At 69.7% G+C, this 57671-nt stretch carries 45 protein-coding genes and 1 CRISPR repeat array (2 of these 46 running past the window's edge); of the genes, 31 read left to right on the top strand and 14 right to left on the bottom strand.

Features of this window, described 5'->3' with window-relative positions:
- From ACIBF5_RS06555 to ACIBF5_RS06545, 3 genes are all read left to right on the top strand, one after another.
- On the top strand, nt 1–317 hold the 3' end of the coding sequence (locus tag ACIBF5_RS06555) for an ROK family protein (RefSeq protein WP_396808724.1). The gene continues 436 nt to the left of window position 1, outside the view; 317 of the gene's 753 nt are visible here — the last part of the coding sequence; the start codon falls outside the window, past its left edge; the stop codon is at nt 315–317.
- A gap of 95 nt (nt 318–412) precedes the next feature.
- A complete protein-coding gene (locus tag ACIBF5_RS06550) occupies nt 413–781 on the top strand; it encodes a M48 family metallopeptidase (RefSeq protein WP_121162456.1) in 369 nt (122 codons plus the stop codon).
- A gap of 102 nt (nt 782–883) precedes the next feature.
- Nucleotides 884–1138: a Smr/MutS family protein gene (locus ACIBF5_RS06545; RefSeq protein ID WP_121158332.1), complete on the top strand. Its 255-nt coding sequence runs from the start codon at nt 884–886 to the stop codon at nt 1136–1138.
- A gap of 52 nt (nt 1139–1190) precedes the next feature.
- On the opposite strand, the gene ACIBF5_RS06540 is transcribed toward ACIBF5_RS06545, so the two are convergent.
- Nucleotides 1191–3611, bottom strand: coding sequence for a M28 family peptidase (locus ACIBF5_RS06540; protein WP_396808722.1), 2421 nt, complete (start codon nt 3609–3611; stop codon nt 1191–1193).
- Between the two features lie 207 nt (nt 3612–3818).
- On the opposite strand from ACIBF5_RS06540, the gene ACIBF5_RS06535 reads away from it, so the two are divergent.
- The 8 genes from ACIBF5_RS06535 to ACIBF5_RS06500 all read left to right on the top strand — a co-directional run bounded on the left by ACIBF5_RS06535 (nt 3819) and on the right by ACIBF5_RS06500 (nt 12767).
- Nucleotides 3819–4178, top strand: coding sequence for a hypothetical protein (locus ACIBF5_RS06535; RefSeq protein ID WP_396808720.1), 360 nt, complete (start codon nt 3819–3821; stop codon nt 4176–4178).
- 166 nt (nt 4179–4344) lie between these two features.
- The gene (locus ACIBF5_RS06530) at nt 4345–5553 is read left to right on the top strand and encodes a PP2C family protein-serine/threonine phosphatase (protein ID WP_396808860.1); all 1209 of its coding nucleotides are present in this window, start codon (nt 4345–4347) and stop codon (nt 5551–5553) included.
- A gap of 35 nt (nt 5554–5588) precedes the next feature.
- Nucleotides 5589–7355 carry an ATP-binding protein gene (locus ACIBF5_RS06525; protein ID WP_396808718.1) on the top strand — a complete coding sequence of 589 codons (1767 nt, stop codon included), beginning with the start codon at nt 5589–5591 and terminating at the stop codon, nt 7353–7355.
- Complete coding sequence (locus ACIBF5_RS06520) at nt 7352–7804, top strand: response regulator (RefSeq protein ID WP_396808716.1); 453 nt, start codon at nt 7352–7354, stop codon at nt 7802–7804. Before ACIBF5_RS06525 ends, ACIBF5_RS06520 begins: the two co-directional genes overlap by 4 nt.
- A 4-nt stretch (nt 7805–7808) precedes the next feature.
- Complete coding sequence (locus tag ACIBF5_RS06515) at nt 7809–8624, top strand: inositol monophosphatase family protein (RefSeq protein ID WP_396808715.1); 816 nt, start codon at nt 7809–7811, stop codon at nt 8622–8624.
- Nucleotides 8625–8882: 258 nt separating this feature from the next.
- A complete protein-coding gene (locus tag ACIBF5_RS06510) occupies nt 8883–9893 on the top strand; it encodes a coiled-coil domain-containing protein (protein WP_396808858.1) in 1011 nt (336 codons plus the stop codon).
- A 36-nt stretch (nt 9894–9929) separates the two neighbouring features.
- The gene (locus ACIBF5_RS06505; RefSeq protein WP_396808713.1) at nt 9930–11504 is read left to right on the top strand and encodes a fused MFS/spermidine synthase; all 1575 of its coding nucleotides are present in this window, start codon (nt 9930–9932) and stop codon (nt 11502–11504) included.
- A 132-nt stretch (nt 11505–11636) separates the two neighbouring features.
- Nucleotides 11637–12767, top strand: coding sequence for a glycerophosphodiester phosphodiesterase (locus tag ACIBF5_RS06500; RefSeq protein WP_396808711.1), 1131 nt, complete (start codon nt 11637–11639; stop codon nt 12765–12767).
- 80 nt (nt 12768–12847) lie between these two features.
- Here ACIBF5_RS06500 and ACIBF5_RS06495 read toward each other — a convergent pair whose 3' ends face one another.
- On the bottom strand, nt 12848–13522 hold the full coding sequence (locus ACIBF5_RS06495) for an HAD family hydrolase (protein WP_396808856.1): 675 nt from the start codon (nt 13520–13522) through the stop codon (nt 12848–12850).
- Between the two features lie 406 nt (nt 13523–13928).
- Here ACIBF5_RS06495 and ACIBF5_RS06490 point away from each other — a divergent pair, with 406 nt between their 5' ends.
- The gene (locus ACIBF5_RS06490) at nt 13929–15137 is read left to right on the top strand and encodes a TIR-like protein FxsC (RefSeq protein WP_396808709.1); all 1209 of its coding nucleotides are present in this window, start codon (nt 13929–13931) and stop codon (nt 15135–15137) included.
- Nucleotides 15138–15164: 27 nt separating this feature from the next.
- Complete coding sequence (gene fxsT, locus ACIBF5_RS06485) at nt 15165–19103, top strand: FxSxx-COOH system tetratricopeptide repeat protein (protein WP_396808707.1); 3939 nt, start codon at nt 15165–15167, stop codon at nt 19101–19103.
- 8 nt (nt 19104–19111) lie between these two features.
- On the opposite strand, the gene ACIBF5_RS06480 is transcribed toward fxsT, so the two are convergent.
- The 3 genes from ACIBF5_RS06480 to ACIBF5_RS06470 are packed head-to-tail and all read right to left on the bottom strand — an operon-like array spanning nt 19112 to nt 22514.
- Nucleotides 19112–21091, bottom strand: a complete 1980-nt coding sequence (locus ACIBF5_RS06480; RefSeq protein ID WP_396808705.1) for an aKG-HExxH-type peptide beta-hydroxylase — start codon at nt 21089–21091, stop codon at nt 19112–19114.
- Nucleotides 21088–22332: an FxsB family cyclophane-forming radical SAM/SPASM peptide maturase gene (locus ACIBF5_RS06475; RefSeq protein WP_396808703.1), complete on the bottom strand. Its 1245-nt coding sequence runs from the start codon at nt 22330–22332 to the stop codon at nt 21088–21090. Before ACIBF5_RS06475 ends, ACIBF5_RS06480 begins: the two co-directional genes overlap by 4 nt.
- The gene (locus ACIBF5_RS06470; protein ID WP_396808702.1) at nt 22329–22514 is read right to left on the bottom strand and encodes a hypothetical protein; all 186 of its coding nucleotides are present in this window, start codon (nt 22512–22514) and stop codon (nt 22329–22331) included. Before ACIBF5_RS06470 ends, ACIBF5_RS06475 begins: the two co-directional genes overlap by 4 nt.
- A gap of 541 nt (nt 22515–23055) precedes the next feature.
- Here ACIBF5_RS06470 and ACIBF5_RS06465 point away from each other — a divergent pair.
- Both ACIBF5_RS06465 and ACIBF5_RS06460 read left to right on the top strand, forming a co-directional pair.
- Complete coding sequence (locus ACIBF5_RS06465) at nt 23056–23658, top strand: hypothetical protein (RefSeq protein ID WP_396808700.1); 603 nt, start codon at nt 23056–23058, stop codon at nt 23656–23658.
- Nucleotide 23659: 1 nt separating this feature from the next.
- Complete coding sequence (locus ACIBF5_RS06460) at nt 23660–25027, top strand: hypothetical protein (protein ID WP_396808698.1); 1368 nt, start codon at nt 23660–23662, stop codon at nt 25025–25027.
- A gap of 15 nt (nt 25028–25042) precedes the next feature.
- Here ACIBF5_RS06460 and ACIBF5_RS06455 read toward each other — a convergent pair whose 3' ends face one another.
- Nucleotides 25043–26635 carry a hypothetical protein gene (locus tag ACIBF5_RS06455; RefSeq protein ID WP_396808696.1) on the bottom strand — a complete coding sequence of 531 codons (1593 nt, stop codon included), beginning with the start codon at nt 26633–26635 and terminating at the stop codon, nt 25043–25045.
- A gap of 239 nt (nt 26636–26874) precedes the next feature.
- Between ACIBF5_RS06455 and ACIBF5_RS06450 the strand changes: the two genes are divergently transcribed.
- Nucleotides 26875–30642 (top strand): S8 family serine peptidase, encoded by a 3768-nt coding sequence (locus tag ACIBF5_RS06450; protein WP_396808694.1) that lies wholly within the window; start codon nt 26875–26877, stop codon nt 30640–30642.
- Between the two features lie 96 nt (nt 30643–30738).
- Entirely contained in the window at nt 30739–31596 is an 858-nt protein-coding gene (locus tag ACIBF5_RS06445; RefSeq protein WP_396808692.1) for a hypothetical protein, read from the top strand.
- An 88-nt stretch (nt 31597–31684) separates the two neighbouring features.
- Here the strand turns inward: ACIBF5_RS06445 and ACIBF5_RS06440 are convergent, their stop codons facing one another.
- Nucleotides 31685–32626, bottom strand: a complete 942-nt coding sequence (locus tag ACIBF5_RS06440; protein WP_396808690.1) for a hypothetical protein — start codon at nt 32624–32626, stop codon at nt 31685–31687.
- On the bottom strand, nt 32623–33141 hold the full coding sequence (locus ACIBF5_RS06435) for a SigE family RNA polymerase sigma factor (protein ID WP_396808688.1): 519 nt from the start codon (nt 33139–33141) through the stop codon (nt 32623–32625). Before ACIBF5_RS06435 ends, ACIBF5_RS06440 begins: the two co-directional genes overlap by 4 nt.
- 1248 nt (nt 33142–34389) lie before the next feature.
- Here ACIBF5_RS06435 and cas7u point away from each other — a divergent pair.
- The 4 genes from cas7u to ACIBF5_RS06415 are packed head-to-tail and all read left to right on the top strand — an operon-like array spanning nt 34390 to nt 41073.
- Nucleotides 34390–35571: a type I-U CRISPR-associated RAMP protein Csb1/Cas7u gene (gene cas7u, locus ACIBF5_RS06430; RefSeq protein WP_396808686.1), complete on the top strand. Its 1182-nt coding sequence runs from the start codon at nt 34390–34392 to the stop codon at nt 35569–35571.
- Between the two features lie 3 nt (nt 35572–35574).
- Nucleotides 35575–37017 (top strand): type I-U CRISPR-associated protein Csb2, encoded by a 1443-nt coding sequence (csb2, locus tag ACIBF5_RS06425; protein WP_396808684.1) that lies wholly within the window; start codon nt 35575–35577, stop codon nt 37015–37017.
- Entirely contained in the window at nt 37004–40105 is a 3102-nt protein-coding gene (gene cas3u / locus ACIBF5_RS06420) for a type I-U CRISPR-associated helicase/endonuclease Cas3 (protein ID WP_396808682.1), read from the top strand. Before csb2 ends, cas3u begins: the two co-directional genes overlap by 14 nt.
- The gene (locus tag ACIBF5_RS06415; protein WP_396808680.1) at nt 40099–41073 is read left to right on the top strand and encodes a hypothetical protein; all 975 of its coding nucleotides are present in this window, start codon (nt 40099–40101) and stop codon (nt 41071–41073) included. The genes cas3u and ACIBF5_RS06415 overlap by 7 nt, the downstream gene beginning before the upstream one ends.
- Nucleotides 41074–41286: 213 nt before the next feature.
- Nucleotides 41287–43114: a CRISPR direct-repeat array (repeat unit 34 nt; unit sequence ACGGCGGTCATCCGTGACCGCCCCTCATTGCGAC).
- 28 nt (nt 43115–43142) lie between these two features.
- Here the strand turns inward: ACIBF5_RS06415 and ACIBF5_RS06410 are convergent.
- From ACIBF5_RS06410 to ACIBF5_RS06395, 4 genes are all read right to left on the bottom strand, one after another.
- On the bottom strand, nt 43143–43583 hold the full coding sequence (locus tag ACIBF5_RS06410) for a hypothetical protein (protein WP_396808678.1): 441 nt from the start codon (nt 43581–43583) through the stop codon (nt 43143–43145).
- Nucleotides 43531–44190, bottom strand: coding sequence for a hypothetical protein (locus ACIBF5_RS06405; RefSeq protein ID WP_396808676.1), 660 nt, complete (start codon nt 44188–44190; stop codon nt 43531–43533). Before ACIBF5_RS06405 ends, ACIBF5_RS06410 begins: the two co-directional genes overlap by 53 nt.
- A complete protein-coding gene (locus ACIBF5_RS06400) occupies nt 44187–44447 on the bottom strand; it encodes a hypothetical protein (RefSeq protein ID WP_396808674.1) in 261 nt (86 codons plus the stop codon). Before ACIBF5_RS06400 ends, ACIBF5_RS06405 begins: the two co-directional genes overlap by 4 nt.
- 199 nt (nt 44448–44646) lie before the next feature.
- Nucleotides 44647–44877, bottom strand: a complete 231-nt coding sequence (locus tag ACIBF5_RS06395; RefSeq protein WP_396808672.1) for a winged helix-turn-helix domain-containing protein — start codon at nt 44875–44877, stop codon at nt 44647–44649.
- Nucleotides 44878–45109: 232 nt separating this feature from the next.
- Here ACIBF5_RS06395 and ACIBF5_RS06390 point away from each other — a divergent pair, with 232 nt between their 5' ends.
- The 3 genes from ACIBF5_RS06390 (at nt 45110) to ACIBF5_RS06380 (ending at nt 47570) form a co-directional block, all read left to right on the top strand.
- Complete coding sequence (locus ACIBF5_RS06390; protein WP_396808670.1) at nt 45110–45460, top strand: DivIVA domain-containing protein; 351 nt, start codon at nt 45110–45112, stop codon at nt 45458–45460.
- On the top strand, nt 45457–45714 hold the full coding sequence (locus ACIBF5_RS06385) for a hypothetical protein (RefSeq protein ID WP_396808668.1): 258 nt from the start codon (nt 45457–45459) through the stop codon (nt 45712–45714). The genes ACIBF5_RS06390 and ACIBF5_RS06385 overlap by 4 nt, the downstream gene beginning before the upstream one ends.
- Before the next feature lie 401 nt (nt 45715–46115).
- Nucleotides 46116–47570, top strand: a complete 1455-nt coding sequence (locus tag ACIBF5_RS06380) for an alkaline phosphatase PhoX (RefSeq protein WP_396808666.1) — start codon at nt 46116–46118, stop codon at nt 47568–47570.
- Between the two features lie 80 nt (nt 47571–47650).
- Here ACIBF5_RS06380 and ACIBF5_RS06375 read toward each other — a convergent pair whose 3' ends face one another.
- Entirely contained in the window at nt 47651–47956 is a 306-nt protein-coding gene (locus tag ACIBF5_RS06375) for a hypothetical protein (protein WP_396808664.1), read from the bottom strand.
- A gap of 253 nt (nt 47957–48209) precedes the next feature.
- Between ACIBF5_RS06375 and ACIBF5_RS06370 the strand changes: the two genes are divergently transcribed.
- The 5 genes from ACIBF5_RS06370 to ACIBF5_RS06350 all read left to right on the top strand — a co-directional run bounded on the left by ACIBF5_RS06370 (nt 48210) and on the right by ACIBF5_RS06350 (nt 52983).
- Nucleotides 48210–49418, top strand: a complete 1209-nt coding sequence (locus tag ACIBF5_RS06370) for a substrate-binding domain-containing protein (protein WP_396808662.1) — start codon at nt 48210–48212, stop codon at nt 49416–49418.
- 8 nt (nt 49419–49426) lie between these two features.
- Nucleotides 49427–50170, top strand: coding sequence for an ABC transporter ATP-binding protein (locus ACIBF5_RS06365; RefSeq protein WP_396808660.1), 744 nt, complete (start codon nt 49427–49429; stop codon nt 50168–50170).
- On the top strand, nt 50167–50898 hold the full coding sequence (locus ACIBF5_RS06360) for an ABC transporter ATP-binding protein (protein ID WP_396808658.1): 732 nt from the start codon (nt 50167–50169) through the stop codon (nt 50896–50898). The genes ACIBF5_RS06365 and ACIBF5_RS06360 overlap by 4 nt, the downstream gene beginning before the upstream one ends.
- The gene (locus ACIBF5_RS06355) at nt 50898–51788 is read left to right on the top strand and encodes a branched-chain amino acid ABC transporter permease (RefSeq protein ID WP_396808656.1); all 891 of its coding nucleotides are present in this window, start codon (nt 50898–50900) and stop codon (nt 51786–51788) included. The genes ACIBF5_RS06360 and ACIBF5_RS06355 overlap by 1 nt, the downstream gene beginning before the upstream one ends.
- Before the next feature lie 73 nt (nt 51789–51861).
- Entirely contained in the window at nt 51862–52983 is a 1122-nt protein-coding gene (locus tag ACIBF5_RS06350; RefSeq protein ID WP_396808654.1) for a branched-chain amino acid ABC transporter permease, read from the top strand.
- A 57-nt stretch (nt 52984–53040) separates the two neighbouring features.
- Here ACIBF5_RS06350 and ACIBF5_RS06345 read toward each other — a convergent pair whose 3' ends face one another.
- Nucleotides 53041–53865, bottom strand: a complete 825-nt coding sequence (locus tag ACIBF5_RS06345; protein WP_396808652.1) for a hypothetical protein — start codon at nt 53863–53865, stop codon at nt 53041–53043.
- A gap of 158 nt (nt 53866–54023) precedes the next feature.
- Here ACIBF5_RS06345 and ACIBF5_RS06340 point away from each other — a divergent pair, with 158 nt between their 5' ends.
- Nucleotides 54024–55742: a BTAD domain-containing putative transcriptional regulator gene (locus tag ACIBF5_RS06340; protein ID WP_396808651.1), complete on the top strand. Its 1719-nt coding sequence runs from the start codon at nt 54024–54026 to the stop codon at nt 55740–55742.
- A 73-nt stretch (nt 55743–55815) separates the two neighbouring features.
- Nucleotides 55816–57671, top strand: the 5' portion of a protein-coding gene (locus ACIBF5_RS06335; RefSeq protein ID WP_396808649.1) for a DEAD/DEAH box helicase. The gene runs 322 nt beyond the window's last position; only the first 1856 of its 2178 coding nucleotides appear in the window; its start codon is at nt 55816–55818; the stop codon falls past the right edge of the window.

The following is a 57671-nucleotide window of genomic DNA, read 5'->3' as shown; positions in this document are numbered from 1 at the left end:
CGCTCTTCGACGGCGGGGTGCTCGCCCCGCACCTGGAGCTTTCCCAGGCGCCGGTGCGCTGGGGGATGAGCTACGACACCTACATCGGCGAGCACGAGCGCCGGCGGCTCGGCGACGGGTTCTGGTCCCGTCGGGTACGCGGGGTGGTCGAGGGACTGCGTCCGGTCTTCCAGTGGGACCGGCTCTATCTCGGCGGCGGCAACTCTCGGCTGATCCGGCCGGAGCAACTCGCCCGGATGGGCGACGACGTGGTGGTCGTACCGAACACGGCCGGCATCCTCGGTGGTGTCCGTGCCTGGGCGATTTCCGCTGACTGACTCCTGATCGACTGCCCGGGGAACAGTCGCGTTTCGCGGGGTGTTGTGTCAGCGTCGGTGGATACCGGGTGGTGCGGACGGGAGGGGTGGGGAAAGTGGATCTTCTGGCGGAGTACCGACGGGCGACCATGTTCTTCGAGACCGGAGATCCGACCGGGGCGGCCCGGTTGTTGGAGCCGATCGTCGAGGCGGAGCCCACGAACACCTCCGTACGGCAACTGCTGGCTCGCGCGTACTTCCACTCGGCCCAGCTCGGCCGGGCGGAGGAGCAGCTCCGGGTGCTGGTCGACCGGGATCCGAGCGACCACTACGCGCACCACGTACTCGGCCGGACCCTGGAGCGGGTCGGGCGGGCACCGGAGGCGTTGCGGCACCTGCGGATCGCGGCGGCGATGCACTCGGAGAACGACGACTACCAGGCCGCGCTGCGCCGGGTCGAGACCAAGGTCGGCGGGGCTCGCTGAGGTGACCTGCCTACGATGGTTCCCGGCGGTGGTCGACCGGGGGACCGGTCGGGGCCGGGCCAGGACGACGGAGGGTGGGCGTGTGGTGAGGACGGGCGCGCGATGAAGCTCAAGCTCGACCTGCACGACATCTTCAACCGTGGGCACGACATCGACCGCGCGCTGCGCGGGATCATCGACGAGGCGGTGGCGAAGAAGGCCACCCTCGTGGAGATCATCCCCGGTAAGGGGTCGGGTCAGCTCAAGAAGCGGGTGTTGCGCTTTCTCGACCAGAAGGAGATCAAGCAGATCTACCACCGGGTGGAGAAGGACTCGAACAACTTCGGCCGAGTGTTCGTGCACTTCCGCTGGAAGTAAGGAAGGGGCCCTTGTTAACGCATAGCGTTAACAAGGGCCCCTTCCTTACTTCTCAGAAGGAGTAGGTGCGGGCGACCGCGACCATCTCCGAACTGTGCGAGCCGACCACGCCGACGTCCGGCGGGCGCGGGTGGAAGCCGGGTAGTCCGGAGAGGTCGTCGCTGGCGTCCATGGCGCGCAGCGACACCGGGCCGTCGCCGGACGGGACCACCAGCTCGATCTCGATGCCGTCGGCCGGCGGGGCGTGGAAGACCAGACCCCAGGACCACGGTCGGTCGCCGGCACCCTGGTTTCCCGGTACGTTCCGGCCCGCCACCGTCGCCCGCAGCACCTCCGCCGCCACGTGCAGGGTGGTGAGGCGTACCTGCCGTTGCGGAGCCAACCGCAGCCGCAGGGTGCGCTGGTCACCGCTGGCCTGGTCGGCGAGCACGGTCAGCATCGGCGCGGGCAGGGGCGCCGCCGGCGCCGGTCCGGCGAGCATCTCGCCGCTCCCGAGTCCGGGAAAGTCGTCCGACGTCGTCACCGGTGTTCGCACGTACTGGGCGGTCCAGGGCTGCGGGTCTATCTCGTGACTGAGCCAGCGGGCCGTGCCGGAGTTCGTGTCGAGGGCGTACATCAGGTGCGTGGGCACCGGGTGGGCGGCGTCGAACCGGTCGACCGCGAGTCCGGTCGCGGTGAGCGCCAGGGTGGCGATCGTCGCCACGACCGTGGGGACGGTGTGCCGCCACCGGGCCGCCCCGGAGCTATTCGTCGGCCGCTGGGCGGGCGTCGGCTGTTCGGTAGCCGTCGGCTGTTCGGTGGGCGCGGGGTGGAGCAGGTCGAGGACCGGGAGCGCGCCCAGCCCGAGCAGGACGGCGAAGAGCGCCGCGACGCCGCCCATCGCCATGCCGAGCGCCGGGAAGAGCAGCATGACCGTGGGCAGCAGGATGAGCACGCCGACCGCCGCGCCACCGGTCACCGCCACCACCGCCCACGGGCTGCCGGGCCGGACCGCGAGGGCGACCAGGGCGCCGGTCGCACCGGCGAGTGCGGGCAGCGTGGTCAGGTACGCGCCGCCGGGCGTTACCTCGGCGAGCACCACCGCGAGTACGGCGAGCCAGCCCAGCCCGCCGAAGGTCAGCGCGGCGGTGCCGATCCGGCGCCGGAAGAGCGCGTACCAGCCGAACAGTACGGCGGCGGCGAGCGCCAGCACCGCCAGTCGGTACCACAGTGGACGGTACGGGTCGAGCAGTTCGGCGTGGCCGGGACGGATCGTGGTCACCGCCGACCAGAGCAGTCGCGCCAGCACCGGCGCGACCATGATCGGAAGCAGGGCCAGCCCGAAGCCGGCGCTCAACCGTCCCCACGACGCCTGACCGTGTCGTCGGGTCGACCAGCCGAGCAGCCCGACGACGGCGACGGCGAGCAGTGCCAGCGGCCAGGTGAGCCAGCCGGGGTAGCGGACCAGGGCGCCCGGAACCGGGAAGTAGGTGGCGTCGGTGTCGGCGCCCAGGGCGGCCAGGTTGGTGTCGCCGAACTCCCGGGCCAGCGCGAGCGCGTTGTCACCGTGCTGTTGGAGGCTGCCCTGGTCGACGTTGGCCGGGGTGTCGAGCGGGGTGTGGTAGATCGCCCCGCCGTCGAGGTAGGCGGAGTTCAGGCCGGTGAAGCCCTCGTCGAGGAAGGCGGTGAAGTCGGTGTCGTTGGGCAGGAGTCGGTACACCTCGACGGCGAACGAGGTTCCCATTGGGTGGGGTGCCGCCCGACCGAAGACGTCGACCAGCCCGGCGTTGCGCGGTGAGGTCTCGAACATGATGACCGGGCCGGTGCTGCCCCGGGCCTCCAGGTTGAGCACCACCCCGCCGTCGGCGGCCAGCGGATGCTCGGAGGCGAATGCCGACGCACCGCAGAGGCACGCCTCCTCCGCGTCGGTGAGGACGAACACGATGTCGTTGCGCGGGTGGTCTCCGGTGCTCAGCGCACGGGCCACTTCGAGGATGGCCGAGGTGCCGACCGCGTCGTCGTTGCCGCCCGGTCCGGACTGCACCGAGTCGTAGTGGGCGACGAGGAAGACCCGGCCGGTCGGATCGGTGCCGGGTAGTCGGGCGACCACGTTGCGTACCCGGGCGAGGGTGGCACCGGCCGCCGCGCCGCTGAGCTCACCGGCCTCCTCGGCCACCGTGTCCTGCACCTCGGTCTGCAGGCCGAGGCCGCGCAGGGTGGTTTCGAGGTACGCCCGTACGTCGTCGTTCGCGGGGCTGCCGGCGACGTGGGTACGCGCGGCGACGACTCGTACGTGCTTGTCGGCGCGTTCGGCGCTGAACTGCCCGGCGGGGGCGTCGGCGCCGACCGGGGCGGGTGTCCGGATCGCCAACAGGGCGGCGGCACCGATCGCGACCAGTGCGGTCAGGGCGCCGACGGTGGTCAGTGCACGTCGGGCCGGTCGGACAGCACGTGTCGGTACGTGTTCGGGAGGTGACTCAACGGGTACGCCCACGGTTTCTCCTGGGGGAAGGGGTCATCCTGGCGGTTATGGGTCCTTGCTGGGGGCTGTGAGTGTTCGTGCGGTACGGCGACCACCGGCACCGGGCGGTGACTTGAAAGCGATGCCTGTCACCGGTGGTACAGGTCGCCCTATCCTGCCCGCTACTCCTCCCCGTGGGTGACTGCCGAACGGCCCCGGTTGTCGCATAGGTTTGGGCCCATGACCGTGGTCCCTGAGCCTGATCCGATCGACCTCCTCCGGGAGTTCGTCGACCGGGTGGCTCCCTACGACCCAGACCCGTCGGCTGTCCCGCTCGGCGCGATCGAGGTCCGGCATCGGCACGCCACCGAGAGCTTCCCGCTCACCCCGCACCTGGTTCGGTCGATCGCCGGAGCACTCGCCGGCTACCGTGACCCGGGCGACCGGGGCCGCTGTGCGCAGTGCGGCGGCCGGCGGTTGGACGACAATCTGCACTGCGTCGACTGCGGTCGACTGCACGGGGTGCTCGGCGAGGTGATCGCCGCCCGAGCCGAGCGGATGGCCACGGGTGGGAGCGCGCCCGGCGGGTTCGTCGGGTGATCGCCGTATCGGCGCGGGTCACCGCGTTCCTCGTGTTGTGTGGCAGCGTTGGGTGGTACAGGATCAGCAGGTTGATCGCGAAGGAGCGGGAAATCAGCATCGATGAGCCCCAACCCCGGGCCGGGGGGCGGCGCTACGAGGCGCCGGCGTGACCGGCTCCTCTGTCGTGCCGCAGCGGGCCTACCCGCACGGCGGGCTCAGCCGGCACCCCAACCTGCCCGTGGGTGAGCGGCTGCGGGTCCTGCTGGTCGAGGACGACGAGGGCGACGCCTTCCTGGTCGGCGAGCTGCTCGCCGAGACCCAGTCGGCGATTGACCTGCTGGTGGCGACGAGCCTCAACCAGGCCCGGCAGCAGATCGCCGGGGTCGACTGCGTACTGCTCGACCTCGGCCTGCCCGACGCCGAAGGGCTGGACGGGCTGCGTCAGGTCCTCGCCATGTCCAGCGGCGCGGCGGTCTGTGTGCTCACCGGCCGGCAGGACGAACGGCTCGGTGTCGACGCGGTCGCCGAGGGCGCCCAGGACTACCTGGTCAAGGGCCAGGTAGACGGGGTGCTCCTCACCCGCGCGCTGCGCTACGCGGTGGAGCGCAAGCGGGCCGACGAGAACGCCCGCCGGTTGCGCGAGATCGAGCTGCGTCAGGCCGAGTCGGCCCGCCTGGAGCGCGGCTTGCTGCCGCAGCCGCTGATGGACACCGACCAGGTGACCGTGCACACCTTCTACCGTCCCGGCCGGCACGCGGCGCTGATCGGTGGCGACTTCTACGACGTGGTGCAGACCACCCCCGACCGGGTCGACCTGATCATCGGTGACGTCTGCGGGCACGGGGTGGACGAGGCGGCGCTCGGGGTCGAGTTGCGGGTCGCCTGGCGTGCCCTGGTGCTCGCCCGGGTCCCCGACGACGAGGTGCTGCCGGCGTTGGAGCAGGTGCTGATGAGTGAACGCCGGGCGCGGGAGATCTTCGCGACGGTGGCCACCGTCCGACTCGACCTGGCCGCCAACCGGGCGACCTTCCGGCTCGCCGGTCACCCGCCGCCGCTGCTGCTCGCCGACGGACGGGTCACTCCCGTACCGGCTCCGGGTGGGTTGCTGCTGGGCGTGCGTCCCCGGCCGCCGGTCGCGTTCGATCTGACCTTTGACACAGAGGACTGGTCCTTGCTGCTCTACACCGACGGACTGATCGAGGGGCGGGTCGGCGAAGGGCCGGACCGGCTCGACGTACCGGGGCTCGGTGGTTTGCTCACTGACCCTGCGGCCCGGGCCGTGCCCCTGTCCGACCTGCCCGGTTGGCTGGTCAGCCGGGCGGAGGAACTCAACGGTGGGCCGCTCGCCGACGACGTGGCGATGCTGCTGGTGAGCCGGGGAGGTGGTCGGTGATGGATCAGGAGTCGGGGTCCGGGAGGCCGGTCCCGGTGACGGACCGGGGGGCGGCGTCGCGGGCGGCGCGGCGTCAGTTCGGTTGGAGTCTGCGCCGACGGGTGACCGCGCTCTGCGTGGTGGTCGGCGCCGTGCTGGGCCTGCTCGCCGTCGGTGAGGCGCTGGTCGCCAACGCGAACCGCGGCCACCTCGACACGTTGCTGACCAAGACCGGACCGCTGCGTACGGACGCGGAGTCGTTGCCGACCGCCCTGGTCAACCAGCAGACCGCTGTGCGCGGCTACGCGGTCAGTGGTGACCGCGCGGACCTGGGGCCGTACAACGACGGGCTGGCGCAGGAGGAGGTTCTGATCGGTCGGATGGACGCGCTCCTCGACGACCATCCGGAGATCCGCCGCCAACTGCACCTCGTCCGGGACCAGGCCGCCCAGTGGCGGGCCGACGTGGCCGTGCCGATCATCAACGCGACCGCGATCGGCGGCCCGAGCGCCGGGCAGCCGCTCGTCAACGAACAGGGGCGGCGGCAGTTCGACGAGCTGCGCGGCTCGACCGACCGGTTGCAGGATCTGGTCCTCAACCTGCGCAACGAGATCGCCACCAAGGCCCGGAGCACCGGCAACACCCTGGTCCTGCTGTTGATCCTCGCCGCGGCGGTGGTGATCGTCGCCGGAGTGGCCCTGCTGGTCTCGCTCAACCGGGTGGTGATCGGCCCGGTGACCGCCCTGGCCGAACAGGTACGCAGGGTCTCCCAGGGCGAGTACCAACGAGAGATCACCAGGACCGGGCCGCCGGAGCTGGCGCAGCTCGCCGGGGACGTGGACGCGATGCGCCAGCGGATCGCCGCGGACCTGGCCGAGGTACGCGAGGCGCGGACCCGGATCGAGTGGGTGAACAGCCAGCTCCAGAAGCAGGCCGAGGAGCTGGTCCGATCCAACCGCGACCTGGAACAGTTCGCGTACGTCGCGTCGCACGACCTCCAGGAGCCGCTGCGTAAGGTGGCGAGCTTCTGCCAGTTGTTGCAACGCCGGTACGCCGGCCAGCTCGACGAACGCGCCGACCAGTACATCGCGTTCGCGGTCGACGGCGCGCAGCGGATGCAGCGGCTGATCAACGACCTGCTCGCGTTCTCCCGGATCGGCCGGCTCACCACCGGCTTCACGGAGGTGGACCTGAACCAGGTGATGGTCGACGTCGCCGCGCAGACCGACGCCGCCCGGGAGTACGCCGGTGGCGAGCTGACCTGGTCCGGGCTGCCGACCGTACAGGGCGAGGAGGCGTTGCTGACCAACCTGCTGGTCAACCTGGTCAGCAACTCGCTGAAGTTCCGTCGGCCGGACGTACCGCCGCGGATCAGGATCACGGCGCGGCGGGTCGACGGTGAGTGGGAGATCAGCTGCGAGGACAACGGCATCGGGATCGAGCCGGAGTTCGTCGACAAGATCTTCGTGATCTTCCAGCGGCTGCACTCGAAGGACGCGTACCCGGGCACCGGAATCGGGCTGGCGATCGTGAAGAAGATCGTCGAGTACCACGGTGGCAGGATCTGGGTCGACCTCGACGTCACCGAGGGTACGACCATCCGGTTCACCCTGCCGGTCGGCGTCGCGGCGGATCTGCCGGAGTTGGCCGCGTCGGCCGTACCAGGGCAGTCGGGTGGTCCGGACGAGTCACCTTCGGGGCAGACTCCGGATCCGGAGGGCCGGCCGGGCCGGACCGACGACAATTCAGGTGAGCCGGACGATCCCACGGTTGACAGGCCGGGCGGAACGCAGACCGGTGGAATGAAGGAGAGCGTGGCATGACGGCACCGCCGGACGGCAAGAGTCCGATCGAGGTACTCCTGGTCGAGGACGATCCCGGGGACGTACTCATGACCCAGGAGGCGTTCGAGGAGCACAAGCTCCGCAATCGGCTGACCGTCGTCTCCGACGGCGCGGAGGCGCTGGCGTACCTGCGCCGCGAGGGCCAGTACGCCAACGTCACGCTCCCCGACCTGATCCTGCTCGACCTCAACCTGCCCCGGCGGGACGGGCGTGAGGTGCTCGCCGAGATCAAGAACGACGAGCAGCTCTGCCGGATCCCGGTGGTGGTGCTGACCACCTCGCAGGCGGACGAGGACATCCTGCGCAGTTACCAGTTGCACGCGAACGCGTACGTGACCAAGCCGGTCGACTTCGACCGGTTCATCACCGTGGTTCGCCAGATCGACGAGTTCTTCGTCAGTGTGGTGAAACTTCCGCCAAGGGGCTGACGCGATGATCGACGAAGTGGGGTCGTTGATCCGTGACGCCGCCGCCACCGCCGTGCTGCCGTTCTTCGGCCACCTGGAAAGCTCCGACGTGACCGAGAAGGCTCCGGGTGAGCTGGTCACCGTGGCCGACCGGCGGGCCGAGCAAATCCTCGCCGAGGGGCTGCGCCCGTTGCTGCCCGGTTCGGTGGTGGTGGGTGAGGAGGGGGTCGCCGCCGATCCCTCGTTGCTGGACCTCCTCGCCGGTACGGCTCCGGTGTGGCTGGTCGACCCGGTCGACGGAACCGCCAACTTCGCCGCCGGACGGGAGCCGTTCGCGGTGATGGTGGCGTTGCTGGAGGGCGGGGCGGCCCGGGCGAGTTGGATTCTCGACCCGGTCTCGGACGTCCTGCTGACGGCGGAGGCGGGCCGTGGGACGTACCGCGACGGGGTGGCGGTGCGGACGGCGGACGGCGGGTCGGCGACGGTCCTGCGCGGCGCGGTGATGACCCGTTTCCTCCCGCCCGATCTGCGCGAGTCGGTCCTGGCCGGTGCGGACCGGCTCGGCGAGATCCTTCCCGGTCAGCACTGCGCCGGCCGGGAGTACGCCGACATCGTTTCCGGGAGGCAGCAGTTCGCGCTCTTCTGGCGGACCCTGCCCTGGGACCACGCGCCCGGGGTGCTGTTGCTGACCGAGGCGGGCGGGGTGGCCCGCCGGCTCGACGGAACGCCCTACCACCCGGCGGACGACCGGGCCGGGTTGCTGGTCGCCGCCGACGAGCGGACCTGGCACCAGGTGCGTGACACCCTCCTGCCCGAGGTCGCCCGAGACGCCCCACTGTGATCATCATTACCAAGAGTGAATAGGTTGTTTCGCCCGCGTGCACCGCTCGGATGTGGTAGGAGTGCAGGGCCGACAGCGCCCGCTTGGTCCGGTAGTGTGACCCCCGGTCTCCCGCCCGGAGGTGCCGCATCCGGCGCCGGCGGTGGCCGCCGCCGAAGATCTACCAGGTAACGGGGTAGGCGGCCGACGGAAGGAACGGCTTTCGTGCCTCGCAGGACGGCCAGTATCCGGCGCCGCGCGTCGGGAACGCTCGCGGCACTGCTCGCCGCCGTAGTGGTCGCCACCGGGACGCCGGCTGCCGCAGCCCCGGCTGCCCGGCCCCTCGGCTTAGGGTCGCTCGCGCTCGCCCCGGCCGGTCCCGGCGAGGAAGGGGGCAGCAAGGCGCTGCGGGACACCCTGGAGGCCGTCTCCAAAGGACACATCGAGGCAAAGGCCAAACTCGACAATTCGGTCAAACGGCAGGGTGCGCTCACCGAGGAGCTAGCCAAGATCGAGACCCGGTTGACCGAACTGAACGCCGTGGTCGCCGAGGTCGCGGTCCAGTCGTACCGGCACGGCCGACTGAGCGCCGTCGCCACCCTGCTCAACAGCGCCTCCCCCGAGGCGTTCCTGGACCGGGCCGCCGGCCTGGAAGTGATGGCCCAGCGCGACGACAAGCAACTGCGGGCGCTCGCCGAGGCCCGGGAGGAAGCCAGCCGGGCCAAGGGCGCGATCGACAACGAGGTACGTGAGCAGCAGAAACAACTCGCGGTCATCGCCAAACGCAAACAGGACGCCGAGCGGGCCCTTGCCGCGGTCGGCGGCACCACGGCCGCCGGCTTCGTCAGCGCCAACTCGGCGTCGGCCAAACCGGCACCGAAGAACTCCGACGGCTCCTGGCCGAAGGAGTCCTGCAACGTCGACGACCCGACCACCGGCGGCTGCATCACCCCGCGCACCCTGCACGCGATGAAGCAGGCCCAGGCCGCAGGCTTCAAGCGGCACGTCTCCTGCCACCGCCCCAGCGGCGGCGGCGAACACCCCAAGGGACGGGCCTGCGACTTCTCCTCCGCCACCGACGGCTTCAAGGACGCCGACGCCACCGGCGGCGACCGCACGTACGGCAACAACCTCGCCGCCTACTACGTCAAGAACGCCGGCTCGCTCGGTGTGCTCTACGTGATCTGGTACCGGCAGATCTGGATGCCCGGCACCGGCTGGCGGTCGTACAACGGTGGCGGAAGCCCGGCCGGCGACCACACGAACCATGTTCATCTCTCGATGGTTTAGCACCCAGCCCGCCCTGAGCTGCGTACCATCCCACCGATGGACACTTCACCCACAACGGTGCCGGGAGCCACGAAAGGCTCCGTCACATCGGCGACCGTGACCGAACCCGTGCAGCGACGTGCGCTGCCGAACGGGCTCGCCTCCACACTGGTCTTCCTCGCCAGCGGGGCGGTGCTCGTGCTGGAGACCGTGTCGCTGCGCCTGGTCGGCCCGTACCTCGGCGTCACCCTCCAGGTCACCAGCTCGGTGATCGGGGTGGCACTCGGCGCGATCGCGTACGGTGCCTGGCTCGGCGGCTGGCTCGCCGACCGCCGCGACCCCCGGACGCTGCTCGCCCCGGCACTCGTGCTCGCCGGCATCACCACCGCGATCACCCTGCCGGTGGTCCGGTACGCCGGTGAGGTACTCCGTGGCGGTGCCACCACCGGCATCCTGCTGCTCACCGCGCTGGCCGTCTTCCTACCGGCCGCACTGCTCGCCGCGGTCACGCCGCTCGTGGTGAAACTTCAGCTCAGTGACCTGAACCGGACCGGACAGGTGGTCGGGCGGCTCTCCAGCATCGGCACCCTCGGCGGTATCACCGCCACCCTCGGCACCGGCTTCGTGCTGGTCGCCGCCCTGCCGAGCACCGTCATCATGGTCGGGCTCGCGCTGCTGCTCGGGCTCACCGGGCTCGCGCTCGGCTACTACCTGTGGCGGCAGGAGCGGACCTCGGTGCCGGGACGACCCGGGATCAAGGCGGCGGTGGCACTGCTCGGGCTGGTCGCGGCGGGACTGGCCACCGTCGCACCGAACCCCTGCGACGTGGAGACCGCGTACCACTGCGCCCGGGTCGAAGTCGACGCGGAGAACCCGGACGGGCGGCTGCTCGTCCTCAACTCCGCCTGGCACTCCTACGTCGACCTGGCCGACCCCACCCACCTGGAGTTCGAGTACACCCAGTGGATCGGCGCCGTCGCGGACGTGGCCGCCCCGGCCGGGCAGCGGTTGGACGCGGTGCACCTCGGCGGCGGCGGCTTCACCATCCCCACCTACCTGAGCGCCACCCGGCCCGGCACGGTCAACACCGTCTTCGAGATCGACGGCGAGCTGGTCGAGCTGGGGGAGCGGGAGCTGGGCGTGAAACCCGGGCCGGAGCTGCGGCCGGTGGTCGGCGACGCCCGGATGCTCGTCGGCGACCTGCCGGACGACAGCGCCGACCTGGTGGTAGGCGACGCGTTCGGGCACCTCGTGGTCCCCTGGCACCTGGCGACCCGGGAGATGGCGGCCGACATCCGGCGGGTGGTCCGCCCCGGTGGCCTCTACGTCCAGAACGTGATCGACTACCCGCCGCTGCGCTTCATCCGCGCCGAACTCGCCACCGTCAGCGCCGAATTCAGCCACATCGCGCTCGTCGCGCCGCCGGCCGCGATCAGTGGTGCCCGGGGGGCCAACTTCCTCATCGTCGCCGCCGACACCCCACTGCCGCTGGAGGCGTTGCGTCAACGGTTGGGCGAGAACGAGGGGTCGGTCACCGTGCTCGACGGGGCGGCCCTGGATCAGTTCATCGACGATGCTCTGGTGCTCACCGACGAGTTCGCCCCGGTCGACCAGCTCCTCGCCACCGCCTGAGCACCGCCCGTCTGCGCACCGTCCCGGCGAGCACGGATAGTTATTCATCTCTTGGTCAACCGCTGACCGCCTGACCGTCGCCCGTCGCCGGTTGGATCGGGGGCCCACCCCCGAAGACGTCAGGAGACAGCGGTGCGACGTACCCTTTCCATTCTCGGCCTGGCCGGCGTCCTGCTGGCGGTGGTGGCGATCCCCACCTCGTCGTTCGCCGCCCGCGACAGCGACGAGTCGGACGAGCGGCACGCGGACAAGACGCGTGGGGCGGCCAAGCCGCTGGTGATCGCGCACCGAGGCGCCAGCGGTTACCGGCCCGAACACACCCTGGAGTCGTACCGGTTGGCGATCCGGATGGGGGCCGACTACATCGAGCCGGACCTGGTATCGACCCGGGACGGGGTGCTGGTCGCCCGGCACGAGAACGAGATCTCCGGCACCACCGATGTCGCCGACCACCCGGAGTTCGCCGGCCGCAAGGCCACCAAGACCCTCGACGGGGTGGCGGTGACCGGATGGTTCACCGAGGACTTCACCCTGGCCGAGCTGAAGACGTTGCGGGCCAAGGAGCGGCTGCCGCTGGTACGCCCGACCAACACCGCGTTCGACGGCACCCTGGAGATCCCGACCCTCCAGGAGGTCATCGACCTGGCGAAGGCGGAGAGCCGTCGGCTCGGCCGGACGATCGGCATCTACCCGGAGACCAAGCACCCCACCTATTTCCAGTCCATCGGGCTGGCCCTGGAGGAGCCGCTGGTCCGGGTGCTCCACCGCAACGGCCTGGACAGCCGCAAGGACGCGGTGTTCCTGCAGTCCTTCGAGACCGCGAACCTGCGCAAGCTGAGCAAGATGACCGACGTACGGCTGGTCCAGCTCCTCGACGGCACCGGGCGGCCGTACGACTTCACCGTCGCCGGGGACCCGCGCACCTACCAGGATCTGGTCAAGCCGGAGAACCTGAAGTGGATCAGCACGTACGCGGACGGGATCGGCACCACCAAGAACCTGCTCGTGCCCCGGGACGCCAGCGGAAAGTTGCTCGCCCCGACCACCGTCGTCCGTGACGCCCACCGGGTCGGGCTCGACGTGCACGCCTGGACCTTCCGTGCGGAGAACCAGTTCCTCCCGGTCGACTTCCGGATCGGCACCGACCCGAACGCCCGTGGCGACATCACGGCCGAGTACGAACTCTTCTTCGGTCTCGGTCTCGACGGTGTGTTCAGCGACCACGCCGACACCGCCGTGGCAGCCCGCGCCGCCCTGCGCTGACGTGTAAGGAGGGGCCCCTTGTTAACGCATAGCGTTAACAAGGGGCCCCTCCTTACACGGGCGCGGTGTACGGGGCCGGGTCAGAAGTGGTGCAGCAGGTCGGGGAAGCTGGTGAGGGTCAGCACCCGCTCGTCGTCGGGGTCGATCTCGGCGTGCTCCAGTGCCCACGGGTGCGGGTCCGGGATGTAGACCGCGTTCAGGCCCGCCGCCCGGGCGGGGAGGATGTCGGACTTGGGGGAGTTGCCGATCATCCAGGTGTCGGCCGGCTCCAGCCGCTGTTCGATCGCCAGCCGCCGGTAGACCTCGACGTTCTTCTCCGCCACGATGTGCGTGCCACGGAAGTGGTGCCCCAGTCCAGAGGCGTCGATCTTGCGCTGCTGTTCCTCGGTGTCGCCCTTGGTGAGCAGCAACAGGCGGTGCCGCCGGCCCAGTTCGGCGAGGGTGTCGGAGACCCCGGGCACGAGTTCCACCCGACGTTCCACCAGCGCCACCGCCAGTTCCTCGATCCGCCGCCGCTCCGCCTCGGTGGCCGGTCGTTCACGGAGCCGGGACAGGCATTCCGCGAGACTGTGCAGGAAGATCGCGCTGCCGTACCCGTGGGTGACCACGTTCGCCCGTTCGATGTCGTCGAGGATCGCGCGGATCTCGGTACGGTCCAGGGTCGGGTGGGCCACCCATTCGAGGAAGTCGTCGATCACCCGCTCGAACAGGATGTTGTTCTCCCAGAGCGTGTCGTCTGCGTCGAAGATGAGCACCTGTCCGGCACGTTGTCCGCCGAACACCCCGGTACGTTCCACGCTTCCCCCCTCGTCGGTCCGCGTGGGACTGTATCCAACCGGATCACCGCGATGCGAGTGCGTTCCGGGGTCGGTCGTGGAGCACGGAGCGGCGGTTCGTCAAGTGTTTTGTCGTCACCTGACGCACGCCACGAAGATCAAGGAAGAGTTTCGGAACATCGGTCCGATTGTGGACGATGATTCGTTTTGAATCCCAGCGTACGAGGTCTTTTCCGGTGGAGCGGGCTACCTATACTGTGGAACCCAGGCGACAACGTCGCCGATAGGGACCTCTCGAATATCCGCGCTGCGACGCCCGTGCCAGCGTTGTCCCCAGGGCGCCCAGGTGGCCATGAGGCCGGTCCCTGAAGCCGGGGAGGTCCTGTTGTATTTCTTCCTGAGCTACGCGCGGGGGGATGACGATGTCTATGTCAAGAAGTTCTTCGACGAACTCTCCAAGGAGGTTCGCAACCTGACCGGTGATCAACCGGATTACGAGGTTGGCTTCCTGGACGTCCGGGGCATTCCGCTCGGTGCCTCCTGGTCGCCTGAATTGATCAACGCGCTTTCCACCTGTCGGGTATTCATTTCGCTCTGCTCGCCGGGTTACTTCCGTCGCCCCGCCTGCGGGCGGGAGTGGCAGGTCTTCGCCTCCAGGCTCGCCGACCACGAACGCGAGACCGGCGTACGGGCACCGGCCCTGATGCCGTTGGTCTGGACACCGATGGCCGACATGCCGGAGCTGGCGTCGCGACTCCAGTACCACACCGAGTCGTTGGGCGACGCCTACCGGCAGCAGGGGCTGCGCCAACTGGTCCGGCTCAACCGGCGGGGCCCGCTGCTGCGGCTCGTCTCCAGCCTGGCCGAGAAGATCGTGGCGACCGCCAAGGGTTACCGCCTGCCCACGCCGGCGCCGATGACCAACTTCGACGAGATCACCAGTGCCTTCGCCGTGCCGGTCGCCACCCCGCGGGAGGTCGACGCCTCCACCGCCAGCTCCCGGTACGTGCACTTCGTGGTCGCCGCGCCGACCCGTACCGAGGTGGCGGTCCTGCGCCGCAACGGCGACTTCTACGGGGACAGTTTCGACGACTGGGCTCCGTACCGGCCGAGTCTGGAGGATCCGCTCGCCCTGTACGCCCGCTCGATCGCCGAACGGCACCGGTTCGACTCCGAGATCGCCAGCCTGGAGGACCTGTCCGAGCGGATCGACCGGGCGAACCAGAACAACCAGGTCGTGGTCCTGCTCGTCGACGCCTGGGTCGCCCGGCTGGCCGAACAGCGCGAGGTGCTGCGCTCGTACGACCAGCGCAACGAGCCGACCACCGGGGTGCTCATCCCGGTCTCCAGTGGCGACCCGCAGACCGACGAGCACGGGTCGGAGCTGGTCGAGGAGCTGCTGGTGGCGTTGGCGAACAACAACATCCGCGGCGACACCATGTTCCGGCCGCGCATCCAGACCCACGGCGACTTCGACGTCGACCTGCAGAACGTCCTTGAGGAGGCGCAGAACCGGATCTACCGGAGGGGCCGTGCTCGCCGGCTGCCAACGGGTGAGCTGCCTGGCGAGCGTCCGATCCTGGAAGGCCCCTGACGGGCCGCGCAACAAGGAGAACCCGACATGGCCGACGAGCGCGCGACACCGGGCCAGATCATCACCTTCTACTCCTACAAGGGCGGCACGGGTCGCACGATGGCCGTGGCCAACACGGCTTGGATCATGGCCAGCAACGGGTTCCGTGTACTGGTGGTCGACTGGGATCTGGAGTCCCCCGGGCTGCATCTCTACCTGCATCCGCTCCTCGTGGACAAGCGGCTCCAGTATTCGGACGGCGTCATCGACATGATCCGGGACTTCGCGGCGGCGACCATGGAACGGGGCGCCGACCCGCAGGACCAGAACTGGCTCGACCGCTACGCCGACGTGCAGCGCTACGCGGTGGCGGTGGAGTGGCCCTTTCCCGACGCCGGGCGGATCGACTTTCTTCCCGCCGGTCGTCAGGTGCCGTCGTACTCGACCGTGGTCAGCACCTTCGACTGGCCCAGCTTCTACGACAAGATCCGGGGCGGGGTGTTCCTGAACGCGCTCCGGGAGAACATGCGCCGCGAGTACGACTACGTGCTCATCGACTCGCGCACCGGGCTGAGTGACATCGCCGGCATCTGCACCGTGCGGATGCCGGACGTGGTGGTCGACTGCTTCACGTTGAGCACCCAGAGCATCGACGGCGCGGCGGCGGTCGCCAAGTCGATCCGCAACCAGCGTCCCTCGGTCCGGATCTTCCCGGTGCCGATGAAGGTGGAGGACGGCGAGCAGGAAAAGCTCGAAGCCGGTCGGGACCACGCGCGGGCGACGTTCGCCCAGTTCCTGTCCGAGCTGAGCCAGGCCCAGGCGGACGAGTACTGGGGCAACGTGGAGATCCCCTACAAGCCGTTCTACGCGTACGAGGAGATCCTGGCCCCCTTCGGTGACCGCTCCCGGCAGGAGAACACGCTGCTGTCGGCGTTCGAGCGGATGACCAGTGTGCTGACCGACGGTGCGGCGGCAGAACTGCGGCCACCCTTCGAGGAGAAGGAACGTCGGCACCTGCTGCGCCGGTTCGAGCGTCCCCGCCGGCTGATGCCGACCGAGGTCCTGGTCAGCTACGCCTCGGTCGACCGGATGTGGGCGGAGTGGGTGGCGGCGGAACTGTCCGACGTCAACCTGACCACCGTGCTCCAGGAGGTCGACGCCGCCGGTGAACGCTCGTCGGCACAGCGGATCGAGGGCCGGTTGGCCCCGTCGAGCTGGGCGATGGTGCTCCTCTCCCAGGAGTACGTGAAGTCGGCCAACGCGGCCGGCACCTGGAAGACCATCGTCGCCCGGGACACCATCTCCGGTGGCCCCGCGCTGCTCATACCGATCCGGCTCGACGGGATCCGGCTGCCCGAGCCGTTCACCGAGCGGGTCCCGCTCGACCTGGGCAACCTGACCGAGGAGCGGGCGCGGGAGGCGCTGCTCGCCGCGTTGAACCAGAGCCCCTCCGTACGCGGACCGGCGACCGTCGACCCGAACCGGCCCCGACCACGGTTTCCCGCCACCCCGCCGCAGTACTGGAACGTGCCGCAGCGCAACGCGGTCTTCACTGGTCGGGCGGTGGCGCTGGACGAACTGCGCGACCGGCTCGCCGGCAGCGTGACGGCGGTCGTGCACCAGACCCTCTTCGGGCTCGGCGGGGTGGGCAAGACCCAGATCGCCCTGGAGTACGCCCACCGCTTCGCCGCCAACTACGACCTGGTCTGGTGGATCTCGGCGGAACAGGTCAGCCTGGTCCGCTCCTCGCTCGCGGAACTCGCCACCGAACTGCACCTGCCAGCCGGCGACAGCGTCCGGCAGAAGGTCGACGCCGTCCTGGACGCGTTGCGTCGCGGCGTACCGTCCAACCGTTGGTTGCTGATCCTCGACAATGCCGACGATCCGGAGGAACTGCGTGACCTTCTGCCCCAGGGCACCGGTCATGTCCTGATCACCTCCCGCAACCAGGCATGGACCCGGCAGGTGGCCGGGGTCGAGGTCGGTGTCTTCAACCGGGAGGAGAGTGTCTCCTACCTCTGCCGCCGGGTGAAGGACCTGAGCGAGGCGGACGCGGCGCTGGTCGCGGAGAGCCTCGGTGACCTGCCGCTCGCGATCGAGCAGGCGGCGGCCTGGCTCGCCGCGACCGCGATGCCGGTCGACCGGTACCTGGAGGCGCTCCGCACCCAGCAGCTCTCCGAGGTGCTGGAGGAGAACCTGCCGCCGGGCTACCCCCGCAGCGTCACCGCGACCTGGCTGCTGTCGCTGCGCCGGCTGCGGGAGGACAACCCGGCCGCGGCCCGGTTGTTGGAACTCTGTGCGCTGCTCGGCCCCGAGCCGATCCCCACCTGGCTGCTCTCCACCCAGCGTTTCGTGGAGCAACTGCTTCCGTTCGACCAGCGGCTGCGTGACCCGATGCGACACGGCCGGCTGATCCGCGAGGTCGGCCGGTACGCCCTGGCCAGCATCGACTCCGGTCGTAGCAGCATCCAGATGCACCGGCTGGTGCAGCAGGTCATCCGGGACGACATGGGTGCCGACGCGCTGACGGCGAATCGGTCCACCGTGCACACCGTGCTCGCCGCGGTCAATCCCGGCGACACCGACGACCCGACCAGGTGGCGGACGTACGGCGAACTACGTCCACACATCGGGCCCTGCCGGGCGGTTTCCTCGACCGACCCGGAGGTGCGGCAGCTCGTCTCCGACATGGTCCGCTACCTATGGAAGATGAGCGACTTCACCGGGTGTCAGGAACTCGCCGAGCTTGCCGTCGAGGCGTGGGACGAGCCGTTCGGCGCGGACGACCCGGTCACCCTGATGGTGCGGGCGAACGTCGGCAACTCGTTGCGCTCGGAGGCCCGTTACGAGGAGGCGTTCGAGGTCAACCGGGACGTCCTCGACCGGCTCAACCGAACCGTCGGGGCGGACGACGCGTACACCCTGGTCGCGGCCGGTGGGCTCGCCGCCGACCTGCGGGCCAAGGGCGACTACAGCCAGGCCCGGGAGTTGGACGAGCAGACCTTCAGCCGGTGGCGGGAGGCGTACGGGGAGGACAACCCGCGAACCCTGATGGCGGCGAACAACCTTGCCGTCTCACTCCGCTTCGTCGGCGAGTTCGAACCGGCTCGGCTGCTGGACGAGGACAACTACAACCGGCGCCGCCGGGTGCTCGGCGAACGGCACCCGTACACCCTCTTCTCGGCCAGCAACTACGGCCGTGACCTGCGCGACGCGGGTGACTTCCGGCGTTCCTTCCAACTGCTGGAAGAGACGGTACGGGTCTACACCGACGTGTTGACGGTGGACAATCCGGAAACGTTGCGGGCGGCGAAGAACCTCGCGGTGACGCTCCGCAAGCTCGGGGAGTTCGAGCGCGCCCGGTTGCTCAGCGCGGAGACGCTCGCGCACTACCAGCGGTTGCACGGGCCGTTCCACCCGGACACCCTGGCCTGCGAAATCAACCTGGCCTGTGACATCTCCGCCCTCGGTGACCACACCGGGGCCTGCCGGCACGCGGAGGACGTCTACGCCCGATACCAGCGGGCCCTCGGCGACCGGCACCCGTTCACCCTGGCCTGTGCCAACAACCTGACCATCTTCCTGCGCAAGGTCGGCGACCACGAGCGGGCGCACGCCATCGGGGAGCAGACCTACCACCGGTTCCGCGAGATGCTCGGCGAGGGGCACCCGTACACGCTCTCCGCCGTGGTCAATCTGGCGAACAACACGTACGCGCTGGGTCACCGGGCCGAGGCGCGCCGGCTCGACGAGGCGAACTACGGCGGGATGCGCCGAGCCTGGGGCGAGGACCATCCGGACACCCTGGCAGCCGGCGGCAACTACGCGGTCAGCCTGCGTAACGACGGTGACCCGGAGGCGTCGGTGGTGCTCCAGGGGCAGATCGTCAAGCGCAGCCGCCGTACGTTGGGCGACGGCCATCCGAACACGGTCGCCGTGCTCGACGGCCGACGGCTCGACTGCGACATCGAGCTTCCGCCGACGTAGGAACCCGCTCAGACGGTTTCAGCCGGCCCGGCGAGCCAACTGGCGAGCCGGGCCGGTCCGGGCGAGCCGGGCAGGGTGGTGTGCAGCGCCCGTACCGTCTCCGGTTTCGTGGCCATGATCGTCGCACCCGGATCGTTGGCGGCGGTCATCGCGAGGGCGAGCCCGACCCAGGCGTCGTCGTCGGCGGGGTTGTGCGCGATCCGGCTGGTGTAGCCGCTGACCGCGTGGGCGAAGTCGCCGGCGAGGTAGGCCCGCTCCGGTGCGGTGCCGCCGGGTTCCGCCATGCCCGCACCGGTGTCGTCGGGACCGATCCCGCCGGGTGCCGCGCCGCCGGGATCGGGACCGTGCAGGGCGGGGAGGCGGAGGAGCCGGTCCCGGAGCTGTCCGGCGAGCGCCGTCAGTCGGGCCGGGCCGGCCGGGGCCGGGGCGTCGGTCAGCTCGGCCGGTGCGTTCGGCACCACCGGTCCGTCGCCGGCCACCCACCGACGGCGCAGCCGGTCGAGTTCCGCGGCGGGTGGGCGCAGGTTGACCAGCCGCCACCGCACCGACGCGGCGTCGACGAGTTCGTGCACGCCGGCCGTGATGTCGGCCGGACCGGGATCGGCCGCGAAGTCCCGCAGGGTGTCGGCCATCCCGTCGACGAACGTACGGCCCTCGTCGGTCAGCTCGCCGGATTCGGCGAGACTCCGGGTGGCCCGCCGGGTCTGGCTGAGCCAGTAGCCGAACTCGAACTCGGCGAGCCGGGCCGCCGGCCCGGTGCTCCGCCGCCGTTGCCGCCGCCAGAAGTCGGCGACGCCGAGGTGTGCGTACGCGCCCTGTAGCAGCGCGCCGACCGGGCGCGGATCGGCCCGCCAGGGCGCGAAGTGGCGGGCTGTCCCGTCGGTCCGGTGCAGCGGTACGAGGTCGAGCAGGGCGCCGAGCTTCATGTGCTGGAACTCGTGCACCAGCAGGAGCGCCAGCGTCGCCGGGTCGTCGGGTACGGAGACGGCCACCGAGCCGTACGCCCAGCGGGAGGCGGCGCTGACGGTCTGCCCGGGGGCGGGGCCGCGTACCGGCACGATCGAACGGAGTCCGATCCGCATCGCCTCGGCGTGCCGGGGATGGTCCTGGCAGACGATCTGCCACGCGTGCCGGAGCAGGTCGGCCAGGGCCGCCGCCTCCGGTTCGTCGAGTCGCCGGGTCGGGCGCCACGGGTAGCAGTCGCGGTAGGCGTCGGTGTCCTCGATCGCGAGGGTGAACTCCGGGTCCAGGACGATCTCGCGGCGGGCCGCCCAGCCCGGCCGGTCCGCCCCGATCGGGGCGGCTGCACCGGGGCACGGCTGGGCCGGGTCGGCACCGGCGACCGTGGTCGACCGGATCGGGATCGGGATTCGGACCCGGTTGCCGCGGGCGCCTCTGCTGTCGAGGACGAGCTCGCCGTTGGCGTGGCCGGTCACCCGTACCGGACCCTCGCCGAGTCCGTGGGCGGTGCCGAGGGTGGGCAGCCCGATGGTGGAGTCCCGGGCCGGTACGTCCAGTGTGAAGTCGAGACCGGCGCGGGCCGCTGCCGCGACGGCGATCGTGTGCAGGTGACCGAGGTCGGCGCGGAGCTGGTCGACGGGGGTGTCGCCGGCGAGCAGCCGCAGGCACCGGTGCGCCCAGGCGGCCACGTACGGATGCTGGGTGACGATGTCGGCAGCCGCGCTGTCGTGCCGGCGGGCAGCCGTGAACAGCCGCAACGCGTCGTCCAGCCCGGCGGCTGCCCGTAACGAGCGGTCCCCGGCCGCTGTCCGCGATGGGCGGTCCCCGGCCGCTGTCCGCAACGGGCGGTCCCCGGCCCGGTCGGCGACAGCCCGCACCAGTAACAGTCGTCGGCTGAGCTGGGCCGAGGTGAGGGTACGGATCGCGTCCTGGTTGCCGTATCCGGCGGCGAGTTCGTCGAGCTGTGCCCGGTCCAGCCGGAACGCCGGTGGCGGGGCGATGGTGCTGGCTGGCCCGGTGCCGTTCACCGGACCGCGCTCCGAACCAGTCCGGGTGCGGTCCGGAACTGGTGGGGCAGCTCGTCGAGGAGCCGGTTCCGGATGTGACTGACCAGCCGGTAGAGGTCCGGGCAGTAGACCGACGGGTTGACGAAGCCGGTGTCGTTGCGGAAGCGGTGTGCGTACAGGCCGCCGCCGCAGGTGGTGACGACGGGGCAGCGCTGACAGGTGGTCGAGAGGGCGCCGAGCCCGCCGTGCCGGGCCCGTACGCCGGGATGTTCGAGGGCATCGTCGAAGGGGTGGTGCCGGACGTCGAGACCGGTGGCGGCCATTCCCGGGCCGCTTGTCTTGAGCGCGTCGGTCTGTTCGATGCTGCCGTCGGTCTCCACGGTCAGCAGGTCGACCGGGGCCAGGCCGACGGCCTCGGTGCGACTGGTGCCACCGAGCAGCAGTCGGATGATCGATTCGAAGAGCCGGACCCGGGTCTCCCGTCGTGGCGCGGAGAACCAGCGGTCGAAGACCGGGATCAGCCAGTCGGCGTACGGGGTCTGGTCCGGGTTGGTGCTGCGTCCCGGCGGTGGGGTGTCCCAGTTGCCGAGGGGGAGCAGCAGTTCCATCTCCGGTGGGTCGAACCGGAGCAGTTCCTGGTAGACCTCGATCGGGTCGTTGTCGAGGTCGATGGTGCAGAGCACACCGGCGTAGACGTCGCGGTGTGCGGGCTGGGCGAGCCGGTGCAGGCCCTGGCTGACCTGCCGGTAGCTGCCCCGGCCGTTCGGGAGCCGGCGGTGCCGGTCCTGCGCCACCCGGCCGCCGTCGATGCTGACCCCGACACTGATCCGGTGTTGGTGGAACAGGGCGATGAAGGTGTCGTCGATCAGTGTCCCGTTGGTGGTGAGCCGCAGGTCGACGTCGGTGTCGGCGGGGACGGCGGATCGGATGGCGGTGGCCGCGTGGGTGATGACGTCGGCTCCGGCGAGCAGCGGTTCGCCGCCGTGCAGGATCACCCGGAGCGCGGGGAGCCGGTGGCGTCGGGCGTGTTCGGCGATCCGGGCGGCGACGGCGTCGATGGTGTCCGGCGCCATGGTGCGGGGTTGCTGCCGCCAGCTCTGGTCGGCGTGTTCGTAGACGTAGCAGTAGGAGCAGGCGAGGTTGCACCGACTGTGGATTTTCAACAGGATCTGGCGGAACGGGATCGGGTGGGTCTGTCCATCCGCGCTGCCGGCCCGGCTGTTTTCGGGTACGCGGGCCGAAGCGGCGGGGACCGTGGTCACAGGCTGGAGTTGAAGGCGGCGACGGTGGAGCCGTCGTCACCCTGTTGTGCGTCCTGCGTCAGTTCGCGGACCAGTTCGGCGATCACCGTGTCCCCGGCCAGCCACAGCTCCTCCGGGGGTACCTGGCTGACGTCGAGCAATGCCGTGTCGACCTGGGCAGCGCGGCCGTTCATATCGTTCATCCCCATCAATGTTGTTGATCAAAGTACGTACGTCGCTCAGCGGCGACCGGCGGTGGCCGGGACAGCGGCCGGCTGACTGCCCGGGATCGGGAATGGTGTGCTGCGGACCGCGCCAGGTCGGGTGTCGCCTTCGGACACGCCCAGGCGGCGACTATCATCGACCAGCGTCGATAATGTGACGGGCGGTGGCCCGAGCATCGCGCTCACCGCGCGATCATGCCAACAATTTGGGACTCTGGGGAGTATCTTTGCGAAAAATTCCCACCCGCGGGTGCACTGCTCCGCCAGATCGGATATTTCTCCCCGTACGCAACTCCGCCGATCCACGCCGATCATAGGGGGCGCCGGCGGCGGCGTACCGCTTTCGTCTGGCCCGTCAGCAGTGTGAACGTACGTCGACCGCGAGTGTGCGTGACGGTGGGGTGGGTGTGAACTTGATGATCAATTCATGGCGGTCATACCGCGCGACGCGGATACCCGTAGACCGATCCACGACGCTCGGGTAGCTTCCGCAGCCAGGACCGATGACGGGAGACCGGCGGTGGGGACGTACGCGGTCGTGACAAAGGCGCCACCGGAGCGGGTACGCGAGGCGGTGCGCGCGGGTCGGGTCGGTGGGTTCGTGGCACCCGACCCCCTCGGCACGATAGTGCTCTTCGACCCGCCACCCGGAACCAGATCCAGCAGCCGCAGGCTGGCCAGACCGGCTGTCGAACTCGTCCGGCGGACCGCCGTACCGGCCTGGATGTTGCTGGCGAACGAGTCGCTGGCCGAGGCGATGATGCTGACGCCCGGCTCGGGCCCGCAGAGCCTCCAGTGGGCGGCCGACTGGCAACCGTCGGAGGATCCGGCCGAGTACCTCTCCGACCGCAAGGCGTGGGACGCCTACTGTGCGGAGATCGCCACCGGGTACGGCGAGCCGGACCGGGGGCCGGACCTTGCCCTGATCCGTAACGACCCGGTGCCGGGACGCCCACAACCGCTGGTGGCGGACCTGTTGCGTCAGGTGTGCCGGGTGTTCGACCTGCCCGACGTGGCAGTCGGGCGCTCCCTGCTCGTCGGCGACGAACCCGGTCTCTACGAGGCGGAGCGGGTCGACGGGTCGTCCCGTGGTCTTCTCGGCCGCCTGCTGGTCCGGTCCTGACATGACCGGACCGGTGACGGATTCCGGGACGACCGAGACGATCCTCGCGGTCCGCGCCACCAGTCACCGATTGTGGACGCTGGGAGCCGCCGTGCCGGCCCAGATCAGGCACGAGGCTGACGGCTGGACCCGGCTCACCACACCCACCGACGCCGCTGACGGAGCCTCCCGGCGCGGAGCCGAACTCCACTGCGCAGCCGAGGACCGGGTCGCACCGGAACCCGCCGGGATCAGCGTCGTCGCGCGGGTGCCGGCCTGTCTGATCACAGTGGACGACAACGGCATGAGGCTCGCCGCGTACGGGCCGGACGGTGTCGTGGTCGGACCACTCGGGGCCGGTTGCACCGAGGCGGACGCCACGTCGGCGGTCACCCTCTTCGGGTTGCCCGACGGCGCCGGCCTGCTGCGCCAGGCGCTGACCAGTCCGTCCCCGGCCTACGACCGCCCGGCCCGGCTCGCCGACGTCTGCCGCTGCCTGGGAATGCCGCTGGAACTGTTGAACCCGGCCGGCTCCGACACCGCCGACGTGGTCGTCCGACCGGCGGGCGGACCCGAGGTCGGCGTGGTCCTGGTGTACGCCCCGGCGGTGGTCGCCGCGGCCGAGGCACCGCTGACCCGGCAGTCCGCGTGGACGGTGCCGATCGACGGACTGCGCAGCCTGCACCTCTGGGACGGGCGGGGTCCCCGGGCCAACCTGGCGGTCGCGGCGGAAGTGCTCGCCGACCGGCGGTGGCCCACGATCGCCTACTGGTGGTCGGAGCGGACCGCCGGATTCGTGTTGACCCGGCGCAAGCGGGTCGTCGGGGCGCACGAGTGGGGTGGTGACGCCCCGGTCACCCCGGAGGGGACCGCACGGGCGGGCCGGCAGCTCGCCGAGCAGTTCGACGTGTCGGAGCGGGCGTTGACCGTCATCGGGTTGCTGCGCCGTACTGATCTGCCGCCGAGGCAGGCGCTCGTCGAGTTGGGAGAGCTGCTCGACCTTCCGGTCGAGATGGTCGGGCGTACCGCCGGGGAGGTGGCCGAGTGGGCCGGCTCGGTGCCGGGCGCGATCCGGACCGAGCGGCTGAGTCTCGCCGGTGCCGTGATCCATTCGGTCCGGGAGCACCGGATGAAGCCACCACCGGAGGATCTGTACCACGCCCGCCCGATGTGGCAGCGCCTGCTCAGCGGCCTGACGTTGCTGGTGTTCGTACCGATGACGGTTCTCCTCGCGGCGAGTTGGCTGCGGGGTGAGGGGAGCGGCTGGTGGGTGCTGCTCGGACTCGTCCTGACCCTGGACATGGCCTGGGGCGTACGGCCGGGGCGGCGCAGCCGGATGCGGGTCAACCGAGGTGTCGCCTCGCCCGGCGACTCCGACCGGCACCCATGAACGCTGCCAGCCCGTTCACGCCATGGAGTCGACCGGCGCCGACCCTGCCGGCCCGGTGCCCTCCAGCCAGGTGGTCAGCAGCCGGGTGGTGTCGTCGCCGAGGAGCGCGGCGGCGGCCCGGGTCAGGTCGAGTAGTTCGGCCTGTTGGTCGGCGGTGACGACCAACCGTGGTGCCGCTGGGTGCCACCACGTGAGGCGGGTGGTGTCGGGGGCGGTGCCGGTGAGGTCGACCCGGCCGCGTTTGGCCAGTCGAGGGTCCGGGTCAACCGTCAGGATCAGTGCCGCGCGCAGCCGTTCGTGCCCGTCCCGGTCGCGGAGCAGCCGGTAGCCCGCCCGGCGGAGTTCGACGCGCGGGTCGGCCAGCAGTTCCCGGGGCAGGGCGGTCGGCACCCTGCGGACGAACGGTCGTAGTGCGAGGGTGGTTTCCCGTATGACCGCTGGGGCCGGGTCGCGCAGCAACGGGATGAGTTCTTCGGGGTCGACCTCGGTGAGTAGCCGCAGTGCCCGCACCGCGTCGGCCCGGACTTGGGGTGTCGGGTGGGTCAGCAGCCGGCGGAGCAGCGGCACGTCCGCGCCCGAGCCGGTCTCGACGAGTCCGGCGATGGCACCGGTCGAGGGGACCGGCTCGCCCACCGCCGACCGGTACCGTTCCAGCGCGTCGAGCCCGGTCCGGTGGGCGGCGTCCCGCGCGACCGCGCGTATCAGCGGCGCCGGGTCGGTGAGGTGGTGTGCCACCTCCTCGTCGGCGCCGGCCCGGGCCAGACCGGTCAGGGCGAGCAGCCGCACCTCCGCCCGGGGGCTGCGACTGAGCCGGTGCAGGATCGGCAACCGGCGGCTCCAGACCGCCTCGCGGCAGGCGGCCTCGGCCGCGCTGGCCCGGATCCACCCGTCAGCGTCGGATTCGGCGGTAGCCACCAGGTCGTTGACGCCCAGCCAGCCCTGGGTCCGGCTGACGTCGTACACGAAGCGGCGCGTCCGAACCTGGGCCGAGCCGGCCAGACGGGCGCGTACGTAGACCGGGGCGGCGAGCAGCGCGGCCGTCGCCTGGGCGCGCGCGAAGCCGCCACGGAGCCGGTCTGAGATCACCAGCGCCATCGGCAGCGCGGCCGGGAGGTAGGTGCCGGCGTTCTCCGCGAGCAGCAGTGCCAGGCCGGCACGGGCGGGGTCGCGGACCTGCTTGACCCAGTCGGCGGTACGCAGGACGAGGAACGGCATCAGCTCGGGATACCCCATGTCGAGCATCGCCGCGACGGCTCGTTCGCGTACGTGTCCGTCGCCGTTCATGCTGGCCACGGCTGCCAGGGCGGGTCCCGTCGACGGGTCACCGAGCCGGGTCGCCAGCCGCCCGAGCGCTGCCGCCACGGTCGGCAGGTACGGCCATCCCCGTCGGACGTGCTCGTCGAGCCGGGCCAGCACCCGGGGCTTCGTACCGAGCAGCATGAGGGCGGCGCACTCGGTCTCCCGCCCGCCTCCGCTCTCGGTGAGTGCGGCGAGCGTGACGATCAGCCGGTCGAGCGCCTCCCCGCTCAGGCTGGTCGCCTCTCGCGCCGCGACGGCCACCTCGTCGAGCCCTGTTGGGGCGGGCGGTTCCGCCCCCGGGCCTGACACTTCCGTTTCCGTCGCTGCCCGACGGGCTCGCTTCACCCAGATCACGCCGACATCCTGCCGCAGTCACCGCCCGGCGCCGAGCGAGTTCCGGTGCGAATCGCCGCAGGTCACCGGTGAGCCCTCCCAGCGTGTGGTGCCCCGGGGGGTGAACGCCGAACCAAGATGATCTTTCCGAAATGATCACCTGGACGTAACGTCCCGTACATCCACAGTGTCACCAAGATTGAGGAAAACAACCTATGTCACTACGTCCCCGGGGGATCGGGCTCACCGCCGTGATCTCCGCGTTCCTGGCGGTAGCCGGAGGGTCACCAGCCATGGCGGCAGCCGGCCCTGCCCCCGAACCTGCCACCGGCGCGCCGACCCCCACGGCGTTCGCCACCCCTCCCGGCACCCACACGATCACCCTGATCACCGGTGACGTCGTCACCACCAGGGGCAGTGGTGCCGAGGGCGGCACCGTCCAGGTACGGCGCCCCGACGGCGGTCCCGCCGACGCACGGATCGTCGAAGCCGGCGACAACCTCTACGTCTACCCGCAGGCCGCCCTGCCGTACGTCGCCGCCAACGCCCTGGACAAGCGGCTCTTCAACATCACTTCGCTGGTCGCCGACGGCTACGACGACGCGCGACTCGACCGGCTGCCGCTGATCGTCACGTACACGGACGCGGCCCAGGGCCTGCGGGCCGACGCCGCACCGACGGGTGCCGTACGGACCCGCACCCTCAGCAGCATCCAGGGCGCGGCGGTCACCACCGAACGGGACCGCACCGCCGACTTCTGGACCTCGGTCACGTCGAACCCGGCAAACCGCACCACCGCGAAGTCCACCTCGGACGCCGGCCCGAGCTTCGGCGCCGGCATCGACAAGATCTGGCTCGATGGGCGGGTCCACCCCGACCTCGCCGAGACCACCGCACAGATCGGCGCCCCCGATGTCTGGGCCGGCGGCGACACCGGCAAGGGCGTACGCGTCGCGGTCCTCGACAGCGGCATCGACCCCGGCCACCCGGACCTGGCCAACCAGATCGCCGAATCGGCCGTCTTCGTACCGGACGAGGAGATCGTCGACCGGATCGGACACGGCACCCACGTCGCCTCCACCATCGCCGGCACCGGCGCCGCCTCCGGTGGACGGGAGAAGGGTGTCGCCCCCGGCGCCAGTCTCGCCATCGGCAAGGTTATGAGCGACCACGGCTACGGGCTCGACTCGTGGATCCTCGCCGGCATGGAATGGGCCGTACGCGACGCCGACGCGAAAATCGTCAACATGAGCCTCGGCTCCGACCAGCCGAGCGACGGCTCCGACCCGCTCAGCCTGGCCGTCGACAAGCTCAGCGCAGAAACCGGCGCGCTCTTCGTCGTCGCCGCCGGCAACTACGGTGCCGCCTCCACCATCAGCGCACCCGGTGCCGCCGACTCGGCGCTGACCGTCGGCGCCGTCGACGCCAACGACGAACTCGCCTCCTTCTCCAGCCAGGGACCGCGCCTCGGTGACGAGGCACTCAAGCCCGAGCTGACCGGCCCCGGCGTCGCGATCCTCGCCGCACACTCGCAGTACGCCCCCGGCGAGGAGGGCTACTACCAGCCGATGGACGGCACCTCGATGGCCACCCCGCACGTTGCCGGAGCCGCCGCGCTGCTCGCCGCCGCACACCCTGGCTGGACCGGGCAGCAACTCAAGGACGCCCTGGTCAGCACGACCAAAGCCACCCCTTCGTACGACGCCTACCAGGGCGGCACCGGTCGGGTCGACGTCGCCGCCGCCGTACGGGCACCGATCGTCGCCACCGACACCGCGTACGCCGCAGCGCCGTACGACCGGCGGTCGGGCACCGCGAACCTGACGTCCGCCCCGGCCTCCGGCCCGGTCAAGCGTCCGGTGACCTACACCAACACCACCAACCGACCGATCACGCTCGACCTGTCGCTCGACGCCGCGACCGCGCCGGCCGGAGTCTTCGCCCTCTCCGCCAAGCGGGTGACCGTGCCCGCGAACGGCACCGCCACCGTGACCCTGACCCTGAACACCAACCGGGCCACGACCGGAGCCCACCACACCGGGCAGATCGTCGCCACCGGCAACGGGACCGTGCTGGCCCGCACCGCCGTCGGCGTCGGCACCGTCACCCCCTACCACTGGCTGACGCTGCGCCTCAACGACCGCAATGGCAAGCCCATGGCCGGTCTGGTGGAACTCCTCCGCAACGGCAGCTTCGGGCCCGACTTCATCACCATCGGCGCCGACGGCGAACTCAGGCTGCTGTTGCAGCAGGACGTCTACTCGGCGATCGTCTTCGCCAATATCCCCGGCAGCCACGGGCCGAACTCGAACGGCCTGGCCCTGCTCGGTGACCCCGACATCGACCTGCGGGGCGACACCACGGTCACCATGGACGCGTCCAAGGTCCGCCAGATCCAGTCGACCGTTCCACGGCCGACCAGCGACACCTTCGCCCGGCTCGACTACTACCGCTCCATGGGCGGCGGCCGGTGGCGCTCGTCTCTCGAAGCGGGCGTCTTCTACGACAGTTTCTGGGTCGTACCGAGCAACGACAAGGTCACCCACGGCGACTTCTACCTCAATGCCCGCTGGCGCAAGGAACAGCCGGTGCTCAGCGTCGCCAGTTCCAAGGCCGACTTCGACGACGTGGCACGCCAGTCCGGCACCACCCAACTGCCGAAGGGAAAGTGGAACCTGCCGGCGGTCTACGCCGGTGACGGCGCAACCGCCGACTACACCCGCCTCGACGCCAAGGGCAAGGTCGTCGTCGTACGCCAGAACGACAACGTGAGCGGCCCCGAGCAGGCCGCCGCGGCGACCGCTGCCGGGGCGAAACTCATGCTGGTGGTGAACGACCACCCGTGGCGGGAGGTCCGCGACTACTCGATCGACTTCTTCACCCCCACCCCGATCGAGGTGGCGCAGCTCAGCATGGACGAGGGGCAGGCGCTGATCGACCAGATCCGGCGCGGGAAGACGAAGCTCAGCGTCGCCTCCCAACCGGTCGCCGACTACCTCTACGACCTGGTCCAGATCCACCACAACACGATCCCGCGCGAGCTGACCCGGAAGGAGACCGACCGGACCCTCGCCCGGATCGACGTCGGCTTCCCCTTCCCGGCCGGCACCACCCGGGGCGGCGAGTTCCGGTTCGACTGGCCGGCATACTCCGACTGGGGCATCGGGGAGACGAGCAACCGGCCGCTGGCCCCGGTACGGACCGACTGGGTCTCCACCGAGGGGCCGTCCCAGTGGGGGCAGGAGGCGTACGTCGAGTCCGGCACCTACCAGATCGACACCCGGAACAGCTACAAACCGGGCAGCTCCAGCGACGAATGGTTCTTCACCCCGATCGAACGCCCGTTCCTGAACAACAACTACAGGGTGCCGTTCCGCAGTGGAAACACCTTCAACGTGGACGTCCCCGGTGCCGGTGGAGACGACCACGTCGGCATGACGATGAACGCCTCCACCCAGACGAACACCCTCTACCAGGGCAGCACCCAGATCGGGCAGGGCAGCGGTACGCGGGTCACCGGCACAGCGCCGAGCTCGAAGTCGCTGCCGTACCGGCTCAACGTACGCACCAGCCAGGATCCGACCGCGGGCCCGTACTCGACGACCACCGAAACCGACTGGACCTTCCGTTCGAAGGCACCCGCCGGTGAGGAGGAGGCGGTGCTGCCGCTGCTCCAGCTCCGCTACTCGGTCGACACCGACGCCACCGGGGTGGCGAAGAGGAAGACCGACCTGACCATCGTGGCGGAGCACCTGGCGGGCGCCGCCGAGTGCGGCAAAACCGAGTCGGTCACCCTGGAGGTGTCGTACGACGACGGCGCTCACTGGCAGCGTCAGTCCCTGGACCGGTCCCGGGACGATCAGTGGAAGGCGAGCCTGCGGGCCCCGAAGGGTGCCCACTTCGCGTCGATCCGGGCCACCGCCCGCGACAAGAGCGACAACGCGGTAACCCAAACCATCATCCGCGCCTACGCCCTCCGCTGAGTAAGGAAGGGCCCCTTGTTATCGTTTTCCGTTGTACAAGGGGCCCTTCCTAACGGTTCGCCGCGTGCCGGGTGACGCCCGAGCAGGATGTGGATGATGACGCTTTCGTACCGCGGTAGCTGGCTGCTGACCGTCCTGCGCAAGGTCTCCGACTGGCCGCAGCGGATTGTGATCGAGGGCTCGACCAACCTCGTCATCGTTGCCCAACCGGGCATGTCGCAGTTGATCGTCGGCGACGAATGGCAGCTCCGTATTGAGCACCACGTCTCCGGGGCATGGCGCCCGAACGCCTCCCTGATCCAGGGGACGACCACCGAGCGGGGTGGTCAGAGCTGCCACCGGGTGATGACCAAGGACCACTTCTGGCAGGACGACGCCACACCGAACGACCTGGTGGTGGAGCTGCGCAGCGTGGGTGCGGGCGTGACTGCGGTCGGGCATCTCGCGGTCGATCGTGACCTGCGGCCGTACGACGGCGGCCTACGCGGTACGACGCCGTACTTCCTCGGGGTCGACATCCGCAACACCGGGCACCGCCCGCTCGGCTACGACGCCACGCTCGACATCACCGCGTACGGGCGACACACACTCGCCGAGTACGGCGTGCACGTGATCGACGACTGGACCGACCGGGACCTGCGTACGGTTGGCCAGGAGATCTACGGGACGGCCGTGAGTCTCCCACCGATCCGGGCCGGAGAGCAGACCACCGCCTACTTCCGGGTCGACGCCAGCCGGTCGATCCAGGGACACCCGGAGGTGGAGTTCGCCCTGTCGAGCGCCGACGACGACGGTTATTCGTCTGCCGCACGCGTCGTGTCGCACCCGATCGTGATCGGGGACGCCGCGCAGCCGACGTTGGGACCGACGCAGACGCGGACAGCGGTGGTGCAGCCAGTAGCGACAGTGACGGCGGACGCGACGATGGCGGTGCGGCCGTACCAACAGTGGTGACCTGCGGTCGACCGGGCCAGGCGCTGCCACACAGGCATGACGAAACCCCGGACCGCGAACCGCGGTCCGGGGCCTCAACGGGCTGTGACTAGTCGTCCAGGCCGCATTCCTTGCCCTTGATGGGCAGCGGCGTGCAGGGCAGCTTCTTGTAGTCGGCCGGTGCGGCGCCCTCGACCTTGGCGAGGTTTTCCGGCGTACGCGGCAGCCACTCGAAGTTGGTCTGGTCGGACGCCTTCGGGCCGGCGGAGGTCTTCCGAACCGGCAGGTAGGTGTCGGCGTCGACCCAGATGTCCGTGGTCGCGCCCGGCACCGGAATCCATCGCAGGTGCACGGTCGCCTTGCCGTTCAGCGACTCCTCACCGACGAGCGTGAGCGTGCCGCTGGCGAGCGCGTCCTGGAGTTCCTGGGGGTCGATCAGCGGCCCGACGCTCTTCTTGCCGGTCGGCTTCTCGACCCGCTCGCCGTTCGGTCCCGTGGTGACGGTCATCTCGACCCCGATCGGCATCTCCGCCATCTGCTCGTCCCACCACTTCCTTCTCTGGTGGTCGATGACGATCGCGTCGTTACCGTTTCCCGTCTTGATGACGGTGTGCTTGCTGTTGCTCGCGAGGTCGGTCTCGTCGGTGCGCTCGCGCCCGGTCTTGGCGTCGACCCAGCTCTCGTTGGTCATCGTGGCCTTGCCCTTGCCGTCTGCGAAGTCGGATCGGGTGTGGCGGACGAAGTCCGAAAGGTTGCCGAGAGCGGTGGTGGTGCGTTCGCTGACGAGGTTGACGGTGAGCGTCTCGGGGGCGGCGTCACCACCGCCGGTGTTCGGGGTCGATCCGGTGCCCGGGGAGAGGCTCAGCGACGCGGCCAGGGCCACGGCGGCGACCACCGGCACGGCGCCGGCGATGCGAAGGCCCCAGGTACGGCGGTTGTTGCGACGGTGCAGGGTCTCGGTGAGGCCCGATGGTGCGCTCATTGAGTGCGTCTCCTCGTGTAGCCGGTTGCTCAGCAGTTGACCTAGCTGTTCGTCGTCGAGAGCCGTCATTGGAAAACCCTCATCTCGTTGGTTTCGTGAAAGTCCCCGAGCAGTTCGCGAAGTCGCGACAGAGCACGGGAGGTGTACGACTTGACCGTTCCGGTGGAGCAGCCGACCAGTTCGGCTGTCTGTTCGACGGAGAGGTCCTCGAAGTAGCGGAGCACGATCACCTGTCGTTGCCGGATCGGCAGCTTCGCCACCGCGTCGGTGACCATCCGCCGGTCTCCGATCCCGTCCAATGCGGGATCGGTGGAGCGGAACGCGTTCGTGTCCTCCGGCATGGCCGTTTCGCGTGGGCGGCGTAGCAGCCCTCTGATCCGGTCCCGGGACAGGTTGATCAGGACATGCCGGACGTACGACTCGGGTGCGTCGCGGGCCTTGGGCCAGCGGCGCATCGTACGGAGCAGGGCGGTCTGCAGCAGGTCCTCGGCGTGCCCGCGGTCCCCGGTGAGCAGGTACGCGAGGCGCAGGAGCGCTGCCGACCTCTGCTCGACGAACGTGTCGAAGCTCGGATCAACTCTCACGCAGCTAAGAACTCCACCCGTTCGGGAAGGGTTGCCACGTACGACCGGTCGTCACAGTGACTGTCACCGGGGCTGAACACGTTCCACACGTGGCCTTCACATCTGCCCCCCGAACCTCTCCGAACAGGGGATTTCTGGGCTTCTCGGGTTACGGGGCAGTGCCTGCCTGATGACGGCTGCGATGCCTCAAGGTTCGGGATCTTGGAAGCCTGCCGTCGTGAGAACGACGATGTGATTCCAGGATCCCGAATCATCGGCCCCGAACTCGTAAGCCTGGTCGAGATGAGGAGAGGTTGGTCAGTGTGCGAGGCCGTGGCTCCCGCCGGGCCGTGGGACACCGTCAATGCTTGCGTCGACGGTTCTGTTTGTTCTATTGCTGCCGCTGCCGAGGTCGTTGTCTCTGACCATCGCAGCGGAACTCATTAACTTTCAGCGCCCCGGTGGCTTCGTTTGAGGACCACGTGTGTTCTTCGGGTGAGGGGCGGCAGTGTGACACTGCCGGCATCGGCATCGTCGTGAGGTCGGAACCCGGGCGGTGCTCTCCCGAATCGCGGCGAGGTGGTCGACGAAAGCGGCGAGGGCTTCACGGCGGTAACGGCCCGCTGACGATGCCGAGGTGCGGTAGCGCTGGGCCACAGTTCGATCGGTTAGCCCGCCCAGGAGGGCGGCAAGCCCGATTTCCATCCGACGCTTCGGTGACATGTGACGGCGATTCACGCTATGTGACCTCCTGGCTCCAGGTTAGACTCGGCGACCATACGCTGATTCTTAAAGTGGTCGCAAGGGGGACTGAGGTGCGCAGCTACCTACCCAATACGCGAACCAAATTTAGTGATCAACATCTAGATTGATCCTCCGGTGGGGACCGATCGGTGAATCTCGAACGGTCCCCACCGGATCACTCGGGATCGGCGGGAGGTGTTGCCATCGTTGGATGGCTCTGCCCGTGTTGACAACGGAGACCGACCACGAGTGGTCGGTTGGTGAGCACGTCAGTTGCGCTGCTGCCTACCCACTACGCGTCTCAATGAGGGCCGACCCTCGGGTGTGGGAACTCGGTGAACGATGATCCAGTTGCGTGCTTCTGGGCTGGATGCAGGTATCAGCTTACTTCACGCCCATGGTGGGGTGAATCTTGAAATGCCGAGGTCGACTCAGGTTCGAGATGGTGGAAATTTTCCCCTCAGATATTTTCTGTCGTACCTCTCCGGTAGACCCTCTCGATGTTGCCCGAACCCAGGAGTGATCATGGCAAAGTTGGTTGATCGTCTTATTGCTGCGGTCGATGACGATCGTCGAGATGCGGGAATCGCGTTCAACGCGGTATATCAACCCGTTGGCGGCCCCGGCGGAAAGATCATGCCCCCGACCTTTCCGATGTCCGAGGCGGAAATCAGGGCCGCGCAACGCGAAGGGCGTCTGCCCCGGCCGTACCTCTTCGAACAGCGTCTGGTCGACGGCGAGCGGCGGGACACCGTTGTCATCGACCAGGTGCCGTCGCAGGCCAACCGGGTCGAGGAGGCGCTGCTCGTCGCACGGGACGGTGGCCGGTTCGACCTGCCACTGTTCGAACTGGTCATGAAGGAGGAGGGCGTACGCCTCACCTCACTCGACTTCCCGCACCGTTACGCGGACGCGTACCTGCGGGACAGTGAGGTCGACGGGGTCCGGTTCGACCGCAGCGAGATCGGGCGGGAGCTGCGCTCGGCGACCGCAGGTGACGTACGACCGCTCTACCGGCGGGAGCCGTACTCCCTGCTCTTCGGGGCGTGGGACTCGCACCGCAAGGGACGCTGGCCGAAGTTCGCCCGCATCTACTCCTCCACGATGTTCGGCGTCGAATACCTCCAGGGGGACCGGCGGGCCGGGCGCCTCGACCCCACCAACCTGACCGGCGCCATCGACGACAAGGGCAAGGCCGAGGGCGACTGGCGTTTCCTGCCGGAGGGCACCAAGGCCAAGGGCGGCAAACTCAGCGAGATCGGCCACGGCCACATAGCGCCGAACCCGTCCCACGGCGGGGTGACCGTCGGGGAGGTACGCCGCCAGGGCTGGATTTCGCTCGCCGGGCTGGAACGGCTCCGGTTCGGAGACGCGACCGTGGAGGCGGCGACCCTGGCCAGGGCGACGCTGGCGGCGTTGGCACTCGTCGGAGACCGGCTGACCTTCGGCCGGCCGTCGCTCTGGCTGCGCTCCGGCTGCGACCTGACCAGGATCTCCGAGACGGTCTACTTCGAACGCGACGGTGGCGAACGGGAGCCGATCGAGGTCAGCACCGCCGAGGTGATCGCCGCGTTCGTCGCACTGCGGGACCGCGCGTCCGCAGCCGGCGTGGTGATGGACTCGAACGTGGTGCCGATCGCCCCGACCCCGCAGTTGGCCGACGCGATCCGGTTCGCGCTCACGTCGGCCGTCGGCGACGGGGAGTAGCAGGTGGCGCTGAGCATCACCGTACGGCTGCGTGACGGCCGCTACGACGCGGCGGATCTGGCGGCGCAGATGGAGTGGCCTCCCCACCCGGCCCGGCTCTTCTGCGCGCTGCTCGCCTCCGCGGAGAACGAGGTCGACGCGCCCGGGTACGACGCCGACGACGCTGCCCTGCGCTGGTTGGAGCAGGCCGGTCCACCACTGGTGCTGGCGGTCCCGACCCATCAGGTCGCCACCTCCGTGCGGAGCGGATTCGTGGTCACCAACGTGACCAAGCGATCGGCCGGAAGCACCCGCTGGCCGGGCCGGACCAACGGGCAGAGCAGTCGCTCCGGTGGCCTCCCCACCGACGACCAGGTCGCCTTCGTCTGGCCGGACGCGAACGCCGACGACGGGGTGTTGTGGCGGCTGAGTCGACTCGCCCGGCGGGTGCCGTACTTCGGCCGGTCGACGTCCTCGGCCGAGGTGGACGTACGCGACGAGGTGATCGAGTCCCGGCCGTCGTGGGTGACGTACCAGCCGACCAGGCTCGGCGACCCGGACGCGCTCGCGCTGCGGGTGCCGTACCCGGGTTACACCGATCAGCTCCGGGCGGCGTACGCGCAGGGGGAGCGGGCCTGGCAGATGTCCCGGGCCGTCGACTACGTCCTGGATGACGGTGGGCTGGCGGCGAGCGGCAGGGCCGCGTCGAGGGTCGCGGACGGGCCTTACCAGGAGATGCTGGTCTGGCCGGCGGAACAGGGACGGGTGCCGATCCAGGGTGACCGCCTGCTCACCGTCACCGACATCCTGCGCCGGGCGGTGCTCGACCGGGTCGCGGACCCGGTGCCGCCGCAGGTGAGCGGGCACGGCGCCGACGGCAGCGCGCACGTCGGCTACCTGCCGCTGCTCGACGTCGGGCATCAGCACGCCGACGGGCACCTGCTCGGGGTGGCGGTGGCGCTCCCCGGAGACCTGCCGGAAGAGGATCGGATCGCGGTGCTGCGCGGACTCCTCGGTGAGGAGGGCGAGGACCCGATCCGGGTGCTCCGCGCCGGCACCGAGGGCGTGTTCCGGCTCGGTGACCCGGCCGAGCCGCCGAAGACCTGGGGGCTGCGGCCTGACCGGTGGATGGGGCAGCCGGCGGGGGCCCGACGCTGGGTCTCGGTGACACCGATGATGTTGGACCGCTATCCCGGGCGCAAGGATCCGGCCGAGGTGCTGGCCGACGGTTTTGTCACCGCCGGCTACCCCCGGCCGGAGTCGGTCACCGTGCTGGAAGCCCCACTGGTACGCGGCGCGGTGCGGCTGCCCCGACGCGGCACGGTGCCCGAGGGGCGACCTCGACGGCCGTTCGTGCACTGCCGGGTCGAGTTCCCCACCCGGGTACGCGGACCGGTCATCGCCGGGGCGTTGCGTTACCTCGGCTGCGGCCTTTTCGTGCCGGAGGTGCCCGATGCCCGCCACTGACCCGATGCCCGCCACTGACCCGGTGCCCGCCGCTGACCAGCGCAACAAGCCCAAGCTCAGCATCGACATGTTCGACAGGTTCGTCGACGCGGTGCACGGCGATCCGGCCCCCGCTGACGGCCAGCCCATCAAGAGGCGTGACGCGTTCCCGTGGCAGCGGGCGTTGCTGCGCCGGATTGTCGAGGAGGAACGCTGGCCGGACGTGATCGACGTACCGACCGGGTTGGGCAAGACCTCGGTGCTCGACGTGGCGGTGTTCGTCGCGGCACTCCGGCCGGACCTGGCGAAACGCCGTACCTTCTTCGTGGTCGACCGGCGGCTCGTGGTGGACGAGGCGCACGCGCACGCGAAGCGGCTCCGGGACGCGTTGCAGACGCCGACCGCCGAGGTCTGCACCCTGGTCGCCGACGCCCTACGCGGTGACGCCGATCGGGAGGAGGACGTGCTCACCGTCGCCCGGATGCGGGGCGGTGTCACCTGGGACCGGATCTGGTTGGAACGCCCCGACCGGCACGCGATCGTCACCGGCACCATCGACCAGGTTGGCAGCCGCCTGCTGTTCCGTGGCTACGGAGTCAGCGAGTACGGCCGCAGCATCGACGCCGCCCTGGTCGGCACCGACAGCCTCATCGTCGTGGACGAGGCGCACCTCGCGAACGCGTTCCGGACCACCGTCACCGCAGCGCTGGACCTCGACCGGTGGCCACTGGAACTCGGCGAACGGCCATCCAGGGTGAAGCCAGCCCTGGTCACCATGTCCGCCACCACCTCGAAGGACGGCACAGACGGGCCCGGCCGCGAGATCACCGTGCACGGCATCACCGACGCCGACAGGGACGACGTCGAGGCCAGCCGTCGGCTCCGGGCCAGGAAACGGCTGCGGCTGCTTGAGGTTCCGACGACGAAGAAGAAGGCGAACGACGACGTACCCCGGGCCCTGGCCGACCTGGCGTTGCACCTGGCGCCGGAGGGCGTGGTCGGGGTGGTGGTCAACACCGTGTCCCGAGCCCGTGCGGTCTTCGAACTGCTCGACGGCAGGGCCGAGGCGATCCTGCTCACCGGGCGCAGCCGCCCGATCGACCGGGAACTCCTGCTCGCCAGCCACTACCAGCGGATCAAGGTTGGCCGGGACTACCGGGACCGGCGACCGTTCGTCGTGGTCGCCACCCAGACGATCGAGGTCGGCGCCAACATCGACCTGGACGCGCTGGTCACCGAGTCGGCGTCGTTGTCGGCCCTGGTGCAGCGACTCGGCCGGCTCAACCGGCTCGGGCTGCGTGAGGTGCCCGCACCGGCCTGGGTCGTGCACGACAAGAGCGTCGACACCGAGGACCACGTCTACGGCGAGGCCCGCCTCGCCACCTGGCAGTGGCTCGCCGGGCAGGCTCCGGTCGCCACCGTCAAGCACCTTGAGGCGGCCGACAACGGCCTGGACGCCTCACCCGCCGCGCTGCGTGACCTGGCTGCCGCCGCACCAGCGGAAACGAACCGGACCCGACCGGAGCTGGTGCCGTTCCTGTTCCCGGCAACCCTGGACACCTGGACGCGTACGTCACCGGTCCCGCACCCGGACCCGCCGATCGCGCCGTACCTGCATGGGGTCGTCGAGGAGGTGCCACCGGTCAGCATCGTCTGGCGCACTAGTCTGCCGTTCGACAAGCCCGACCGGTGGTCCACTGTGGTCGGCTTCGTGCAGCCGTCGACCGAGGAGACGATCGACGTCCCGGTGCGTGAGGTGCGCCGTTGGCTGCTGGAGGAGGGCGACGCCGAAACGGTGGCCGACATCGACATCCCGGAGCCAGCCGAGAACGACGAGTCGGGCACGGCGCAGCCCCAGCCGCCGACACGGCAACGGGCACCACGTGCACGCGACGAGCGGGGCAACCCTCGGGTGCTGCGTTACTCAGCTCGGGGCGAGACCGAGGTGATCACCGCGCAGGAGGTCCGGGCCGGCAACACCATCGTCGTACCGGTCGAATACGGCGGCTGCGACCGCTTCGGCTGGCACCCGGCGAGCGACGCCCCGGTGGTCGACGTCGCCGACCTGGCCGGTCGGCGGCGCGGCCCGATCCTGCGGGTCGGCCCCCACCTGCGGCAACTCGCCGCCTATGTCGCCGTGCCGACGCCGGCCGCCGACTCCGACGCCGGCCTCAACAAGCTGCTCGCCTTCGCCGCCGCCGACCCGGACGCGGAGAAGCCCCACGGGTACGCGCCGCGACTGAAAGCGGTCGAAGCGGTCCTGTACGCCGCCAGCCCGTTGGCCGAGGTGTTGCGTGCACTGCTCCACCTCGACCCGTCGGGCGAGCCAATCACACCGGGCAGACCTGCCCAGCTCACGGTCACCTCGACCCGCCAACTCGACGGCTCCACCGGCCGCTCCTGGGCGGCGGAGTTCCCGGTCGTGATCTCCGTCGACCGTCACCGCCAGGCCAACGACGACTCCGAAACAGGCAGCTCCAGCACCGCCTATCCGGGGAAGCGGATCGGTCTCGTGCCGCACCAGGAGGCGGTGGCCGCCCGCGCGGCAGAGATAGCGCAGCGCCTTCGGCTCAGTCTCCGACTGACGGAGAGCGTCAGGGTTGCCGCGCTCTGGCACGACGAAGGCAAACGCGACATCCGGTTTCAGACCATGTTGCGCGGTGGTCGACGTGCGGCGGCCGAACTGGCGAGGGAACCGCTGGCCAAGTCAGGCATCGACCCGACAAACCGGGCGGAGGCCCGTCGTGTGCAGGAGGTCGCCAAGTACCCGCACGGGATGCGGCACGAAGCGCTCTCGGCCCGGATCGCCGCACTGCGTCTCGCCGAACACCCGGCGGAGGTGGACCCGGCACTGGTGCTGCACCTGGTTGCCAGCCACCACGGCCGCGACCGTGGGCTGCTGCCTCCGATCGTGGACCCCGATCCGGTGAAGGTGACGGTGCCCGGCCTGCCGGTCCTCACCACCGAAGAGACGGTCGAATGGCAGTCACCGACCCGGTTCGAGGGGCTCAACAACGCGTACGGCCGCTGGGGGTTGGCGCTGCTGGAGAGCATCGTCCGCCTCGCCGACGTCTGGTGCTCCGCGCGGGACGAGGAGGGCACGTGTTGACGTACACGGTGGAGCTGCCGGCGCTCGACGGCCGGGACGCGCTCGGCTTCCTCGCCGCCCTCGGCGTGGTGCGGCTGTTGCGCGACGAGGCGCGGATCGATGCGCGGTTGTCCTACGACGAGACCACCGGCTGTGCGCTGCTGCACAGCCCGCTCGCCGCCGTCGAGGAGATCGTGGACGCCCTGGTGGGGGTGATCCGTGCGATCCCCGACGACGGTGTCATCCCCGGTGTGCCGGCGACCTTCCCGATCGCCAAGCAGGGCATGGAGCCGGACCCGATGCGGGTGCCGCGCGACCAGTTCCGCCGGTTCGTCACCGACCTGGTCAGCAAGCATCCCGAGCCGGCGCTGAGCCGCTGGCTCTCGGTGCTCGTCACCGACCTCGCCGTCGACGCCAAGGGACGGGTGGCACTCACCCCGCTCACCGCACCAGCCGGGCAGCAGAGCCTGCGTTCGATGTTCAGCAAACCCCTCGAAGAGGTACGCCGGGATCCGCCGACGTTGATCCGGGAAGCGTTGACCCGGTGGCGGCGGGTCGACGGTTACACCGGCGAATATCTCGACCATCGGGTGCTGCGCAGTGCCGCCGACCACCCGAGTGGGGTGTCGGTGGAGGCTGGGGTGCCGGGGGCGACATGGTTAGCCATCATGGCGCTACCGCTGTTGCGGTTGAGCGGCAACGGGACGGCGGTGCAGGCGACGCTCTGGCACACCGTCCCCGGTCGGCGGCAACCGGTGATGACCTGGCCGCTGTGGCGGCAGCCGCTCGACCCGGCTGGGATCACGACGCTGTTGGAACATCCCGACGTACGTCCGGGTCTGGTTGCCAAGGAGGTCACGGTGAGTCGGAGCAGTTGGCAGCCGCTCGATGTCTTCGCCGTTGCGGGGGCGGCCCGTCGCCCGATCGAGGGCCGCAAGTCAGCCGGCGTCCTCGCCCCGATCGCCATCCGCACCACCGACCGCCGCTAACCTCACCCCACCGAAGCTGCTCGGCCGTACGCGGGCGAACGGTTCTTTGACAATTCCATAGATTGGTCCGATTAGTCCCCACACCTAGGAACCCCAAGCTCGCACGATTTCCCGGGGAGGTTCCGAACCAAGATTTGCGGACAAGTCAGCTAAATCGGGCGCAGTTCGAGACGCATTAAGTCGAACAACATCTATATATGCAGGTCGCGAAGCCTCACGGCGGTCATCCGTGACCGCCCCTCATTGCGACCCACACCCCCGGGTCGAGCCAAGGCAGGTCAGCCATGGCCTCACGGCGGTCATCCGTGACCGCCCCTCATTGCGACCCAAATGCACATCGATCAACTTCGGGTGTCCGACCACCACTCACGGCGGTCATCCGTGACCGCCCCTCATTGCGACCGTTCAGCGGTCAGCGTCGATCCGGATGTCTGGAACCTACTCACGGCGGTCATCCGTGACCGCCCCTCATTGCGACGACAGGGTCGACGACTCCAGCGGGTCGTCCCGCTCCTCTCACGGCGGTCATCCGTGACCGCCCCTCATTGCGACGCGATGGTCGAACCGGGTATCGAGTGGGTGGACCGGTGGCTCACGGCGGTCATCCGTGACCGCCCCTCATTGCGACGCGGAGCTGGCTGTCACCAAGCCACGCAAGGGGCTGCTCTCACGGCGGTCATCCGTGACCGCCCCTCATTGCGACGGGGCACCTGGTGGATGCGAGCGCGCCTGTGGGCCGCCCTCACGGCGGTCATCCGTGACCGCCCCTCATTGCGACGCCGGCACCATGGTCGGACTCGGGCAGTGGGTCGCCCTGCTCACGGCGGTCATCCGTGACCGCCCCTCATTGCGACGCCCGGTGGCGGACCCTGGCAACCCGCGACGCTCTCACCTCGGTCATCCGTGACCGCCCCTCATTGCGACATGAGTCCCGCTCAGTCCCGCTTCAACCCACTCGATCCTCACGGCGGTCATCCGTGACCGCCCCTCATTGCGACGCTGACAGCCCAGCTCGCGCCGGTGGCCAAACACCCGCCTCACGGCGGTCATCCGTGACCGCCCCTCATTGCGACACCGATGACAACCGGAGTGCGTCGCGGTTCGCGCGCAACTCACGGCGGTCATCCGTGACCGCCCCTCATTGCGACTTCATCGCGGCGACGACCTGGTCGTCGTAGTCGGCCGCTCACGGCGGTCATCCGTGACCGCCCCTCATTGCGACCCCCTGCCGATCCGGGTGGGCGGTGACCTCGTGACCCCTCACGGCGGTCATCCGTGACCGCCCCTCATTGCGACACGATCAGCGGCATGGTGATCAGGAGCCTCAGGTAGGTCTCACGGCGGTCATCCGTGACCGCCCCTCATTGCGACTGCCAGTACGGACGGTTGCCGTCGTAGCCATCAGGGACCTCACGGCGGTCATCCGTGACCGCCCCTCATTGCGACGCGGCCTTGGTTGTCAGCTCGTCCGGGAGCGCCTCGGCCTCACGGCGGTCATCCGTGACCGCCCCTCATTGCGACCCGTCAGTGGGAACGTTCGCGGCCTTGGCGTACAGGTCTGACGGCGGTCATCCGTGACCGCCCCTCATTGCGACCTCTCGCGAGACGCCCGCAGGCAGGTGGCCGAGCGGCTCACGGCGGTCATCCGTGACCGCCCCTCATTGCGACGTCGTACGGGATCGGGACGGTACGCCGTCGAACGCCATCCTCACGGCGGTCATCCGTGACCGCCCTTCATTGCGACGTGGCGACAAGTTGCGTCGCCGGGCCGGTGATGGTCTCACGGCGGTCATCCGTGACCGCCCCTCATTGCGACTGGGCGGCGGTGACGTTGAGGAACAGGGTGTTGGCCCCCTAACGGCGGTCATCCGTGACCGCCTCTCATTGCGACACGACGACGAACAGGCCCAGGGCGAGCAGCACTCCGCCCCTAACGGCGGTCATCCGTGACCGCCCCTCATTGCGACTCCCAGAGGCCCAACAGGAAGACCGCGCCATCGCTGACTCACGGCGGTCATCCGTGACCGGCCCTCATTGCCAGCCTGACTGCTGAAGTAGTTCGGCGGGCGTTACGCCTCGTGGCTCCACTGCTCGGCGAGTACGTCGACCTCGGCCAAGAACCCGGAGAGGTCGCTGTCTCCCAGAGGTTGAAGGAGGTGCCAGAGAAGAAGCATCTCCGACTCGATGATCAGGTTTGGCTCGACCGATTCCAGGGCGCTGGTGTCACCGGTGACGGCAGATGTAAGCAACTGTTCCGCGACGACCGGGTCGAGGCCGAATCCGGTGCCGGTCATCTGCGTCCGTGCGTCGGCAACCAGTTGGATGACGCTGGTGGTAGTCGTTGAGGTCGCGAACTTGCGACGGGTGGCGAGGAAGAAGGCGGCGCCGACAACCAGCCCGAGTTCGTCCCAGCCTTCTTCGTCAAGTTGCTCGCAGCGCTGGTGGTACGCCTCCGGGTCACCCTTGATCAGTTCCCGGATCAGGTCGAGGTAGTTGCTCCGGTCGCTCACGTTCTCGTTCCTTCCGTCTTCTCCGCATACTCGCGGCGTTCAGCGCCGCAGCGACGACTGCGGCTCCCGTAATGACCAGAGCCTGTGCCGCGTCCCCGGAGACCACTGCGGAGGCTGCCTGTGAGGGTGGTTCCGGTCGAGTCAGCGTCTGGGCGGTGCCCTGCGGTCGTGAGGCGTTTAAGAAATCGGTCAGCTTCTTCGCCGTTTCGCCTGCTGACTCAGCATTCTGCACGACCCGCTTGGCAAATCGACGGAAGTTGGTTGCGGCCTGGTCGCCCTGCTGTATGAGCTGCTCATCCGAGGGCATGCTCTCGGATGAGGACGACTGTTTCGGCGCCGAGCCTGGCGCGATGACGTTGACGTAGTTGCTCAGGTGTTTGGCAGCCGTCGCCAGCAACCGGGCGACCTTCGCCGACTTCTCAGCGGCGGTCGTGGCCTCGCTGATGGCGCTCTGGATCTCGTGATGGTCCGCGCCGGTGGCCGCTTGAGTGAGGGAGGTTTTCGCATCTGCCACCTCGGCCTCGGCGCGACTGGCGGAGATTGTGATCTGGTCGAGGCGTTCGATGACGGCCCGGAGTTGTCCTACGACATCACCCACGCTGCTCATCCAAGCGCCGCCAGGTAGCTACCTGCGCTCTCGCCGCTGGCGTTGAGGCGGCGGATCGTCAGCTCGGTCTCGTGGATTGCCTGTTTGAGGCTGCACATCGCTTGTACAACCTCTTGATGTTCGCTGTTGTGGCAGGTGGCGCCCGCAGTGGTGGTTGCTTCTGCGGCGTCGGAGGCAACCTGTTCGATTAACTGACGTGCCCGGTCGATCGCCTCGCAGCCGTTCCGGTTGAGTGCCTTCACCTCTCCGACGTTCACGACGGCTCACCTTGGCCATGTCTCGAACCCGTGGGCGTGTCGGACCGATCGACCACTTGCCCTCCCTTGTCGCGTCTGCGAAGGCGGGACAGGTGCAGCATTCATCCATGAGGATCGCTGCAAGGCAAGGCTAGTGGAGATGCCGGAACCCCGCTGTCCTCAAGCGGTCAGCGGGGTTCCGGACGAGTGCTACCGCCAGCTACTTCGAGGAGTGGTCGGCGACGTACGTGCCTCGGCCTGGTTGGCCGATGATGAGGTCGCGGTCGTGGAGCAGCGACAGGGCGCGGTGGACCGTACCCGGGCTGACGTTGTACTGGTCAGCGAGTTGTGAGGTGGAGGGCAGCTTGTCGCCGGGCGCAAGCTCGCCACTCTTGATCTTCGCGGTGATCTCGTTCGCGATCAGGCGAAATGGTGCTTCTGCGGTTGGCATAGAGGTGTCTCCGGTCGGTTCGGCACCTCCGATCTTGCCCTAGTTACTACAGATACTGCAATAGGTTCGAGCACCCCGACGGGGTAGACCTACTCGATAGGGTCGGGTAGGTTGTTCGCAGCTCCTCCCGGTCGGTTCGGCAAATCGTCGGGAGGTAGGTGGCGGCCCGGTCTGGACTTCCCCGTGTGCTCGGGCCGGGTCGCCTTCCAACCCCGCGAAAGGTGGTCAACACGTGCGCAGACTGCTGGGATTCCTCACCTCGTGGCGGCGACCGGAGGCGACTCCGGCCGGTCCGGCCGCTCGGCCGGTCGCCGCGAGCCGACATCGGTCCGGAAACCAGGCGAGCGGCTACTACCGGGCGGCGACGTACCCGCCGTTGAGCGAGGGGCAGGTGCGTGACCGGCAGTTTCCGACCAGCCGGCGCGGCCTCGACCCGGAGGAGGTGCGAACCTTCCTACACCGGGTCGCCAACGAACTGAACGCCCTGCACGGCGAGCTTGACCGCACCCAGAACGAGAACGTACGGATCAAGAACCAACTGCGCGCCTGGCAGTCGCAGTTCGCCCCGAGGGCACGCGTGTGACCAGCGCGAACGGGCACCTCGGCCGCTACGTCATCCATCTTCCCGTCACCGCCGTCGACCTGCCCGGTGCGCTCGCGCTCGCCCGGGTGCTGACCCGGTCGGTGGGCTGGCTGACGCAGATCGACTCGACCGGAGTCGAACTCTCCGAAGAGGACAACCAGAACGTACGTCACCAGCTTTTCTGTGACCGTCGGGTCGAGAACACGCCCCGGCGCTGTGGGCGGGCGACCGGACATGACGGCGGTTGCGCATGAACGCCATACCCACCGTGCTCACCTGCGTCTGCTGCGACGGCCTGACGTTCCGGCTCGCCGAGTGTGCCTGCCGGGTCAGCACCGGTTACCAGCGTGGTGGGGAACCGCCACCGCCCGCCTACCTCGGTGCGGTTATCCCGAGCCCGCACCGGTGGACCAGCCGATGGATCCGGAACCGTCGTTGCGTCGGCTCGCCCGAAACCATCCGGGTGAGCCGATCACCATCCGGATGTAGCTGGCCGCCCTGCCTGCGCAGGGGTACGCCGCCGGGGCGATGCGTGAGTGCCCCTGGTTCTTTACTCCGATGTCACCAATCGATCCCATAGGTGACGCGTCGGTGTCTGTCCATGGGAGTTGGCTGGCAGATCGTCGCACTTGTTTTTCGACAGGAGCTGATCTACGTGCCTTCCTCTCGTCGTACCTTCCTCACCGGCGGTGCCGCCGCCGGTGTGGGTCTTGCCGTCGCCGGCGGCTTGCCGTCCCTGGCCCAGGCCCACCCAGGCCAGCCCCATTCGCCGGTCAAGGGCGGCCACGTGCCGTTCCCGCCGCTCGTCGACGACCCCGACGGCATCCTGGCCCTGCCCAAGGGCTTCAGCTACACCGTGGTCACCCGGACCGGCGTCACCCGCCTCGACCGTGGCCAGGGTGTGACCCCCGCCGACCATGACGGCATGGCGGTGTACGACGCCGGCCACGGCCGCTACAACCTGATCCAGAACCACGAGATCGACCCGGGCGCCGAGTTCGGCGTACCGCACGTCAAGGGCACTGTCTACGATCCCGGCGCGGTTGACGCCGGTGGGTGCACCGTGATCCGGACCGATCGCGCGGGTCGCAACCTGGGTGAGTTCGTCGCCCTCTCCGGCACGGTCAGCAACTGCGCGGGCGGACCCACCCCGTGGGGGACGTGGCTGACCTGCGAGGAGACCGAGGATCGGGCGGGGGACGACTGGGAGGAGGATGGCCGGTCAGGCGTCTTCCAGAAGGATCACGGGTACGTTTTCGAGGTCTGGGCCGACGGCAGCGCGGACCCGAAGCCAATCAAGTGCCTGGGCCGTTACTCCCACGAGGCCCTGGCGGTCGACAAGGACCGCACCAGGATCTACCTCTCCGAGGATGCCGACGAACCCAACGGCCTCTTCTACCGCTGGACCGCGCCGCGCGGCGTCAAGCTGGGCCAGGGTGTGCTCACGCGCCTCGCCCCGAACGCCGGTGTCCTCGCCGCGATGCAGATCATCATGGATGACGGCTCGGTGCTGCCGGACGTCGCCTACCTGACCTCCGCCCAGTTGGGTCGGCCCTTCCCCGTACGGTGGATCGAGGTGCCTGACCGCGACGCGCGGAAGAAGCCCGTACGCGAACAGTTCACCGATGGCCAGGTCACCCGTGGACGCAAGTTCGAGGGCGTGTGGGGCACCGACGAGGGCGTGTACGTGGTCAACTCCTACGCCTGGGACGACGGTGACCTGCCGGCGGACGCCGCCCCTCACGATGGCATGGTCTGGTTCTACAACTACAGTGCCGAGACCATCCAGCTCGTGACGTACTTCCCGCACCAGACCTCCTCCGAGGAGGGGACGCCGGCCAAGTACAACGACCTCACCTTCGACGGCCCGGACAACGTGACCGTCACCCCGTGGGGAAGTCTCGTGCTCGCCGAGGACGGCTCGGGCGCCTCCCACGTGCTCAGCACGATCCCGGGCGGCCCGACGTACGCGATCGCCCGCAACCAGCTCAACGACTCGGAGTTCTGCGGGCCGACGTTCACCGCCGACGGCAAGGTGCTCTTCGTCAACATGCAGGACCCTGGCCTCACCCTGGCCATCACCGGCCCGTGGGAGAAGTACCTGGGCTGACAGGGTCAGACCGACGTATGGGGGTCAGGCGATCCGCCTGACCCCCATCTTTGTCTCCGATGCCGCAGGGGTGGCGGTCGTCAGTGGCGTAGTGGAACCAGTGCCCGTAGTCCGAGACGGGGCGCGACCTCCCCCGCGAGCCAGGTCATACCGAAGTCCTCGGCCGCCAGTCCGGCACGGGCGACCTCGGACCAGTGGTCCCGGTCGAGCAGGGACAGGTAGCCGTCGCGGATCCGTTCCCGGTCGCCGGGTGGCCAGGCGAGTTTCTTCCCGGCCCGATCCAGGTAGTCGGCGAGCCGGGCGTTGACGAAATAGCGCTCGACCGTCTGCGCCAGCGGGCGGGCATGGTCGAGGTGCGCTTCGAGTACGACCCGAGCGGGCGGCATGGCACAGTGTCGGACGGCGTGGGGTGCGCGCTTCGCTGAGTTCGTACGCGGAAAGCGTGTGGCTACATGGTTTTCCATGTAAGAACTCGACGACTTATATGGCCGCGACCGTGAAGGGCCTCGCGCCGGCTGTCCGCCCAGGCCACCCAACCACTGTTACTTATGTGTTTCGCCCACATAGCCCGTGGGTGACGTCACTCCTAGCGTGAGCCGACAAACAAGTTTCCCACTACTCCCTCACGTGGAGCCATACATGACGGTCCGGACCACCCGGCGGGCGCTCGTCGCCGCCGCGAGTTTGATGGCCGTGGCGCTCGCCGCTGCGGCATGTGGCAGCCCGCAGGAGACCGCCACCGGTGGCGGCGACTCCAACACCACCCCGGTCAAGGTCGGCCTGGTCTACTCCCAGTCCGGAGCGCTCGCCAGCTACGGCAAGCAGTACAAGGAAGGCTTCGAGGCCGGCCTCAAGTACGCGACCAAGGGCACCAACAAGATCGGCAACCGGCCGGTCGAGGTGACCGAGGTCGACGACGCCGGTGACCCGGCAAAGGCGGTCTCGGCGGCCAAGGACCTGATCGGCAAGGGCGTCAAGATCCTGGCTGGCTCGACCGCCTCCGGTGTCGCCCTCCAGGTCGCCCCGATCGCCGCCCAGAACAAGACGCTCTTCATCTCCGGCCCGGCCGCCACCGACGCGGTCACCGGCGTCAACAAGTACACGTTCCGCTCCGGGCGGCAGTCGTACCAGGACGTCGTCACCGCCAAGTCGTTCATCGGCGACGCGACCGGCAAGAAGGTCGTCGTCTTCGCCCAGGACAGCGCGTTCGGCAAGAGCAACGAGGCTGCCGTACAAGCGGTGATCGGCGGCGCCGGAGCCACCGTGAGCAGTGTGCTCGCCCCGGCCAGCGCCACCGAGTTCACCCCGTTCGCCAGCCAGATCAACTCCGCCAAGCCCGACCTGCTCTTCGTCGCCTGGGCCGGCACCACCGCCCCGGCGATGTGGCAGACCCTCGACCAGCAGGGCGTACTCGCCTCCACCACGGTCGTCACCGGGCTCGACATCCGCGCCTCCTGGCCGACCTTCGGCGCCGCCGGCACCAAGATTTCGTTCCTGTCGCACTTCTTCGACGGCGCGGTCGACAACGACGCCACCAAGGCGCTCAAGGCCGCCGTCCCCGGCGGGGTCCTCGACCTCTTCCACCCGGACGGCTTCACCGCCGCCCAGATGGTGGTCCGGGCCGCGACCGAGGGCGGCGACGACGTCGACAAGATGGTCACCGCCCTCGAAGGGTGGAGCTTCGACGGGGTCAAGGGCAAGAACACCGTCCGCGCGGCCGACCACGCCCTGCTCCAGCCGATGTTCCAGGCCAAGCTGACCGGCACCGGTGACCAACTCAAGGCCGACCTTCAGAAGGCCCTGACCAGCGACGAGACGGCGCCGCCCGCGGTAGCCATGAAGGGCTGAGTGACGTAGTGCTGGCCACCCGAGGCCTCAGTTGGCGAATCGGCGAGGTCGCCATCGTCGACAGCGTCACCTTCGACCTCGCGCCGGGAGAGTTCCTCGGCGTGATCGGACCGAACGGCGCGGGCAAGACGTCCCTGTTCAACCTGATCTCCGGCCTGCGGCGCCCGACCGAGGGCCAGGTGCTGCTGCACGGGCAGGACATCAGCGGGCTACCGCCACACCGGCGGGCCGGCCTCGGGCTCGGCCGTACCTTCCAGTCCTCCTCCGTCTTCGGGTCGCTGAGCGTGCGCGAGAACGTGCGTCTCGCCGTACAGGCGCATCGTGGCGGCTCGATGAAGCTGTGGCGGCGGGCGGCGGCCGACCGGGACGTGGCCGCCGCCGCCGACACGGCGCTCGACCGGGTCGGCCTCAGCCACCGGGGTACGGCACTCGCCGGCAACCTCGCCCACGGTGAGAAACGGAAACTCGAAATCGCGCTCCTGCTCGCCGGGGAACCAAAGGTCATGCTCCTCGACGAGCCGATGGCCGGGGTCAGCGCCGAGGACGTACCGGAACTCGTCGCGGTGATCCGGTCGCTGACCGGAGACAGTGGCCGGTCGGTGCTGATGGTCGAGCACCACATGGACGTGATCCTGGAACTCGCCGACCGGATCGCCGTCATGCACCACGGCGCGCTGCTCGCCATCGACACCCCGGACACCGTGATGGCGAACGCGACCGTGCAAGAGGCGTACCTGGGGGAGTCCCTATGAGTACAGAACCGATTCTGACCGTCGAGGACCTGTCGGTACGGATCGCCGGGCTGCACATCCTCCAGGGCGTCTCCTTCACCGTCGCGCCGACCGGGGTCACCGTGCTGCTCGGACGCAACGGGGTCGGCAAGACCACCACCCTGCGCGCCGTCATCGGCCTCACCCCACGCAACGGCGAGGTACGCGGCACCATCCGCACCGGCGGGCGCAGCCTCACCGGGCAGCCGACCCACAAACTCGTCCGGGGCGGGCTCGGATACGTCCCCGAGGACCGGTGCGTCTTCGCCGGCCTCACCGTCGCCGAGAACCTGCGCCTCGCCGAACAGCGCGGCACCGCCCCGGCGTACGACAAGGTCTACGAACTCTTCCCCGAGCTGGACCGGCGCGGACGCCAACGGGCCGGCTCACTCTCCGGTGGCCAGCAACAGATGCTCGCCATCGGCCGGGTCCTGCTCAACGACAACCGGCTGCTGCTGGTCGACGAGCCGACCAAGGGACTCGCGCCGAAGGTCGTCACCGAGGTCGCCGAGGTGCTCGAACGGGTCGCGGTCACCGTGCCGGTGCTGCTCGTCGAGCAGAACCTCGCCGTCGTACGCCGACTCGCCCAGGCCGCGATCGTGCTCGACGCCGGACGGGTCGCCTGGACCGGCGACGCCCGGCAACTGCTGGAGGAGCCGGCGCTGACCAAGTCCCTGCTCGGAGTCGGATCGTCGGGGGTGCACGCCTGATGGGCACGATCGTGCTGTTGACGCTGACCGGGCTCGGCCTGGCCGCGTTGTACTTCCTCGTCGCCGCCGGGCTCTCCCTGGTGTTCGGCCTCGCCGACGTACTCAACTTCGCCCACGGGCTCTTCCTCTCCGTCGGCGCGTACGGCACCTGGTGGGCGGCGAACAACCTGCCCGGCGCCGGGCCGGGAGGATTCGGCTTCGTGCTCGCGGTCGCCTTCGGGGTGGCCGCCGGTGCGCTGGTCGGGGCCCTGGTCGAACTCGTGATGATCCGCCCGCTCTACTCCCGCAACATCGAACAGGTGCTGGTCACCGTCGGCCTCTCGCTCGCCGGAGTGGCGCTGCTGCAAGCCTCCTGGGGAGCGGACCCGCGCGACTTCCCCCGGCCGGACTGGAGCCGGCAGGTGAGCGTCGTGCTCGGCGCGAAGGTGCCGAACTCGATCCTGCTGCTGATCGTCGCCGCCGTCGTGGTGCTCGCCCTGCTCCTCGGTTTCCTCCGCTACACCCGCTACGGCCTGATCATCCGGGCCGGGGTGGAGAACCGGGAGATGGTCACCGCACTCGGCATCGACGTCCGCAAGGCGTTCACCCTGGTCTTCGTGATCGGTGGGGCGGTCGCCGCGCTCGCCGGGGGACTCGGCGGTGTCTACTACGGGTCGGTCTCGCCCAGCCAGGGCGGTTCGCTGCTCATCTTCGCCTTCATCGTGGTGGTCATCGGCGGGATGGGCTCGGTGGTCGGCTCCGCGTACGCGGCGGTCGTCGTCGGGCTGTTGCAGCAGTTCGTCAACTACTACGGCACCTCGGGCGCCGGTGACCTCTGCGTCGTCGCCCTGCTCGCGGCGGTGCTGCTGCTCCGCCCACAGGGCATCGCCGGAAAGGCGGTAACGGCATGACCGAGCGAAGCGAGGTCATCAATCAGCTCAGTTTCACAAGGCATGTCGGCGACGAACGAAGCGAGGAGGCGGCATGACCGAGCTGCAAACCTCGCCGGTCGAGACCGCGCCCGCCGCCGCGCCGGGACAGCCAGAGCGGCGGAGTTGGTACGCCATGGTCCGGCCCTGGTTGCCGCTGGTGGCGCTTCTGGTCTTCGCCATCTTGCCGTACTCGACGGTGTCGCTGCCCGGGATCTTCGACGGGCCGCTCAACTCGCCCGGCACCCTGCAACTGCTCGCCATCTGTCTCGTCTTCGGCGGACTCGCCGCCGGCTACGACCTGCTCTTCGGGCGTACCGGCATGCTCTCCTTCGGACACGCGCTCTATTTCGCCGCCGGGGTGTACGGCACCGACATCCTGGTGACCAAGGGCGGGCTGCCGCTCTGGCAGGCGGCGCTGCTGACCCTCGTCGGCGGCGCCATCCTGGCCGCCCTGCTCGGCGCGGTGGCGCTGCGTACGGCTGGGATCGCCTTCGCCATGGTGACGCTCGCCTTCGCCCAGGTCGGCGCGACCCTGGTGGCGCTGGACTTCCAGGGCCTGACCGGTGGCGAGGAAGGGCTTCCGCTGGACGTCTCCGGGTTGCCGGAGAGTCTGGTCGGGGTGGCGAACACGGTCAACCTCTACTGGTTGGCGCTGGCGTACCTGGCCCTGGTCGTCTTCGTGGTCGCCCGGGTCGCCGCCTCGCCGACCGGGCGGGTGCTCGCCGGGCTTCGCGACGACGAGCGGCGGATCGGGGTGCTCGGGCTGGACCCGTACCGGTTCAAGCTGGTCGCGTTCACCCTCTCCGGCAGCCTCGCCACCGCCGGTGGGGTGATCTACTGCCTGCTCGTCGGTGGCGCGTCGCCGCATATCACCTCCTCCGAGTTGACCCTGTCGCTGCTGGTCATGGTGGTGCTCGGCGGACCTGGTACGCGATGGGGACCGGTCCTGGGCGGCATCCTCTACATGTACCTCGACCACCGGCTCACCGATTTCGGCTCCTCGGCCGCGGTGGACTCGCTCCCCGGTGTGCTGAGCGGGCCGCTCTCCCAGCCGCTCTTCGTCCTCGGCACCGTCTTCATTCTCGCGGTCTACTTCTTCCCCGGCGGCCTGGCCAGCCTCGGTAGCCGGATCGCCCCGATCCGGCGCCTCTTCCCGGCCCGTTCGTCGAGGTAGCCGGTGCGGAGGGGACGGACCCCCGTGTGTCCGTCCCCTCCGCACCGACCTACGGGATCAGCCGTTGAGGATCTCGTACGCCGCCGCCGGCGCGGAGACGGTCTCAGTCGGGGCTGTCACCGCCGGCGCCTTGCCGTAGTCGCCGATGGTGACGCTGTAGTCGTACGCCTTTGTCTTGCCCACGGTGGGCACGTGGACGACAAACGAGGTGAGCCGGCTCTCCGCGTCGACGGTCGCCTCGAACGGCAGGGCCTTCGCCGCCTCACCGATCCCGGCGATGGTCTCCTCGCTCAGTACGTCGGTGGCCGCCGGACCGCTCAGGTCGACGGTCCCGCTGTACTTCCCGGAGGCGCCCTGCGTGACGGTCGTGTTCGCCACGACCGGCTTCAACCCGGCCACGTCGGCGCTCTCGTACGTGGTCGGCAGGCTGTCGTCACCGGTCAGCTTCGCCGGATCCAGTTTCATCCACTTGGTCGGCAGCTTCGGTAGGCCGGTCAGGCCCTTGGTCTCGGTGAAGGTAATTTTTGTCCAGGTCTGCTGGTCGACGGTCAGGTACGCCATGTGCATGGTGAACCCCAACTCGGGCTCCTTGTACGACAACCGCAGGTGTACGCCCTTGGACTCCGGCGCCACCTCGCCGGTGATCGTCGTTTCCCAGTCCTTGATGGTGTAGCTGAAGCTGGGCCGGGTCTCGTCGGGCACCGCCGCGAGCAGTGTCTCCTTAGGATTAGGTGCGGCCGAGGTCGCTGCGGGCGCTGCCCACTCCGACGAGCCGGGCGTGTCCTGCCCGCAGCCGGCCAACGTGCCGGCGATGGTGGCGAGTGCGGCAGCGGTGACGGTCGCTCGCCGGAAGGTATTGATCGTGGTGGTACGTCGCCGCATGTCTATCTCTTCTCTCTGCCCGCATGACTGCGCCGGGCGGGGATGTGCGTTTCGATCATGAGAATGTCAGCGCGTACTGCCGTACCGCTGTCGTTATGCTGCCGTCCGGCTGACGCGCACTGCGGCCGGCGGAATCCGAGGTCAGGAGCGGGGTGTAGATGGGCGCGGGCCTGCGCTTCGAGCTGCTGGGGCCACTGCGGGCGTGGCATGGTGACCGGGAACTCGACCTTGGGCCGGGCAAGCAGCGAGCGGTGCTCGCCATGCTGCTGCTCTATGCCGGACGTCCGGTCTCGCCCACCCAGATCGTCGACGCGGTCTGGCAGGACGAGCCGCCGATGAACGGTCCGAACGTCGTGCAGAAGTACGTCGCGGGGCTGCGCCGGGTGCTGGAGCCGGAGCGGTCACCACGCAGCCCGGGACAGCTACTGACCCTCACCGACGCCGGTTACCAGTTGCGGGTCTCCGCCGAGAACCTCGACGTGGAGCTCTTCGAGCGTCTGGTCCGGCGGGCGGCGGTCGCGCGTACCGAGGAGCGGTCGGATGAGGCCGCCGACGAACTGCGCCGGGCCCTGGCGCTCTGGCAGGGCGAGCCGCTCGTCGGGCTCAACGGGACCTTCTTCGACGCGGCGCGTACGCGCCTGGTCGAGGGTCGGGCGGCGGCGTTGGAGTCCTGGGCCGAGGTCGAGCTGGGCCTCGGCCGGCACAAGGAGATGGTCACCGACCTGATCCAGGCGGTCGGCCGATTTCCGGTACGGGAGCAACTGCACGGGCTGCTCATGTTGGCGCTCTACCGCTCCGGGAGGCAGGCCGAGGCCCTGGCGGCGTTCCGTGAGGTACGGGCACTGCTCCGCGAGGAGTACGGCGTCGAGCCCGGCGAGAACCTCCAGGAACTGCACCGGCGGATCCTGCGGTCCGATCCGACCCTCGGGGCGGCGGGTGAGCAGGAACGATTCGTGCCACCGGTGCTGATCGCACCGGCGGCTGCGGCCGTACCGTTTGCCGCGCGGGCTGTCGTACCTGCGGCGGCGCCCGTCACCGAGCCCGTCACCGAGCCCGTGCCGGCATCCGCGCCTGTGCCCACCGTCCTGGCTACGCCGCCGGGTCCGGTCTACCCGCCTGCCTTCGCGGTGGCCGGCCCGCCCGCCTTCGCGGCGGTGCCGATGCCGGTGCCGATGCCGATGCTGCCGGGCCAGGGGACGCTCGCGGCCGAGACCGGCCGCCGGACGTGGAGCCCCTGGTTGGAAGGCGGCGTCGGAATGGTGACCGTGCTGGTCACCTGCGGCCTGTTCACCTGGCTCGTCATGCTCTACCACTACTCCCAGCGTCGGGGTCGTCTACTGGCCGCGACGGTGCTGATCTACGCCGCATTGACGGCTTTGTTCCTCACCTGGGTGGTGCAGTTGGAAGAGGAGGAGGTGGACCTCACCGTATTCGACGTCGTCGCGGTTACGGCGCTGTGGACGATCTGGCTCGTGGGGGCGGTCCACGCACTGCTGATCAACCTCTGGATGGACCGGTCGGCGAGGGAGCCGACGAGTGACCTCGCGGTGGCCCAACGGGCCCGGCGGGAGCAGGCTCGACAGTTGCTCCAGCACTATCCGGCCGCGCGGGTGGGATTGCGTATCGGCCGGCCCGATCTGCTCCGTACCGTCGACGACGGCGGTCTGATCGACGTCAACGCGGTTGTCGACCATGTGCTCTGGAGTCTGCCGGGGATCGCACCGGAACAGGGCCGGCAGATCGCGATGGAGCGGTCCCTGCGCGGCGGATTTGTCTCGTTCGAGGATTTTGCTGCCCGATCCGCACTACCTCCCACCGTGCTTGACTCCCTGCGTGATCTCCTGCTCTTCCTCCCCCCGCCGACCCCAGGCCACTGACCCCTCCACCCGCACCCCCGGGGCCCCAGCCCGTCGATCCGGAAACGTCCGTCGGCGCTGGTAGAAATGCCGGGTGACGGACGATCGGATGGCGGTACGGGAACGGGCCGAGGCGGTGCTGCGCCGGCTCGCCGGTGAGCGCGCCCGGCTGCGCGAGGACCAGTGGCGGGCAATCGAGGCGCTGGTGGTCGACCATCGCCGGGTGCTCTGTGTGCAGCGCACGGGGTGGGGCAAGTCCGCGGTCTACTTCGTCGCCACCGCGCTGCTCCGCGCCGGAAGCACGGGGGAGGGTGGCCCGGGGGAGGGCGGCGGGGCGGGGCCGACCGTGATCGTGTCGCCGCTGTTGGCGTTGATGCGCAACCAGGTGGAGGCGGCGGCTCGCGCGGGCATCCAGGCTCGTACGATCAACTCCGCGAACCTGGACGAATGGGATGAGATCGCCGCCGAGATCCAGGCCGGTACGGTCGACGTCCTCCTGATCAGCCCGGAACGACTGAACAACCCCGACTTCCGGGACAGCGTCCTGCCCCGGCTCGCGGCTACCACCGGGCTGCTCGTGGTCGACGAGGCGCACTGCGTCTCCGACTGGGGGCACGACTTCCGCCCCGACTACCGGCGGCTGCGTACGTTCCTCGCCGGCCTGCCCGAGCGGACCCCGGTGCTCGCCACCACCGCCACCGCCAACCAGCGGGTCACCGACGACGTCGCCGAGCAGCTCAACACCGGCAACGCCCAGGGGGACGTCGGAGACGCGCTGGTGCTGCGCGGCCCGCTGGACCGGGCCTCGCTGCGGCTCGCCGTACTCGACCTGCCCAGCGCCGCGCACCGGCTCGGCTGGCTCGCCGACCACCTCGACCAGCTTCCCGGCTCGGGGATCATTTACACCCTGACTGTCGCGGCGGCGGGCGAGACGGCCGAGTTCCTCCGCTCCCGGGGCTACGCCGTCGCCGCCTACACCGGCCAGTCCGACGACGCGGAGCGCCGCGCCGCCGAGCAGGACCTGCTCGACAACAAGATCAAGGCGTTGGTGGCGACGTCGGCGCTCGGCATGGGCTTCGACAAGCCGGATCTCGGCTTCGTGGCCCACCTCGGCGCGCCGTCGTCACCGATCGCCTACTACCAGCAGGTCGGCCGGGCCGGTCGCGCCGTCGAGCACGCCGAGGTGCTGCTCCTGCCCGGGGTCGAGGACCAGGCGATCTGGCGCTATTTCGCCTCGCTCGCCTTTCCGCCGGAGGAGCAGGTCCGCTCGGTCCTGCGGGCACTGCTCCCGGACCGTCCACTCTCCACACCCGCGCTGGAGCCGATCGTCGACCTGCGGCGTACCCGGCTTGAACTGATGCTCAAGGTCCTCGACGTGGACGGCGCGGTCCGTCGGGTGCGCGGCGGTTGGCTCGCCACCGGCGAGCCGTGGCACTACGACGAGGCCAGGCTGCGCCGGGTGGCCCAGGCGCGGACCGCCGAGCAGGAGGCGATGCGCGAGTACGCCGCCACCGGTGACTGCCGGATGGAGTTCCTCCGCCGCTGCCTGGACGACCCCGAGGCCGTCCCCTGTGGACGGTGTGACAACTGTGCCGGCACCCAGTACGACACCGCCGTCTCCGCCCCCGCCCTCGCCGCCGCGCAGGCGTGGCTCGGCCGTACCGGTGTCGACCTCGCACCGAAGAAGCTCTGGCCGACCGGGTTGGAGGCGGTCGGCGTACCGCTGCGCGGCAAGATCAGCCCGAGCGAGCAGGCGCTGCCCGGCCGGGCCCTCGGCCGCCTCTCCGACCTCGGCTGGGGTGGTCGGCTGCGGGCGCTGGTGGCACCGGAGGCCGGCGACGCGGCGATCCCCGACGACGTGGCCGAGGCCATGGTCGAACTGCTCCGGGACTGGTCACGCGGCGCGGACCCGTGGCCGGCCCGCCCGGTCGCGGTGGTCGCGATCGGCTC

Origin of the sequence: Micromonospora sp. NPDC050417, from assembly GCF_044458865.1 — a bacterium.
GTDB lineage: Bacteria > Actinomycetota > Actinomycetes > Mycobacteriales > Micromonosporaceae > Micromonospora_G.
This window is presented reverse-complemented; position numbering and strand designations above follow the sequence as displayed.

What these genes read in the sequence shown, in the direction of transcription:
- ACIBF5_RS06545 (WP_121158332.1), top strand. Translation starts at nt 884, where the DNA reads ATGAAGCTCAAGCTCGACCTGCACGACATCTTCAACCGTGGGCACGAC.
- ACIBF5_RS06535 (WP_396808720.1), top strand. Translation starts at nt 3,819, where the DNA reads ATGACCGTGGTCCCTGAGCCTGATCCGATCGACCTCCTCCGGGAGTTC.
- ACIBF5_RS06520 (WP_396808716.1), top strand. Translation starts at nt 7,352, where the DNA reads ATGACGGCACCGCCGGACGGCAAGAGTCCGATCGAGGTACTCCTGGTC.
- ACIBF5_RS06515 (WP_396808715.1), top strand. Translation starts at nt 7,809, where the DNA reads ATGATCGACGAAGTGGGGTCGTTGATCCGTGACGCCGCCGCCACCGCC.
- ACIBF5_RS06505 (WP_396808713.1), top strand. Translation starts at nt 9,930, where the DNA reads ATGGACACTTCACCCACAACGGTGCCGGGAGCCACGAAAGGCTCCGTC.
- fxsT (WP_396808707.1), top strand. Translation starts at nt 15,165, where the DNA reads ATGGCCGACGAGCGCGCGACACCGGGCCAGATCATCACCTTCTACTCC.
- ACIBF5_RS06470 (WP_396808702.1), bottom strand. Translation starts at nt 22,514, where the DNA reads ATGAACGATATGAACGGCCGCGCTGCCCAGGTCGACACGGCATTGCTC.
- ACIBF5_RS06460 (WP_396808698.1), top strand. Translation starts at nt 23,660, where the DNA reads ATGACCGGACCGGTGACGGATTCCGGGACGACCGAGACGATCCTCGCG.
- ACIBF5_RS06450 (WP_396808694.1), top strand. Translation starts at nt 26,875, where the DNA reads ATGTCACTACGTCCCCGGGGGATCGGGCTCACCGCCGTGATCTCCGCG.
- ACIBF5_RS06445 (WP_396808692.1), top strand. Translation starts at nt 30,739, where the DNA reads ATGACGCTTTCGTACCGCGGTAGCTGGCTGCTGACCGTCCTGCGCAAG.
- ACIBF5_RS06440 (WP_396808690.1), bottom strand. Translation starts at nt 32,626, where the DNA reads ATGACGGCTCTCGACGACGAACAGCTAGGTCAACTGCTGAGCAACCGG.
- cas7u (WP_396808686.1), top strand. Translation starts at nt 34,390, where the DNA reads ATGGCAAAGTTGGTTGATCGTCTTATTGCTGCGGTCGATGACGATCGT.
- cas3u (WP_396808682.1), top strand. Translation starts at nt 37,004, where the DNA reads ATGCCCGCCACTGACCCGATGCCCGCCACTGACCCGGTGCCCGCCGCT.
- ACIBF5_RS06405 (WP_396808676.1), bottom strand. Translation starts at nt 44,190, where the DNA reads ATGAGCAGCGTGGGTGATGTCGTAGGACAACTCCGGGCCGTCATCGAA.
- ACIBF5_RS06395 (WP_396808672.1), bottom strand. Translation starts at nt 44,877, where the DNA reads ATGCCAACCGCAGAAGCACCATTTCGCCTGATCGCGAACGAGATCACC.
- ACIBF5_RS06375 (WP_396808664.1), bottom strand. Translation starts at nt 47,956, where the DNA reads ATGCCGCCCGCTCGGGTCGTACTCGAAGCGCACCTCGACCATGCCCGC.
- ACIBF5_RS06370 (WP_396808662.1), top strand. Translation starts at nt 48,210, where the DNA reads ATGACGGTCCGGACCACCCGGCGGGCGCTCGTCGCCGCCGCGAGTTTG.
- ACIBF5_RS06360 (WP_396808658.1), top strand. Translation starts at nt 50,167, where the DNA reads ATGAGTACAGAACCGATTCTGACCGTCGAGGACCTGTCGGTACGGATC.
- ACIBF5_RS06355 (WP_396808656.1), top strand. Translation starts at nt 50,898, where the DNA reads ATGGGCACGATCGTGCTGTTGACGCTGACCGGGCTCGGCCTGGCCGCG.
- ACIBF5_RS06350 (WP_396808654.1), top strand. Translation starts at nt 51,862, where the DNA reads ATGACCGAGCTGCAAACCTCGCCGGTCGAGACCGCGCCCGCCGCCGCG.
- ACIBF5_RS06345 (WP_396808652.1), bottom strand. Translation starts at nt 53,865, where the DNA reads ATGCGGCGACGTACCACCACGATCAATACCTTCCGGCGAGCGACCGTC.
- ACIBF5_RS06340 (WP_396808651.1), top strand. Translation starts at nt 54,024, where the DNA reads ATGGGCGCGGGCCTGCGCTTCGAGCTGCTGGGGCCACTGCGGGCGTGG.